Source organism: Paracoccus sp. pheM1 (genome assembly GCF_018499825.1).
Classification (GTDB): Bacteria; Pseudomonadota; Alphaproteobacteria; order Rhodobacterales; family Rhodobacteraceae; genus Paracoccus; species Paracoccus versutus.
The window spans coordinates 110300-164868 of the sequence record NZ_JAGXCX010000001.1 but is presented as its reverse complement, the minus strand read 5'-3'; the positions used below and the strand labels follow the sequence as shown (position 1 = coordinate 164868).

54 protein-coding genes, 1 tRNA gene, 1 pseudogene and 1 riboswitch (2 of these 57 running past the window's edge) are annotated in these 54569 nt (G+C 69.3%); of the genes and pseudogenes, 20 read left to right on the top strand and 36 right to left on the bottom strand.

Annotation, left to right across the window (positions count from 1 at the left end; translation table 11 throughout):
• The 5 genes from KF941_RS00840 to KF941_RS00820 form a co-directional block, all read right to left on the bottom strand.
• Nucleotides 1-563, bottom strand: partial view of an ABC-type transport auxiliary lipoprotein family protein gene (locus KF941_RS00840; RefSeq protein WP_036759042.1) — the 5' portion only. It extends 64 nt beyond the left edge of the window; 563 of the gene's 627 nt are visible here — the first part of the coding sequence; its start codon is at nucleotides 561-563; its stop codon lies beyond the left edge, outside the window.
• Nucleotides 564-573: 10 nt separating this feature from the next.
• A complete protein-coding gene (locus tag KF941_RS00835; RefSeq protein WP_036759039.1) occupies nucleotides 574-1875 on the bottom strand; it encodes an MlaD family protein in 1302 nt (433 codons plus the stop codon).
• Between the two features lie 4 nt (nucleotides 1876-1879).
• A complete protein-coding gene (locus tag KF941_RS00830) occupies nucleotides 1880-2656 on the bottom strand; it encodes an ABC transporter ATP-binding protein (protein ID WP_036759037.1) in 777 nt (258 codons plus the stop codon).
• Nucleotides 2653-3747: an ABC transporter permease gene (locus KF941_RS00825; protein ID WP_072461660.1), complete on the bottom strand. Its 1095-nt coding sequence runs from the start codon at nucleotides 3745-3747 to the stop codon at nucleotides 2653-2655. The genes KF941_RS00830 and KF941_RS00825 overlap by 4 nt, the downstream gene beginning before the upstream one ends.
• A gap of 411 nt (nucleotides 3748-4158) precedes the next feature.
• Nucleotides 4159-5076 carry a LysR family transcriptional regulator gene (locus KF941_RS00820; RefSeq protein ID WP_114535815.1) on the bottom strand — a complete coding sequence of 306 codons (918 nt, stop codon included), beginning with the start codon at nucleotides 5074-5076 and terminating at the stop codon, nucleotides 4159-4161.
• Nucleotides 5077-5166: 90 nt separating this feature from the next.
• On the opposite strand from KF941_RS00820, the gene metF reads away from it, so the two are divergent.
• Nucleotides 5167-6030 (top strand): methylenetetrahydrofolate reductase [NAD(P)H], encoded by an 864-nt coding sequence (gene metF / locus KF941_RS00815; RefSeq protein WP_072461662.1) that lies wholly within the window; start codon nucleotides 5167-5169, stop codon nucleotides 6028-6030.
• A 24-nt stretch (nucleotides 6031-6054) separates the two neighbouring features.
• Here the strand turns inward: metF and KF941_RS00810 are convergent, their stop codons facing one another.
• Together KF941_RS00810 and KF941_RS00805 are read right to left on the bottom strand one after the other, a co-directional pair.
• On the bottom strand, nucleotides 6055-7140 hold the full coding sequence (locus tag KF941_RS00810) for a DUF2235 domain-containing protein (RefSeq protein ID WP_240540181.1): 1086 nt from the start codon (nucleotides 7138-7140) through the stop codon (nucleotides 6055-6057).
• 80 nt (nucleotides 7141-7220) lie between these two features.
• Nucleotides 7221-8378: a type III PLP-dependent enzyme gene (locus KF941_RS00805; protein WP_214272319.1), complete on the bottom strand. Its 1158-nt coding sequence runs from the start codon at nucleotides 8376-8378 to the stop codon at nucleotides 7221-7223.
• Nucleotides 8379-8518: 140 nt separating this feature from the next.
• Between KF941_RS00805 and KF941_RS00800 the strand changes: the two genes are divergently transcribed.
• Nucleotides 8519-8950, top strand: coding sequence for an Lrp/AsnC family transcriptional regulator (locus KF941_RS00800; RefSeq protein ID WP_024843560.1), 432 nt, complete (start codon nucleotides 8519-8521; stop codon nucleotides 8948-8950).
• Here KF941_RS00800 and rsmD read toward each other — a convergent pair.
• Both rsmD and KF941_RS00790 read right to left on the bottom strand, forming a co-directional pair.
• Nucleotides 8917-9513: a 16S rRNA (guanine(966)-N(2))-methyltransferase RsmD gene (gene rsmD / locus KF941_RS00795; RefSeq protein ID WP_214272318.1), complete on the bottom strand. Its 597-nt coding sequence runs from the start codon at nucleotides 9511-9513 to the stop codon at nucleotides 8917-8919. The genes KF941_RS00800 and rsmD overlap by 34 nt on opposite strands.
• Nucleotides 9510-10706 (bottom strand): FAD-dependent oxidoreductase, encoded by a 1197-nt coding sequence (locus KF941_RS00790; RefSeq protein ID WP_214272317.1) that lies wholly within the window; start codon nucleotides 10704-10706, stop codon nucleotides 9510-9512. Before KF941_RS00790 ends, rsmD begins: the two co-directional genes overlap by 4 nt.
• Before the next feature lie 79 nt (nucleotides 10707-10785).
• On the opposite strand from KF941_RS00790, the gene KF941_RS00785 reads away from it, so the two are divergent.
• Nucleotides 10786-11268 (top strand): peroxiredoxin, encoded by a 483-nt coding sequence (locus KF941_RS00785; protein ID WP_072461665.1) that lies wholly within the window; start codon nucleotides 10786-10788, stop codon nucleotides 11266-11268.
• Here the strand turns inward: KF941_RS00785 and KF941_RS00780 are convergent.
• A complete protein-coding gene (locus KF941_RS00780) occupies nucleotides 11202-11915 on the bottom strand; it encodes a winged helix-turn-helix transcriptional regulator (protein WP_214272316.1) in 714 nt (237 codons plus the stop codon). The genes KF941_RS00785 and KF941_RS00780 overlap by 67 nt on opposite strands.
• Before the next feature lie 88 nt (nucleotides 11916-12003).
• Between KF941_RS00780 and KF941_RS00775 the strand changes: the two genes are divergently transcribed.
• The 7 genes from KF941_RS00775 to KF941_RS00745 all read left to right on the top strand — a co-directional run bounded on the left by KF941_RS00775 (nucleotide 12004) and on the right by KF941_RS00745 (nucleotide 18634).
• Nucleotides 12004-12360, top strand: coding sequence for a DUF1428 domain-containing protein (locus tag KF941_RS00775; protein ID WP_036759023.1), 357 nt, complete (start codon nucleotides 12004-12006; stop codon nucleotides 12358-12360).
• Between the two features lie 11 nt (nucleotides 12361-12371).
• Nucleotides 12372-13160 carry a VOC family protein gene (locus KF941_RS00770; protein ID WP_214272315.1) on the top strand — a complete coding sequence of 263 codons (789 nt, stop codon included), beginning with the start codon at nucleotides 12372-12374 and terminating at the stop codon, nucleotides 13158-13160.
• A complete protein-coding gene (locus KF941_RS00765) occupies nucleotides 13157-13792 on the top strand; it encodes a YceI family protein (protein WP_072461668.1) in 636 nt (211 codons plus the stop codon). The genes KF941_RS00770 and KF941_RS00765 overlap by 4 nt, the downstream gene beginning before the upstream one ends.
• 3 nt (nucleotides 13793-13795) lie before the next feature.
• On the top strand, nucleotides 13796-14428 hold the full coding sequence (locus tag KF941_RS00760; protein ID WP_072461669.1) for a glutathione S-transferase family protein: 633 nt from the start codon (nucleotides 13796-13798) through the stop codon (nucleotides 14426-14428).
• Nucleotides 14428-15087, top strand: coding sequence for a glutathione S-transferase family protein (locus tag KF941_RS00755; protein ID WP_214272314.1), 660 nt, complete (start codon nucleotides 14428-14430; stop codon nucleotides 15085-15087). The genes KF941_RS00760 and KF941_RS00755 overlap by 1 nt, the downstream gene beginning before the upstream one ends.
• A 61-nt stretch (nucleotides 15088-15148) precedes the next feature.
• On the top strand, nucleotides 15149-18241 hold the full coding sequence (locus KF941_RS00750) for a valine--tRNA ligase (RefSeq protein ID WP_214272313.1): 3093 nt from the start codon (nucleotides 15149-15151) through the stop codon (nucleotides 18239-18241).
• Between the two features lie 69 nt (nucleotides 18242-18310).
• Nucleotides 18311-18634 (top strand): DUF1992 domain-containing protein, encoded by a 324-nt coding sequence (locus tag KF941_RS00745; protein WP_036759010.1) that lies wholly within the window; start codon nucleotides 18311-18313, stop codon nucleotides 18632-18634.
• On the opposite strand, the gene KF941_RS00740 is transcribed toward KF941_RS00745, so the two are convergent.
• Complete coding sequence (locus KF941_RS00740; RefSeq protein WP_214272312.1) at nucleotides 18631-19308, bottom strand: CbiX/SirB N-terminal domain-containing protein; 678 nt, start codon at nucleotides 19306-19308, stop codon at nucleotides 18631-18633. The two genes, KF941_RS00745 and KF941_RS00740, sit on opposite strands and share 4 nt — an antisense overlap.
• A 1-nt stretch (nucleotide 19309) precedes the next feature.
• Nucleotides 19310-19873 carry a DUF4202 domain-containing protein gene (locus KF941_RS00735; RefSeq protein ID WP_036759070.1) on the bottom strand — a complete coding sequence of 188 codons (564 nt, stop codon included), beginning with the start codon at nucleotides 19871-19873 and terminating at the stop codon, nucleotides 19310-19312.
• An 88-nt stretch (nucleotides 19874-19961) separates the two neighbouring features.
• On the opposite strand from KF941_RS00735, the gene KF941_RS00730 reads away from it, so the two are divergent.
• On the top strand, nucleotides 19962-20471 hold the full coding sequence (locus KF941_RS00730) for an NnrU family protein (protein ID WP_214272311.1): 510 nt from the start codon (nucleotides 19962-19964) through the stop codon (nucleotides 20469-20471).
• Here the strand turns inward: KF941_RS00730 and KF941_RS00725 are convergent.
• The gene (locus tag KF941_RS00725) at nucleotides 20455-21471 is read right to left on the bottom strand and encodes an FAD-binding oxidoreductase (protein ID WP_036759004.1); all 1017 of its coding nucleotides are present in this window, start codon (nucleotides 21469-21471) and stop codon (nucleotides 20455-20457) included. The two genes, KF941_RS00730 and KF941_RS00725, sit on opposite strands and share 17 nt — an antisense overlap.
• Nucleotides 21472-21518: 47 nt before the next feature.
• On the opposite strand from KF941_RS00725, the gene mnmD reads away from it, so the two are divergent.
• Nucleotides 21519-22175, top strand: coding sequence for a tRNA (5-methylaminomethyl-2-thiouridine)(34)-methyltransferase MnmD (gene mnmD, locus KF941_RS00720; RefSeq protein ID WP_214272310.1), 657 nt, complete (start codon nucleotides 21519-21521; stop codon nucleotides 22173-22175).
• On the opposite strand, the gene KF941_RS00715 is transcribed toward mnmD, so the two are convergent.
• Nucleotides 22172-22888 carry a rhomboid family intramembrane serine protease gene (locus KF941_RS00715; protein ID WP_072461674.1) on the bottom strand — a complete coding sequence of 239 codons (717 nt, stop codon included), beginning with the start codon at nucleotides 22886-22888 and terminating at the stop codon, nucleotides 22172-22174. The two genes, mnmD and KF941_RS00715, sit on opposite strands and share 4 nt — an antisense overlap.
• Before the next feature lie 100 nt (nucleotides 22889-22988).
• On the opposite strand from KF941_RS00715, the gene KF941_RS00710 reads away from it, so the two are divergent.
• On the top strand, nucleotides 22989-24257 hold the full coding sequence (locus tag KF941_RS00710) for a 4-aminobutyrate--2-oxoglutarate transaminase (protein ID WP_214272309.1): 1269 nt from the start codon (nucleotides 22989-22991) through the stop codon (nucleotides 24255-24257).
• A gap of 284 nt (nucleotides 24258-24541) precedes the next feature.
• On the opposite strand, the gene KF941_RS00705 is transcribed toward KF941_RS00710, so the two are convergent.
• The 5 genes and pseudogenes from KF941_RS00705 to KF941_RS00685 all read right to left on the bottom strand — a co-directional run bounded on the left by KF941_RS00705 (nucleotide 24542) and on the right by KF941_RS00685 (nucleotide 27390).
• Nucleotides 24542-25498 carry an acetyl-CoA carboxylase carboxyltransferase subunit alpha gene (locus KF941_RS00705; protein WP_036758998.1) on the bottom strand — a complete coding sequence of 319 codons (957 nt, stop codon included), beginning with the start codon at nucleotides 25496-25498 and terminating at the stop codon, nucleotides 24542-24544.
• 72 nt (nucleotides 25499-25570) lie between these two features.
• Nucleotides 25571-26011, bottom strand: coding sequence for a molybdenum cofactor biosynthesis protein MoaE (locus KF941_RS00700; protein WP_072461677.1), 441 nt, complete (start codon nucleotides 26009-26011; stop codon nucleotides 25571-25573).
• A gap of 1 nt (nucleotide 26012) precedes the next feature.
• The gene (gene moaD, locus KF941_RS00695; RefSeq protein WP_036759065.1) at nucleotides 26013-26264 is read right to left on the bottom strand and encodes a molybdopterin converting factor subunit 1; all 252 of its coding nucleotides are present in this window, start codon (nucleotides 26262-26264) and stop codon (nucleotides 26013-26015) included.
• Nucleotides 26254-26883, bottom strand: coding sequence for a CDP-diacylglycerol--glycerol-3-phosphate 3-phosphatidyltransferase (pgsA, locus tag KF941_RS00690; protein ID WP_036758991.1), 630 nt, complete (start codon nucleotides 26881-26883; stop codon nucleotides 26254-26256). The genes moaD and pgsA overlap by 11 nt, the downstream gene beginning before the upstream one ends.
• A 67-nt stretch (nucleotides 26884-26950) precedes the next feature.
• A pseudogene (locus KF941_RS00685) lies at nucleotides 26951-27390 on the bottom strand (helix-turn-helix domain-containing protein).
• Nucleotides 27391-27482: 92 nt separating this feature from the next.
• Between KF941_RS00685 and KF941_RS00680 the strand changes: the two are divergent.
• Together KF941_RS00680 and KF941_RS00675 are read left to right on the top strand one after the other, a co-directional pair.
• Nucleotides 27483-29699: a heavy metal translocating P-type ATPase gene (locus tag KF941_RS00680; protein WP_214272308.1), complete on the top strand. Its 2217-nt coding sequence runs from the start codon at nucleotides 27483-27485 to the stop codon at nucleotides 29697-29699.
• A gap of 376 nt (nucleotides 29700-30075) precedes the next feature.
• Nucleotides 30076-30468, top strand: a complete 393-nt coding sequence (locus tag KF941_RS00675; protein ID WP_214272307.1) for a hypothetical protein — start codon at nucleotides 30076-30078, stop codon at nucleotides 30466-30468.
• Between the two features lie 259 nt (nucleotides 30469-30727).
• On the opposite strand, the gene KF941_RS00670 is transcribed toward KF941_RS00675, so the two are convergent.
• The 11 genes from KF941_RS00670 to KF941_RS00620 form a co-directional block, all read right to left on the bottom strand.
• Nucleotides 30728-30952: a hypothetical protein gene (locus tag KF941_RS00670; protein WP_214272306.1), complete on the bottom strand. Its 225-nt coding sequence runs from the start codon at nucleotides 30950-30952 to the stop codon at nucleotides 30728-30730.
• 1442 nt (nucleotides 30953-32394) lie between these two features.
• Nucleotides 32395-32470: transfer RNA gene (locus KF941_RS00665), tRNA-Ala, on the bottom strand.
• A 124-nt stretch (nucleotides 32471-32594) separates the two neighbouring features.
• Nucleotides 32595-35423 carry an aminomethyl-transferring glycine dehydrogenase gene (gene gcvP, locus KF941_RS00660; protein WP_214272305.1) on the bottom strand — a complete coding sequence of 943 codons (2829 nt, stop codon included), beginning with the start codon at nucleotides 35421-35423 and terminating at the stop codon, nucleotides 32595-32597.
• Nucleotides 35424-35573: 150 nt separating this feature from the next.
• Nucleotides 35574-35930, bottom strand: a complete 357-nt coding sequence (gcvH, locus tag KF941_RS00655; RefSeq protein WP_081750479.1) for a glycine cleavage system protein GcvH — start codon at nucleotides 35928-35930, stop codon at nucleotides 35574-35576.
• Nucleotides 35931-35940: 10 nt separating this feature from the next.
• Complete coding sequence (gene gcvT / locus KF941_RS00650; RefSeq protein ID WP_036757130.1) at nucleotides 35941-37053, bottom strand: glycine cleavage system aminomethyltransferase GcvT; 1113 nt, start codon at nucleotides 37051-37053, stop codon at nucleotides 35941-35943.
• A 133-nt stretch (nucleotides 37054-37186) separates the two neighbouring features.
• A riboswitch (glycine riboswitch) is annotated at nucleotides 37187-37276 on the bottom strand.
• A gap of 54 nt (nucleotides 37277-37330) precedes the next feature.
• Complete coding sequence (locus KF941_RS00645) at nucleotides 37331-38113, bottom strand: SDR family oxidoreductase (RefSeq protein WP_036757128.1); 783 nt, start codon at nucleotides 38111-38113, stop codon at nucleotides 37331-37333.
• A gap of 58 nt (nucleotides 38114-38171) precedes the next feature.
• A complete protein-coding gene (locus KF941_RS00640) occupies nucleotides 38172-38510 on the bottom strand; it encodes a hypothetical protein (RefSeq protein WP_036757127.1) in 339 nt (112 codons plus the stop codon).
• Entirely contained in the window at nucleotides 38507-39124 is a 618-nt protein-coding gene (locus KF941_RS00635) for a hypothetical protein (protein WP_214272304.1), read from the bottom strand. Before KF941_RS00635 ends, KF941_RS00640 begins: the two co-directional genes overlap by 4 nt.
• A gap of 84 nt (nucleotides 39125-39208) precedes the next feature.
• Nucleotides 39209-40534, bottom strand: a complete 1326-nt coding sequence (locus KF941_RS00630) for a hybrid sensor histidine kinase/response regulator (RefSeq protein ID WP_214272303.1) — start codon at nucleotides 40532-40534, stop codon at nucleotides 39209-39211.
• A gap of 3 nt (nucleotides 40535-40537) precedes the next feature.
• The gene (locus KF941_RS00625) at nucleotides 40538-41719 is read right to left on the bottom strand and encodes an FIST N-terminal domain-containing protein (RefSeq protein WP_214272302.1); all 1182 of its coding nucleotides are present in this window, start codon (nucleotides 41717-41719) and stop codon (nucleotides 40538-40540) included.
• On the bottom strand, nucleotides 41716-42426 hold the full coding sequence (locus KF941_RS00620; RefSeq protein ID WP_072461770.1) for a response regulator transcription factor: 711 nt from the start codon (nucleotides 42424-42426) through the stop codon (nucleotides 41716-41718). Before KF941_RS00620 ends, KF941_RS00625 begins: the two co-directional genes overlap by 4 nt.
• Nucleotides 42427-42616: 190 nt before the next feature.
• Here KF941_RS00620 and KF941_RS00615 point away from each other — a divergent pair, with 190 nt between their 5' ends.
• The 3 genes from KF941_RS00615 (at nucleotide 42617) to KF941_RS00605 (ending at nucleotide 44964) form a co-directional block, all read left to right on the top strand.
• Nucleotides 42617-43594 (top strand): ABC transporter substrate-binding protein, encoded by a 978-nt coding sequence (locus KF941_RS00615; RefSeq protein ID WP_036757117.1) that lies wholly within the window; start codon nucleotides 42617-42619, stop codon nucleotides 43592-43594.
• Nucleotides 43595-43670: 76 nt separating this feature from the next.
• A complete protein-coding gene (locus KF941_RS00610; protein WP_240540313.1) occupies nucleotides 43671-44384 on the top strand; it encodes an ABC transporter permease subunit in 714 nt (237 codons plus the stop codon).
• Nucleotides 44374-44964, top strand: coding sequence for an ATP-binding cassette domain-containing protein (locus KF941_RS00605; RefSeq protein ID WP_036757110.1), 591 nt, complete (start codon nucleotides 44374-44376; stop codon nucleotides 44962-44964). Before KF941_RS00610 ends, KF941_RS00605 begins: the two co-directional genes overlap by 11 nt.
• Here the strand turns inward: KF941_RS00605 and KF941_RS00600 are convergent.
• From KF941_RS00600 to pqqA, 6 genes are all read right to left on the bottom strand, one after another.
• A complete protein-coding gene (locus KF941_RS00600; protein ID WP_214272300.1) occupies nucleotides 44952-45722 on the bottom strand; it encodes a quinoprotein dehydrogenase-associated SoxYZ-like carrier in 771 nt (256 codons plus the stop codon). The two genes, KF941_RS00605 and KF941_RS00600, sit on opposite strands and share 13 nt — an antisense overlap.
• Nucleotides 45719-46855 carry a pyrroloquinoline quinone biosynthesis protein PqqE gene (gene pqqE / locus KF941_RS00595; RefSeq protein ID WP_052096009.1) on the bottom strand — a complete coding sequence of 379 codons (1137 nt, stop codon included), beginning with the start codon at nucleotides 46853-46855 and terminating at the stop codon, nucleotides 45719-45721. The genes KF941_RS00600 and pqqE overlap by 4 nt, the downstream gene beginning before the upstream one ends.
• Nucleotides 46852-47151: a pyrroloquinoline quinone biosynthesis peptide chaperone PqqD gene (gene pqqD / locus KF941_RS00590; RefSeq protein ID WP_036757092.1), complete on the bottom strand. Its 300-nt coding sequence runs from the start codon at nucleotides 47149-47151 to the stop codon at nucleotides 46852-46854. Before pqqD ends, pqqE begins: the two co-directional genes overlap by 4 nt.
• Complete coding sequence (pqqC, locus tag KF941_RS00585; protein ID WP_214272299.1) at nucleotides 47148-47942, bottom strand: pyrroloquinoline-quinone synthase PqqC; 795 nt, start codon at nucleotides 47940-47942, stop codon at nucleotides 47148-47150. The genes pqqD and pqqC overlap by 4 nt, the downstream gene beginning before the upstream one ends.
• A complete protein-coding gene (gene pqqB / locus KF941_RS00580) occupies nucleotides 47939-48829 on the bottom strand; it encodes a pyrroloquinoline quinone biosynthesis protein PqqB (protein WP_214272298.1) in 891 nt (296 codons plus the stop codon). The genes pqqC and pqqB overlap by 4 nt, the downstream gene beginning before the upstream one ends.
• 65 nt (nucleotides 48830-48894) lie before the next feature.
• The gene (gene pqqA, locus KF941_RS00575; protein WP_036757082.1) at nucleotides 48895-48987 is read right to left on the bottom strand and encodes a pyrroloquinoline quinone precursor peptide PqqA; all 93 of its coding nucleotides are present in this window, start codon (nucleotides 48985-48987) and stop codon (nucleotides 48895-48897) included.
• Nucleotides 48988-49125: 138 nt separating this feature from the next.
• Between pqqA and KF941_RS00570 the strand changes: the two genes are divergently transcribed.
• Both KF941_RS00570 and KF941_RS00565 read left to right on the top strand, forming a co-directional pair.
• Nucleotides 49126-50181, top strand: a complete 1056-nt coding sequence (locus KF941_RS00570) for a quinoprotein relay system zinc metallohydrolase 2 (RefSeq protein WP_214272297.1) — start codon at nucleotides 49126-49128, stop codon at nucleotides 50179-50181.
• A 57-nt stretch (nucleotides 50182-50238) separates the two neighbouring features.
• Nucleotides 50239-54569: the 5' portion of an alpha-2-macroglobulin family protein gene (locus KF941_RS00565; RefSeq protein ID WP_214272296.1), read on the top strand. The gene runs 1171 nt beyond the window's last position; only the first 4331 of its 5502 coding nucleotides appear in the window; its start codon is at nucleotides 50239-50241; its stop codon lies off the right edge, out of view.

Below are 54569 nucleotides of genomic sequence, written 5' to 3'. Positions count from 1 at the left end.
AGCTGCTGGCCGGCCGCATCGAAGGCCGGGATCAGGTCGGCCGTCTTCGTCGTCGCCGCCTGGGCCGTGGCGGTGAAATGCCCGCGCGAGACGACGCGGGCGTCCATCTCGCGCACCATCTGCGCATCGACGGACAGCTTGATGACGGCCCCCTGCCCCGCGACCTCGGCGTTGAAGTCGTTGATCTCGGAGATCAGCGCGTAATCGCCCGCCGCGCCCAGCGGCGCGCGGCCGACATGGGTGAAGGCATCATAGACGGCAAAGCCGCGCACCAGCAGGGTTTGCAGCGTCACCGGCACCGTGTCGCCCCAGCGCGCATCGGGCAGGTATTGCGTCTGCAACTGGTTCGGCCGGATCATGATGCGATCGGTGTCCAGCGTGCCGCGCGCCTTGGGCGGCTCGATCACCAGCTCGGCCAGCCGGCCGCGGCCGCAGCTCCGCGGCACGTCCGAGGGCGGGCGCAGCTCGAACACGTCGCGGTCGGGCTCGCCCTCCAGCGCGCGCAAGGCGGCGCAGCCCGGCAGGGTCAGGGTCAGGACAAGCAAGGCGGCGGCAAGACGCATGGCGGACCTCTCAGCGGCGGAACTCGGGCGCGCGCGGCCCCGAGAAGATTTGCGAGGGGTTGCGCCGCAACGCCGAGACCAGCTCGTTCAGATTGCCCACCAGCCCGCGCAGATCGGCGGCCATGCGGGTGAATTGCGGCAGCCCCTCGCGGGTGAAAGCCTGCACCGGGGCGCGGGCGCTGTCCAGCATCCCGCGCAGGCTGGCAAAGGCGGTCTCGGCGCTGTCGGCGGCATTGCGCAGCCGCTCGGTGATCTCGGGCAGGTCGGCGACCACGCGGTCGATGGCCTCGTTCGCCTTGCCCAGCGTCACGCGCAGGTCGGCCACCACCGGCTCCACATTGCTGTTGATGACCCGGTCGGCGCCGTCGAAGGCCCGCTCGGCCGAAGCCAGCGTGCGGCTTCCTACCTCCAGCGCCGCATCCAGGTTGTCGAGGCTCTGGTCCGCGCGCCCGGCCAGCCGGGTCAGGTCGGATTGCAGCGTGGCGGCGGTCTGGTCCAGCCGCTGCGTCAGCGCCTTGAGGTCGCCCGCGACATAGGCGCGCACCTCGTCCAGCGTGGCGGTGCCCGAATCCAGCGCCGTGTCGACCTTGGCCGCGCTTTCGGTGAACTTGGCCAGCGCGGTGTCGGCATTGCCCAGCGTCGTCTCGGCCGCGGCGCTGAGCCCGTCCAGCCGCTCGCCGAAGGCCGAGATGTCGGATGCGGCCGAGGCGATGGAATCGGTGGCCGTGGTCACGTCGGCCAGCGCCTTGTCCAGGTTGGCGCTGGAGCGTTCCACATTGTCCAGGATGTTGCGCACCCGGCTTTGGTTTTCGTCGCCGAGAAGCTGGGTCAGCTGCTCGGCCACGGTGTTCAGCCGCGAAATCATCTCGGGGCCCTGGTCCGACAGCGTTTGCAGCGCCGAGCGGTTGGCGGCGATGACCGGGATCGAATCCGGGTCCACGTCGCGCAGCAGCGGCGAATCGGGCCGGCCCGAGGTGATCGCAACATTGGCGACGCCGGTGACGCCCTGGATCTCGATAGCGGCGCGGGAATCGGTGCGCACCGGCGTATCCTCGGCCACCTCGATGCGGACCCGGACCGCGCCGTTCACGCTTTGCGACAGCTGCATGTCCACCACCTTGCCGACGGAAAGCCCGGCGAAAAGCACCTCCGAGGATATGCCCAGGCCCGACACTTCCGGGAAATAGATGTCGTAATAGGCGAATTGCCGGTCCAGTTGCAGCTTGGCAAACCACATCAGGAACAGCAGCATCCCCAGGAAGCCGGCGATGGTGAAGGCTCCGATCAGGACATAATTGGCCTTGGTCTCCATGGGCTTACTCCTTTGCGCGGCCGGTGGCCATGGCGGCGCGGGCGCGGGGCCCGTGGAAATATTCATGCACCCAGGGATGATCGACCCGGAGCATTTCGGCCATGGTGCCGCTGACCAGCACCTTGTTTTCCGCCAGAACCGCGATGCGGTCGCAGCAGGCATGCAGCGTATCGAGGTCATGCGTGACCAGGAACACCGACAGGTCCAGCGCATCGCGCAGCTCGACGATCAGCCGGTCGAAGGCATCGGCGCCGATCGGGTCCAGCCCCGCCGTCGGCTCGTCCAGGAACAGGATCTCGGGGTCCAGCGCCAGCGCGCGCGCCAGCCCTGCGCGCTTTCTCATCCCGCCCGACAGGTCCGAGGGGTATTTGTCATTGGCGCTCCACGGCAGCCCGGCCATCGAGACCTTGAGTTCCGCCAGTCCGCGCCGCGCCTCGGGCGCAAGCCCCGGCACGGCGCGCAGCGGCACCTCGACATTCTCGCGCACGGTCAGCGAGGAAAACAGCGCGCCACCCTGGAACATCACGCCCCAGCGCCGCTCCAGCGCCTCGCGCGCGGGGCCGGCCAGCGCGCCCACGTCCTGGCCAAAGACCCGCACTGTGCCGGCGGTGGGGCGGTTCAGCCCGACGATGGTGCGCAGCAGCACCGATTTCCCGGTGCCCGAGCCGCCGACGACGCCCAGGATCTCGCCCTGCCGCAGGTCGAGGTCCAGCCCGTCATGCACCACATGGCGGCCGAACTGGGTGCGCAAGCCCCGAACCTCGATGATATTCCCGCTCACAGCCCCACCTCGGAGAAGAAGATCGAGAACAGCGCATCGGCGACGATCACCGCGAAGATGGCGTTGACCACGGCGCGCGAGGTCTCGGCGCCCAGCGATTCCGCGTCCTTGCCCACCTTCATCCCGGCATGGCAGCCGATGACGCCGATGATCAGCGCAAAGACCGGCGCCTTGGACAGGCCGACGATGACATGGTCCACGCTGGTATCCGCCAGCAGCCGATAGCGGAACATCGAGGGCGAGATGCCCAGCTCGATCCAGGACATCAGCGCGCCGCCGACCAGCCCGGCGATATTGGCGATCAGCCCCAGGATCGGCAGGGTGATGATCAACGCCAGCACGCGCGGCAGGATCAGCACCATGTCCGGGTCCAGCCCCAGCGTGCGCATGGCGTCGATTTCCTCGTTCATCTTCATCGAGCCGATCGAGGCGGTCAGCGCCGAGGCGGTGCGCCCGGCGACGATGATCGCGGTCAGCAGGATGCCCAGCTCGCGCAGGATGGAAATGGCGATCAGGTCGATGACAAAGACCTCGGCCCCGAACTGGCGCAATTGCACCGCGCCCTGAAAGGCCAGCACGATGCCGATCAGGAAGGACATCAGCGCCACGATGGGCACGGCGCGCAAGCCCGTCTCCTGGCAGTGATACACCAGCGAGGTGAAACGGAAATCGCCCGGATGCCGGATGCCGCGCGCCAGGGCGGCCAGGAAGCGGCCCAGGTATTCCGCGATCTCGCGCAGGAACAGCAGCGCCGCGGCCATGCGGCGGCCGGTCTGTTCCAGCATCCGCCGCCAGCCGGCGGGGGCGGCGGTTTCGGCATCGGGCTGCGGCAGCGCCTGGCGCACGGTGTCGAGCAGCCGGGCCTGCGCCCCGGTCAGCCCGTCCAGCTGCGCGCCTTGGCGTTCGCGCCCGACCAGATACCAGGCGGCGGCGGTGTCGATGCGCGTCAGCCCCGACAGTTCCAGCCGATGCGCCGCGCCGGCCTCGGGCGGCAGCTGGCCCAGCGTCCAGACCGTGAACTCGCCCGCCAGCAGCAAGGCGCCGTCCGAAACCGCGGCGCTGAGCTTGGGATCTGCGGGAAGGCTGGCCATGACGGTCCCGTTCGCAAAGGGTGAGTGGGATTCATCCAGCGATTGCGCGGGTTTGTCAAATCCGCAGGACCGTTCCGGCCCAGGGCTGTGGCCGATCCGCCCCGGCCCAGGCGACGCAGCCGCCGGAAAAGGAAAATTTAACCAAGGTTCCCAAATTGTGCATATTGACTAGAACACACGCTCTGGTTTAGTTGGGCGCATTCCGTTTTCTTCGCGCGGGCGGCGGTGCCGCACCGGGCGGGCCGGGGCGAAACGCGCTGCGGGCCGTGGGGTCCATAGGGCGTGGCCGGCCAGGAAAATCGCTTGCGGCATCGCCCGCGGCCCCTGCGGCCAGGGCCATGCCGGGGAAGGCTCCTCGGGATCCGGCTGAACGAGTGTCATTTTGACCATGATCCCGAGGACGGCCACCCCCTAGCCCTGCGCCAGGGCGCGCATCATCCTGACCGGCTCGGTCCGGGCCAGGCGCAGCACATGCGCCATATAGGGCTGTTGCAGATCCTCGGTCCGCAGCGCGGCGTAAAGCCGGCGCAGCATGCCCTGGCGACCCAGCGGCAGCAGCGCCAGTTCGGGATTGCCGGCCTGGGCGCGCAGCACCCAGTCGGGCATCACCGCCACCCCGCGCCCCGAGGCGATCAGCATCAGCGCGATGGCGGTCTGCTCGACCTGGCGGACCTGGGCGGGCTCGACCCCGGCCGGGTCGAGGAATTGCGAAAACACGTCCAGCCGCGCCCGCTCCATCGGATAGGTGATCAGCGTCTCGCCCGCCAAATCGGCCGGCTCGGCATAGCCCTTGGCGGCCAGCGGATGGCTGGCGGCAACCACCATCGTCGGCGCATAGTCGAAGAGCGGCTGGAAGGTGATGCCCGAAATTTCCTCGGGATCGGACGAGATCACCATGTCCACCTGCCCCCGCTGCAAGGCGGGCAGCGCCTTCAGCGCCAGGCTGGAGCGGATGTCCAGATCGACCTCGGGCCAGGCGCGGCGGAACTGGTCCAGCACCGGCAACAGCCAGTCGAAGCAATGGTGGCATTCCATCGCCATATGCAGCCGGCCGGCGCGGCCCAGTTCGACGGCGCGGAACTCGGCCTCGGCCGCGTCGATCAGCGGCAAGACCTGCTCGGCCGTGCGCAAGAGCCGCATCCCCGCCGCCGACAGCCGCAGGGGCTTGGTCTTGCGCAGGAACAGCTCGACCCCCGCCTGCTCTTCCAGCGCCTTGATCTGGTGCGACAACGCCGATTGCGTCAGGTTCAGCACCTCGGCGGCGCGGGCAAGGCCGCCCTGTTCATGAATGGCGCGCAGGCTGCGCAGGTGGCGAAGTTCAAGGTGCATCTTGACTGGAACTCATGACGATCTTGAGGATTATGAATTTGTCTCACGTCGCGCGGCATGTCACAAGACCTGCGACAAAAGGATGGCACCATGACGACACCCGCGATCAGCTTCGAGTTCTTCCCGCCCCGGAACCTGGACCAGTCGTTCCGGCTGTGGGAGACGGCGCGCGCGCTGGCGCCGCTGGGGCCGGATTTCGTCTCGGTCACTTATGGCGCGGGCGGCACCACCCGGCAATTGACGCATGAGGCGGTGACGGCGCTGGCCAGCCATTACGGGCTGAACGTCGCCGCGCACCTGACCTGCGTCGATGCCACGCGCGAAGAGACGCTGCAGATCGTCCAGGACTACGCCGCCGCCGGCGTGCATGAGATCGTGGCGCTGCGCGGCGACGCGCCGCAGGGGCAGGACCGCTTTACCCCCCACCCCGAGGGTTTCGCCAATTCGGTCGAGCTGATCGAGGCCATCGCCGCGCGCGGCGACATGACCATCCGCTGCGGCGCCTATCCCGAGCCGCATCCCGAAAGCCCCGACACCGCCGCCGACGTGGCCTGGCTCAAGCGCAAGGTCGATGCCGGCGCGACATCGGCGATGACGCAGTTCTTCTTTGACGCCGAGACCTATTTCCGCTTTCGCGACGCCTGCCGCGCGGCGGGGATCGAGGCGCCGATCATCCCCGGCATCCTGCCGATCCAAAGCTGGGCCGGCACCCGCCGCTTTGCCGAACGCTGCGGCACCTCGGTCCCGCAATGGGCCGAGGACGCCTTCGCCGCCGCCGGCAAGGAGGGCGAGGCGCAGCTGGCGCTGGATGTCTGCGTCAAGCTGTGCGAGCGGCTGGTCGAAGGCGGCGTGGACAAGCTGCATTTCTACACGCTGAACAAGCCCGAGCTGGTGCTGAAGGTCTGCGCCGCGCTGGGAATCGAGCCCAAGGGCGAATTTTCGCGCGTGGCCTGAACCGGCAGCGGCGCCCCCGCGGCATCAGCCATCCGGCCCCTGTCCCGCAGGCGTGGCGATTTCCGGCTGCGGCACAGTCGCCGGCCGGGCCGGCGCTTCGGGAAGCCGCGGCCTTGCCCTGACCAGCCGGCGATGCGGACGCGGCGGCGCGGCATCGGCCAACGCCCCGGCCAGCAGCGCCGGGCCGGTATAGGGGTGCGGCACGGAAGGGTGCAGCATCTCGGACGGGTCCGCCCCGGCCAGGCGCGGCGCACGCGCCAGGAAGGCCTTGCCCCAGTTGCGCCACGACCCGACCGAGGGCGCGGTCGCGTCGCAGTCGAAATGCCCGCGCCAGCCCTGGGGCAGCGGCAGGCCAAAGGCCTCGGCCCGAGACATCATCCAGACCAGCGGGATATTGGCCAGCGGCCGGGCATATTCCAGCCCGGACAGCTGGCCGCCCACATCCGGGTGGCAGCCGCGGAACCACATCTGCTCGATCCGGCCGGGGGCCGAGGCGCTGTCCCAGATCAGCGGCTGGAAGGCGGCCCGCGTCTCGTCCAGGGCCAGCGCCTGCACGCCATGCTCGACCTCGGCGCCCAGATGCGCGTCGTGAAAGCGAAAGCGCGGCTCGGTCAGCATCCACAGCAGCGGCAGCCGGATCCCCAGCGCCATCACCGTGTCGAAAACCCCGATCATGCGGATCGGCACGACCGGGTGGCAAAGCGCGGGGTCCAGCCGGCCGACCAGCCGGTCGCGGCCCTGGCGGTAAAGCTGCCAGGCCTGCTGCACGTTGCGGCGCGAGGCATGGGCATGGGTCAGCAGCCCGACCCGCCCGATCATGCCGGCAAGCGAGCGCGCGGCAAAGGCCCCGCGGGAATAGCCAAAGAAGAACAGCGGATTGCCCGGCCGCCATTCGCGGGCAAGCCAGGCATAGGCGTCGCAGATATGCCGTTCCAGCGCCGAGCCCATGGCCAGTTCCGGCAATGTGCGCCAGGCATCCCATTGCTGGCCGGGCGCATAATGCACCCCAAGCGGCGCCGGCAGCGCCCCGCATTCGCCCGACAGCAAGGCATGGATGCGGGCGATGGACGACCTTCGCCCCTCGGTCAGCGAGGCGAAGGTGCCGTCCATCAGGACGACCTGGCATATCGGCGGGCGGGACGATTCCATGGTCCGACGCTAGCATGGAAACGCAAAGCGTCGATTAATCCCTATTCAAGCGCGTTCACGGTCAGGTGTGCCATCAGCCCGAACCCGTTGAAGCGGGTATTGGTGACGGTCGAATAGGCGCCCGCGCCGTGGAAGACGATATAGTCCCCCTCCTGGATATCGGCCGGCAGGGGCAGCTCGCCCGGCAGCCGGTCCACCGAATCGCAGGTCGGGCCGAAGATGACGCGCGGCATCGGCTCGTCCTCGCGCGGGGTGCCCTCGGGCGTCAGCACCTGCAGCCGGTCGAGGTTGCCGACGATGGGCAGTTCGAACAGCCCGCCATAGACGCCGTCGTTCAGGAAGACGTTCTGGCCGTCGCGCACCGCCTTGACGCGGGTGATCAGCGCGAAGGCATCGGCGCATAGCCCGCGCCCCGGCTCGCAGACCAGCTGCGGCGCGTCAGCGCCGAAGGCTTCGTCGGTCACGCGCCGGATCAGGCCGAAGATCGCGGTCAGGTCCGGCTCGACCCCGGTCACGCGATGCGAGGGGAAGCCGCCGCCCACGTTCAGCCGCCGCGCCCGGACGCCGGCCATGGCGCAGATCTCGGCCGCGGTGGTGATATAGCTTTCCCAGGCATGCGGATCGACGCATTGCGTCCCCGGATGGAAGGTCAGCGAGGGGATATAGCCGCGATCCGCCACCGCGCGCAGCAACTCCGCCGCCAGTTCCGGCGAAGCGCCGAATTTCGAGCCGAAGTCATAGGCCGCGCCCAGCACCGGCAGCTTGAAACGGGGCGAGATCTCGCAGCCCTCGGGGGCCACGCGGGCGAAAAGCTTGTCCAGTTCCGACCGGCTGTCCACCGACCAGGACTTGATCCCGGCCTCGACGGCATGGGCGATCTCGGCCTGCGAGCGCACAGGGTTGTGGTAATGGCGCGCCGCATCGGGGGCAAGCCGGCCGATCAGGTCGATCTCATAGGGCGAGGCCACGTCGAAGCCCTTGATCCCGGCGGCGGAAAGCGTGCGGATCACCGCCTCGTCCGGGTTCGACTTGACCGCATAGGTGACGAGGCCGGGAAAGCCCTGCAGGAACCGCTGGGCGGTGGCGCGCAGGACCGAGGGGGCAAAGACCATGACCGGATTTTCCGGCGCCAGCCTGCGGATGATCTCGGCGGGATTGTTCCAGACGGTCTTGGGGCCGCGGCCCTCGGTCAGTCCCATCGGCATGTCCTTCCTGTGCGCGTGTGGGGGTGGAAACAAGTCTGCGCCCTATGGGTTCCGATTGCTGCAATGAAAAGGGTGGAAATGGGCCGCGGCTTCGTTAATATGCCGAAAGCTTCGGCAGATCGACAGGTGGGCGGGTGGACGAACTTGATCGCGGGATTCTGGCCCATCTGGCGCAGGATGCACGCATGTCCGTAGCGGTTCTGGCGCGGCGGCTCAAGGTGGCGCGCTCAACCGTGCAGGCGCGGCTGGAGCGGCTGGAAACATCGGGCGCCATCGCGGGTTATACGCTGCGGCTGGGCGATTCCGCGCGCGAGCATCGCATCCGCGCCACCTGCCTGCTGACCATCGAGCCGCGCGCCCAAGCGGCGATCCTGGCCCGGCTGCGCAGCCTGCCCGAGGTCGAGCGCATCCATACCACCAGCGGCCGCGTCGATCTTTTGCTGCAACTGGCCGCCATATCGACCAGCCAGCTTGACGATGTGCTGGACCAGATCGGCGGTTTGACCGGCGTCCGCTCCAGCGAGAGCCTGATTCACCTGTCCACCAAGCTGGATCGCGCCGCCTGATCGTGTCCCCTGCGCAACAATGTGACAATCGTGTCGCCATATTTGCGCTGGTCGATCTGCTCCAACCCCGCGACCGGGCCGGGCGGGGCCGATTCCTCCCAGACCACCACGCCGCCCGGTGCGATCCAGCCGCCGGCCAGCGCCGATTCCAGCGCCCGCTCGCCCAGCCCCTGACCATAGGGCGGGTCCAGGAAGACCAGCCCATAGGGCGCGCCGCGGTTCTCGCCCAGCCGGGTCGCGTCGCGGCGCCAGACATCGGTCACGCCCATGGCGCGGGCCTTGTCGATATTGGCGCGCAAAAGCGCCCGCGCCGCCACGCCGTCATCGACGAAGGCAACGCGGGCGGCGCCGCGGGACAGCGCCTCGATCCCCAGCGCGCCGGTGCCGGCGAACAGGTCCAGCACCCGCGCGCCGGGGATCGGATTGCCATGCGTGCCGTTGATGAGCAGGTTGAAGATCGATTCGCGCACCCGGTCGGTGGTCGGGCGCAGATGCGCCGCCGGATCGCCAGCGCCAACCTCGGCCAGTTTCAGCCCGCGCAGGGTGCCGCCGACAATTCTCATGCCATCAGCGCCTTCAGCTCGGCCGCCTCGGCCACCGCCTCGGGCTCGGGCGAGCGGCCGGCCTCGATCAGCCGCTTGCCGATCATATAGGCGCGGGCATCGTTCAGCGCATCCACCGCGATCAGCCGCCCGCCCCTGAAATACCAGACCGAGCCGCCATTCGCCGCCGGCCGCGTCACCACCCGGTCGTAACCCAGGTTCAGCCCGGCGATCTGCAGTTTCGCGTCGAACTGGTCCGACCAGAACCAGGGCTTGGGCACATAGGGGGCATCGGCGCCCAGCATGTTCGCCGCCACCGCCTCGGCCATGTCGATGGCATTGCCGACGCTTTCCAGCCGCAGCCGGCCGTCCGAAGTAGGGAAACTGGCGCAATCCCCCGCCGCCCAGATCGCCGGGTCCGAGGTGCGGCCAAGCGCATCGGTGGCGATGCCGTTGTCGATGGCCAGCCCGGCGGCCTCGGCCAGCGCGGTTTCCGGCGCGATGCCGATGCCGCAGATCACCAGGTCGGCCGGCAGGCGGCGGCCGTCCGTCAGCTCGACCCCATCCGCGGCATCCGAGCCGGTGATGCGGGCGATGCCGGTGCCCTCGACGATCTCGACGCCATGGGCGCGATGCAGGGCGCGGATCATCTCCGCGGTCTCGGGCGCGGCGACGCGGCCCAGGATGCGCGGCGCGGCCTCGACCAGCGTGACCGCCAGCCCCAGCTTGCGGGCCACGGCCGCGGCCTCCAGCCCGATATAGCCGCCGCCGATCACCACCAGACGACGCCCGGCGACCAGCGCCGGCTGGACGCCCGCGATGTCGGCCAGGTTCCTGACCACATGCACCCCCGGCAATTCGCCGCCCATCGCGGCCGGCAGGCGGCGCGGGGTCGCGCCCAGCGTCAGGGCAAGCTGGTCATAGGGATATTCGCCGCGCCCCGTCGCCACCATGCGGCGGTCGCGGTCGATGCGCGTGGCGCGCTCGCCCAGGTGCAGGGCAATGCCCTGTTCCTGCCACCAGTCCGGTGCGCGCAGCGTCAGCCGGTCCAGCCCCATCTCGCCCAAAAGGTAGGCCTTGGACAGCGGCGGGCGCTGATAGGGCGGCGCGGGCTCGTCGCCGATGACCACGATGCCGCCCCGATGCCCCAGCCCGCGCAGCTTCGCCGCCAGAGAGGCCGCCGCCTGCCCCGCGCCAAGGATCACGATGTTCATTCTTCGCCCTCGCTGGTTTGCCCGCGGCGCAGAGCCTATAGTCGCGCCCGGAACGATGCAATTGACGGAGGAACCGCGCATGTCCATCGCAAAAGGCGACAAGCTGCCCGAAGGCAAGCTGCTGAAACTGGGCGCCAACGGCCCCGAGGAAGTGGCCGCCGCCGACCTGGCCCAGGGCCTGGTGGCGATCTTTGCCGTGCCCGGCGCCTATACGCCGACCTGCACCAACGCCCATATGCCCAGCTTCGTGAAGAATGCCGGCAATTTCCGCGACAAGGGCGTCTCGCGCCTGGTCTGCATCACGGTGAACGACCCCTTCGTCGCCGGGAAATGGGCCGCGGATACCGGCGCCGCCGATGCCGGAATCGAGGTGCTGGCCGATGCCGACGGCAGCTTCACCAAGGCGCTGGGGCTGAACATCCAGGGCGCGGGCTGGATCAACGGCCGCTCGAAACGCTATGCCATGCTGGTCAACGACGGCACCATCGAAGAGCTTCAGGTCGAAGAGGCGCCCAGCGCCTGCTCGGTCTCGTCGGGCGAATCGCTGCTGGACCTGGTCTGAGGCTCCAGGCGGAACAGCGCCGTGAACTGCTGCGCGGCGCTGCGGTCGCCGCGCAGCGCCACCAGCCCGGCCGAGGCCAGCACCGCCGGCCCCGGCCCATAGACCGCCGCCGCCAGCGCATTGCCCGAACCCTCCAGCACGAAATCCGCCTCGGGCGCGCGCACCGCCCGCACCTGCGGCGCACCTTGCGCGGAAAGCGTGACCTCGAACCCCTCCTTGCTCGAGACGAAGCCCGCGCGCAGCGGTAATCCGGCGGCGGCCGTCTGGTCCACCGTGGCCGAGATCGAGATCATCAGCGCGGAAATGCTGATGAATTTCCGCGGATCGTGCCCCGGCATCAGCAGCGCCCAGCGGCACAGCTCGCGCAGCACCGGATGCAGCGCCCGGCCGGCATCGGTCAGCGCATAAAGCCCCAGCACGTCGTCATGCGCCACCACCCCCGCCTGCACCAGCTGGGTCAGGCGCTGGGTCAGCACGCTGGCCGTGACGCCCGGCAGCCCGGCGCGGATCATCTGGAAGCGCTTGGGCGCAAACATCAATTCGCGCACCACCAGAAGCGCCCAGCGGTCGCCGATGAAATTCAGCGCATGGGCGCCAAGGCACCCTTCTTCATAGCGCAGTCGCGAGATCTTGCCGGTATCAGTCATGTTTGGATATTAGCAGTTGCTTTTTCATACTGCAACTGCCAGCCTGCGACTCATTGGCGCATCTCGCGCCCGATGAGGAGGAAGAGAGATGACCTACTACTCCGGTTTCCTGCTGGCGGTTCCGACCGCGAACAAGCAGAAATACATCGACATGGCCAATGCGGCCTGGCCCATGTTCAAGCGCTATGGCGCGCTGCGCATGGTCGAGGCCTGGGGCGTGGACGTGCCCCGCGGCAAGGTGAACGACTTCTACATGTCCACCCAGGCCAAGGACGACGAGACCGTCGTGTTCTCGTGGATCGAATGGCCCGACAAGGCGACCTCGGACGCGGCGCAGGAAAAGATGACCTCCGACCCCGAGATGCAGGCGCCGCCCGAGATGCCCTTCGACGGCATGCGCATGATGTGGGGCGGGTTCGAGCCCATCGTGGACGTGAAAGCCTGACGGAGGGAACGATGTATCACGGCAAACCCTGCTGGTTCGAGCTGTCCACCGCCAAGGGCGGGCTCGACGCGGCCGAGACCTTCTACGGCAAGGTCCTCGGCTGGACCACTGCCGATTCCGGGATGGAGGGCTTTACCTATCACCTCGCCAGCCACGGCGACGACATGGTCGCCGGGCTGATGGAAATGCCGGACGACTGCGCCGGTGTCCCGCCCTTCTGGATGATCTATTTCGACGTGGACGATGCCGATGCCACCGCGGCCAAGGTCAAGACCCTGGGCGGCAAGGTGTTCCGCGAGCCGGCCGACATTCCCGGCACCGGGCGCTTTGCCGTCCTCACCGACCCGCAGGGCGCGACTTTCGGCATCCTGCAACCGGCGCCGATGGACCCGCAGCCCCCGGTCGAATCCGGGGCCTGGAACCAAAGCAAGGAAGGCCACGGCAACTGGATCGAGCTGATGTCCACCGATCCCGCCGCGGGCTTCGACTTCTATGCCGAGCTGTTCGGCTGGACCAAGTCCACCGCCATGGACATGGGCGAGATGGGCACCTACCAGCTGTTTTCCTGGCAGGGCGGCGACATCGGCGGCATGATGGGCCTGGGCGAGGCGCCGGTGCCTTGCTGGCTGGCCTATTTCGGCGTGAACGGCGTCGATGCCGCCATCGCCCGCATCCGCGAGGGCGGCGGCGAGGTTCTGCACGGCCCGATCGAGGTGCCGGGCTCGGCCTTCATCGCGGTGGCGCGCGACCCGCAGGGCGCGCATTTCGCCGTGGTCGGGCCCAAGGACGAAACGCCATGATCCGCGCATCCCTGATCGCGCTTGCCCTCTGGGCCGCACCCGCTGCGGCCCAGGAGGTGACGCCGGACAGCATCCCGCGCGGCCAGCAAGACTATCACGCCGCGGCCGCCGGGGCCTATCGGCTGGACCCGGCGCATTCGGCGGTGCAGGCCCGCGTGCCGCATATGGGCTTTTCGGTCAGCGTGTTCCGCTTTGGCGCGGTCTCGGGCCAGCTCGACTGGAACCCGGACGACCCGGCGCAAAGCCGGCTCGAGGCCGAGGTCGAGATCGCCTCGATCATGACCCCGGTCGCAGGCTTTGCCGAGATCCTGACCGGCCCGGACTATCTGGACGGCGCGGCGAACCCCACCGCGCGCTTCACCGCCGACAGTTTCGCGGCGGAAAGCCCGACCCAGGGCAAGGTTTCGGGCCAGCTGACGCTGCTGGGCCAGACCCGGCCCGCCACATTCGACGTGACCCTGATCGGCGCCGGCAAGGGCTATACTGGCGACGAATCCGGCAATCCGATCATCCGCGACCTGATCGGCATCCATGCCCGGACCGAGATCGACCCGCAGGCCCATGGCATGAACGAATTCTTCACCGATCCGATCACCATCGAAATCGACGCCGAGTTCGCCCGGCAGGAGTAAGCCATGACCTTCGTCATCACCACCTATGACTGGGTGCCGCCCTTTGCCGTGGGCTATGTCCGCGACCTGCGCATCCGCTGGGCCTGCGAGGAAGCCGGCCTGCCCTATCGGATCGAGACCACCAGCGTGCGCGAAAAGACCGCGCAACATTTCGCCTGCCAGCCCTTTGGCCAGGTGCCGATCCTGCGCGACGGCGATCTGTCGCTGTTCGAAAGCGGCGCGATCCTGCTTTACCTGGGCGAGCGCGCCGAGGCGCTGATGCCGCGCGACGCCGCCGCGCGGGCCGAGACGCAGCAATGGCTGATCGCCGCGCTCAACACGCTGGAGCCCCCGGTGATGGCCATGGCGCTGGCGCGGATCTTCGACCAGGACGCACGGGCCGAGGAACTGGCCCTGCCGCGCCTGCGCGAACGCCTGGCCCAACTGGTGCCGGTGCTGGAGGGGCGGGATTTCATCGCCGCCGGCCGCTTCACCATCGCCGACATATTGCTGGCCGACGTGCTGCGCCTCGTCGACAGCCTGGGCGAGCTTGCCGCCTATCCGGTGCTGGCGGCCTACATGAACCGCATCACCGCCCGCCCGGCCTTCCAGCGCGCCCATGCCGCACAGGTCGCGCATTTTGCGCAGGCCGCGTGATGCTGACGCTCTATGGCCACCCGCTGTCCTCCTATACGCAAAAGGTGCTGATCGCGCTTCACGAACTGGGGACGGATTTCGAGTTTTGCCACATCGACCTGGGGGACGAAAGCGACCGGGCGCTGATGCGCTCGGTCGAACCCATGGGCCGGATGCCGGCGCTGCGCGAGGGCGATCTGGTGCTGTCGCAAAGCTCGCTGATGATCGAATGGCTGGACCGGCATCATTCCGGGCCGCAGCGGCTCTTGGACCCAGACCCCGACGCCTCGCTGCCGGCGCGGCAATGGGATCGCTTCCTGGATTTCCAGGTCATGCAGATGATGCAGCAGATCGTCGATGCCCGCATCTTCATGGCCGAGGGGGCCGAGGAGCGCGTGGCGCCCTTTGCCCGCGGCAAGCTGGACCTGGCCTATGCCGCGCTGGACCGCCAGCTTGACGGCCGCGACTGGATCGCCGGGGGCTTCGGCCTGGCCGATTGCGCGGCCTTTCCGGCACTGTTCTATGCCGGCGCCATTCATCCCTTTGCGGATCATCCGCACCTGACCGCGTATTTCGAGCGGCTGGTGGCGCGACCCTCGGTCCAGCGGGTGATCGAGGGCGCGCGGCCCTATTACGGCTGGTTCCCGTTCAAGGACGGGATTGCGGCGCGGTTTCTCTAGCGCCTCTTGGCCTTTCGCCATGGTTTCGCTATCCCCTTGGGCAATTCAAGGGGTAAGCGACATGGCCATGGACAAGAATTTCGACGCCGGGACCGCCGAGGCGCGGATCGCGCAGGAATGGGCGGCAAGCAATGCCTTCGCCTCGGGCGCCAATGCGAAGCCGGGGGCGGAAAGCTTCTCGGTGGTGATCCCGCCCCCGAACGTGACCGGCAGCCTGCATATCGGCCACGCGCTGAACAACACCTTGCAGGACATCCTGGTGCGCTGGCACCGGATGCGCGGCTTCGACACGCTGTGGCAGCCCGGCCAGGACCATGCCGGCATCGCCACGCAGATGGTCGTGGAACGCCGCATGGCCGAGCGGCAGGAACCGAACCGCCGCGACATCGGGCGCGAGGCCTTCCTGCAGAAGGTCTGGGCCTGGAAGCAGGAATCCGGCCATACCATCATCGAGCAACTGAAGCGCCTGGGCGCATCCTGCGACTGGTCGCGCAACGCCTTCACCATGTCCGGCGCCCCCGGCGCACCCGAGGGCGAGGAAGGCAATTTCCACGACGCCGTCATCAAGGTCTTCGTGGACATGCACGACAAGGGCCTGATCTATCGCGGCAAGCGGCTGGTCAACTGGGATCCGCATTTCGAGACGGCGATTTCCGACCTGGAGGTCGAGAACCGCGAGGTTCCCGGCCATATGTGGCATTTCAAGTATCCGCTGGCCGGCGGCGAGACCTATGAATACGTGGAACGCGACGCCGACGGCAACGTCACCCTGCGCGAGACCCGCGACTATATCTCCATCGCCACCACCCGGCCCGAGACCATGCTGGGCGACGGCGCGGTCGCGGTCCACCCGGACGATGCGCGCTATGCCCCCATCGTCGGCAAGCTTTGCGAGATCCCGGTCGGGCCCAAGGAACACCGCCGCCTGATCCCGATCATCACCGACGAATATCCCGACCCGGATTTCGGCTCGGGCGCGGTCAAGATCACCGGGGCGCATGACTTCAACGACTATGCCGTGGCCATGCGCGCGGGCATCCCGCTTTACGTGCTGATGGACGGCAAGGGGCGGATGCGCGACGACGGCCTCGGCTACGAGGAAAGCGCCGAGATCGCCACCCGCGCCGCGCGGGGCGAGGACGTGGGCGACGTCTCGAACGTGAACCTGGTGCCGGAAGAGCTGCGCGGCCTCGACCGCTACGAGGCGCGGGCCCGCGTGGTCGAGGCGATCACCGGCGAAGGGCTGGCCGTCACCTATCTGCACAAGTCCATCGACAAGGAAACCGGCGCCGAGCATCTGGAACGCCGCGCCCTGGTGGACAGCAAGCCGATCATGCAGCCCTTTGGCGACCGCTCGGGCGTGGTCATCGAGCCGATGCTGACCGACCAGTGGTTCGTGGACACCGCCAGGATCGTCGGCCCGGCGCTGGAGGCGGTGCGCTCGGGCCAGACCCGCATCCTGCCCGAGCAGCATGAAAAGGTCTATTTCCACTGGCTGGAAAACATCGAGCCCTGGACCATCAGCCGCCAGCTGTGGTGGGGCCACCAGATCCCGGTCTGGTACGGGCTCGACCTGCGGCTGGAGGGCCAGGTCGAGGACGACCATGACGGCGTGCTGGACGAGGTCGAGATCTTTGCCCTGCTGGAAGAGGGCCTGGTCCATCGCGACGAGATCCACCATGCCGCGTCGAGCTTTGCCGAGGTGGTCGAGAAGTTCCGCGATTCCATCGCCGAACTGCCGGTGCCGCTGGAGATGGCACGCGTGGTCGAGGTCGCGGACCGCGAGGCCGCCATCGACGCCTTTGCCCAGGGGCTGGCCGATTACAACCTGACCCAGGATCCGACGAAGCTGGTCTATCCGGTCTGGCGCGACGCGGATGTGCTGGATACCTGGTTTTCCTCGGGGCTTTGGCCCATCGGCACGCTGGGCTGGCCCGAGGACACGGCCGAGTTGCGCAGGTATTTCCCGACCGACGTGCTGGTGACGGGCTTCGACATCATCTTCTTCTGGGTCGCCCGGATGATGATGATGCAGCTGGCCGTGGTCGGGCAGGTGCCGTTCCGCACCGTCTATGTCCACGGGCTGGTGCGCGACGAAAAGGGCGCCAAGATGTCGAAGTCGAAAGGCAACGTCATCGACCCGCTGACCCTGATCGACGAATACGGCGCCGACGCGCTGCGCTTTACCCTGACCAGCATGGCCGCCATGGGCCGCGACCCCAAGCTGGGGCCGAAGCATGTCGAGGCGAACCGCAATTTCGTCACCAAGATCTGGAACGCCACCCGCTTTGCCGAGATGAACGGCGTTCGCGGCGGCGGTGCGCGGCCCCAGCCCCGGCACGTGGTGAACCGCTGGATCATCGGCGAGGTCGCCCGCATCCGGCAGGCCACCGACGAGGCGCTGGCCGGCTTCCGCTTCAACGACGCGGCCTCGGGGCTTTACGCCTTCGTCTGGGGCAAGGTCTGCGACTGGTATGTCGAGTTCTCGAAGCCCCTGTTCGATGGCGAGTATCGCGAGGAAACCCAGGCCACCATGGGCTGGGTGCTGGACCAGTGCTACACCCTGCTGCACCCGATCATGCCCTTCGTCACCGAGGAGCTGTGGTCCTTGACCGGGGATCGCCAGCGGATGCTGGTGCATGGCGACTGGCCCGCCTATGGCGCCGAGCTGATCGACGCCGAGGCCGATCGGCAGATGAACTGGGTGATCTCGCTGATCGAGGCCATCCGCTCGGCCCGCGCCCAGATCGGCGTGCCGGCCGGCGCCCGCCCCGACCTGATCGTGACCGAGGCCGACGATGCGGCGCGGGCGGCGCTGGCCGCCAACGCCCCGCTGATCGAGCGGCTGGCACGGGTGAACGCGCCGGTCGAGGGCGTCATGGGACCGGGCATGATCTCGGTCGCGGCGCTGGGGGCGAGCTTTGCCCTGCCGGTGGGCGCGATGATCGACGTCGGCGCCGAGACCGCGCGGCTGGAAAAGGCCGCCGCCAAGGCCGAGAAGGACGCCTCGGGCCTGCGCGGGCGGCTGGCCAATCCGCGCTTTGTCGAGAATGCCGAGCCGGAGGTGATCGAGGAGACGCGCGAGAAGCTCGCCGCGCTCGAGGACGACCTGGCCCGCATCCGCGCGGCGCTGGCGCAGCTGGCGGCGATGTAAGCCCCCGGCCCTTGCGCCGTGCCGGTGGCTCGGTCGCATGGGTATTGGGGAAACGGAAAGGCGGGCGGGATGCGCTGGCTGGAACGGATTGCCGAACGGATGATGCTGAAGGCCCGGGCCGAGGGCAAGCTTTCGGGCCTGGAGGGCGAGGGCAAGCCCTTGCCGCAGCGGCATGAGCCCGAAACGGGCGAGGCCATCGGCTTTCGGATCATGGCCGAGGCCGGTGTCCTGCCCGAAGAGATCGTGCTGAAGAAGCGTATCGACGCCGAGCGCACGGCGCTGGCCGGGGTCCCGGAAGGGGCCGAGCGCGATGCGGCGCTGGCGCGAATCGCCGATCTGGAGATGCGCCGCGCCATCGCCATCGAGGCGCGGCGGCGGTTCATGAAGAGCTAAAGCGCGCGGCCGATGGCCCTGGCGATCATCGCCGGAACCTCGGGGGCAAGGCCGACGGGGGGCAGGAGGAGGCCCTCGAAGCCCGCCTGGGAGAGGGCCGCGGGCAGGTCGTCTGTGACGTGATCGGCCTGGGTGGCAAAGAGCGGCAGGCAGATCGCCTGCGCGGGCAGGCCGCGGGCGGCCTCGGCGATATGGGGCGCTTCCTCGATGAAGCCGCAGGTCGCGGCGGCGGCGTGCGGGGCGAGGCTTGCCGCGATCTGCCGTGCGGCCTCGGACGGCGCGCGCGAGCGGCCGGAGCCATGTGCGGCGACCAGCACATGGGTTTCGGCCAGCCGCCAGCCCTGCGCCTCGGCCGCACCGGCGACCTGGGCGAGGCAGAGCGCGGGCAGGCCGGGATCGCTGCCGAAAGGCGGCAGGATGCGGGCCTGCGCCGCACCGGCCAGCGCCAGCCGGCGCGGCAGTTCGCTGCGGGTGAACCAGCCCGTCGCCATGAACAGCGGATAGATCAGCGTCTCGTCATCCGCCCGGTCCAGCGCGCCGGGCATGGCCAGCGTCGCGCCCCGGACCTGCGCACCGGGGACATGGATGCGGGCGGCCAGCGCCTCGATGGCCTGTTGCTGCGGGGCGGGGTCGCCGGGCTGGCCATGGGCGACGATCAAGACCTGGGGCGGCACCCTATGCACGGAAGGCGGCGGCAAAGGGCTCGGGGATGGCGAATTCCTCCAGCGCGCGGGCGCGGGCCATGGCGGACATCTTGCGCGCGGTCTTTTCCACGATGCGCTGCAGTTCCTCGGCGTCGCGCCCCTCGGCGAAGGGGCCCATGTACCAGCGGATGAAGGTGAAGCAGGCCACGTCCTCCAGCGCCTGCACCGCGCCGTCGCGCTTGATGCCCTGCTTGGTCAGCATCTTTTCGGCCGCCGCGACGTCTTCGTCGCCATAGCCGGCCTCGCGCATGATGCCGGCGATGCGGGCTGCGTGGCGGCGGCCCTGTTCGGTCCGCCAGGCCAGGTAGCCGGCGCGGTCCATCGGATAGGCGTCGCGCGGCAGTTGCCAGCGCTCGACATGCTGGCCGCGGCAGGCGATGCGCAGCGGTTCCGAGGCGTCGGGATAAAGCGCCTGCTGCTCGGCCGTCATGCGCTGGCCGTAGAGCAGCGCCTCGGGCTGGCCGTCGGGGCTGAGATGCGGATCGGCGGCATTGGCCTTGTCGATGGCGTCGAAGGCTTTCTGAAGGCGGGTCATGCGGTCCTCTTTTTGCGCCATCATGCCGCAGGAACGCGCGGCGTCAACGCGGATTGCCGTCCCGCGGGCGCAAGGCTAGGCTTCCGGCATGGAATGGGGCGAATTCGTATTGGCGCTGGCGGCCTTCCTGGGCTCGCATGTCATACCGGCGCGGCTGCGCGGGCCGCTGGTCGCGCGGCTGGGCAAGCGCGCCTATGTCGCCGGCTACAGCCTGCTGTCGCTGGCGCTGCTTTACTGGCTGATCCTGGCCGCGGGCCGGGCGCCCTTTGTCGAGATCTGGCCGCAGCAGCCCTGGATGCGCTGGCTGGTCAACCTGGTCATGCCGGTTGCGGTGCTGGCGGCGACCCTGGGCGGCATGGCCGGGCTGATGGCCGGCTTTACCCTGTGGGGCGCGGTGCATCTGGTCGCGAACGGCGATTTGGCGCATGTCATCCTGTTCGGGCTGTTGCTGGCCTATGCGCTGTTCGGCCTGGCGATCAGTCTGCGGCGGGGCGCGTCGCTGCGCCTGACCTGGCCGCGCCTGGCCCTGGCAGCGCTGGCCTGGGCGGCGCTGCTTTACCTGCACCTGCCGGTGATCGGCGTCAGCCCCCTGCCCTGAGCTTGGGCCAGAAGCCCGGCGGGATGCGGTCGCGACCCTCGAGCATCAGGTCGGCCAGCATCGCGGCAATGGCCGGCGCCATCGCCAGGCCGATCTTGAAGCCGCCGTTCGCGACGTAATGGCCGGGCCGCCCCGGCCATGGCCCGACCAGCGGCGCCCGCGACCGGGCACGGGGCCGGATGCCGGCCCAGCGGTCGATCACCGGGGCATCCGCCAGCGCCGGGCACAGCACGCGGGCCTTGTCGATCACCGCCTCGAGCTGTTCGTCCGTCCGCCGGTCCAGCACGTCGCGTTCGGTGGTCGAGCCGATCGCCACCGTCCCGTCGGCATGGGGAATGACATGGATGCCGTCGGCAAAGACCTGCGGGGCATCGGCCATGTCCAGCGCCAGCAGGGCCGACTGGCCCTTGACACCATTGCCGCCAAAGGGCGCCAGCCCCGCCGCCCCGGTCGCCCAGATCGCCGGTGCATCGGGGGCGGCCTGCCCCTCGACGATCTCGCCGCCCTGGGCGCGAATCGCGGCGGCCAGCGCCGCGCCGGCCCGGCGCGGGCTGATCCGGGCAGTCAGCCGGTCCACAAGCCACAGCCCCGAGGGCGAGACCGGGACCAGCGCCGCCTGCGGCCGTTCGGTCAGCTCCATCCCCGCCCATTGCGGCCAATGGGCGCGGGCGGCCCTGATCCGCTCGGCCATGCGTGCCTCGGCGCCTGGGGCCACGGGCTGGATGCGGCCGGTGCGGGCATAGCCGGGATCGACGCCGCCCGCGGCCCCGACCTCGGCCCACCAATCCGTAGCCGCGACCAGCGCGTCCAGCTGCACCTGCTTCTTGTCGTTCCAGTTCTCGGGCGCATGCGGCGCCAGCGCGCCCACGTGCCCGCCCGAGGCGCCGGCGCCGATCCGATCCGCCTCGAACAGCCGCACCTTGCGGCCGCGCCGCGTCAGTTCCCAGGCGCAGGCCAGGCCGAAGATCCCGCCGCCCGCCACCGTGATTTCGCTTGCCATCCGGTCCCTTTCGCCGCATCTGCCGCTGCAAAGAGGAGTTAGCGCGAATGCAGCCGTCCGACCAGAGCAGCGCCGATCTGGACTGGCGCGAGGGCGCGATCCCCGTCTCGCGCCGCTTCGACGATCCCTATTTCAGCCTGAACGGCGGGCTCGACGAGACGCGCCACGTCTTCCTGGCCGGCAACGACCTGCCGGCTCGGTTGCGGCCGGGCTTTCACGTAGCCGAGCTGGGCTTCGGCACCGGGCTGAACCTGCTGGCGCTGGCCCAGGTCGCCACCGTGCCGATCCGCTTCACCAGCTTCGAGGCCTTCCCGATGAGCAGGGGCGAACTGGCCCGCGCCCATGCCGCCTTTCCCGAACTGGAGCCGCTGGCGCGCCAGCTGCGCGACAATTGGCCGCAGCCGCATTTCACCCTGGGCACCGTCGCGGCCGAGATCATCCGCGCCGATGCCCGCGACGCGCTGCCGCGCTGGCAGGGCCGCGCCGATGCCTGGTTCCTCGACGGCTTCTCGCCGGCCCGCAACCCCGAGCTTTGGGGCGAGGCGCTGATGGCCGAGGTGGCGGCCCATACCGCGCCGGGCGGCACCTTCGCCACCTATACCGCGGCGGGCCATGTGCGCCGGGCGCTGGCGGCGGCGGGCTTCGCGGTCAGCCGCGCCCCCGGCTTCGCCGGCAAGCGCCACATGAGCCGCGGCCAGCTCTAGCGCCGCACCCGCGGGATGCGCGAGGGGGCATAGCTCGGTGCATGCGGCGGCCGGCCATGGGTGCGCCGCCAGAAGTCCGGCCCGCCCCGGCGCAAAAAGACCGGCACCGCCAGCACGATCCCGGCCAGGAAACCGGCAGCATGGGCGACATAGGCCACGCCGTCGTCGACCATGCTGGCACTGGCCAAGAGCTGGATGCCGAACCAGGCCAGCAGCAGCACCCAGGCCGGGATGGTGAAGCGGCGGATGATGACGATGATGATGGCGATCACGTCGACGCGGGCGCGCGGGAACATCAGCAGGTATCCCCCCATCACCCCGGCGATGGCGCCCGAGGCGCCGACCATGGGAATGTCGTCCATCGGAACCGCGGCGATCTGCGCCCCCGCCGCGGCAAGCCCGCAGGCCAGGTAGAAGACCAGGAAGCCCAGCCCGCCCATCTGGTCCTCGAGGTTGTCGCCAAAGACCCACAGGAACAGCATGTTGCCGGCAAGATGCAGGATCCCGGCATGCAGGAACATATGAGTGGCCAGCCCCCACAGCCATTCGCCATGGGCGATGGCGACAGGGTAAAGCGCCAGCCGGTGCCACAGCCCGACCTGCCCGCCCGCCCAGGGCATGGTGATCAGGAACATCGCCACGTTCAGCAGGATCAGCGCATGGGTGACATAGGGCGTGCGCGCCGAGGGGTTATGGTCGCGGATCGGGAACATGGCCACAGCCTGAAGCATCGCATGGGCGCGCGCAAGCGGGCCTGTTCGGATCGCCGGGCCGCGTATAGCATCACCTGCGAATCGCATCGAGGAGGGGCCGATGACCAGCCTGACCGACCGCAGGAACGCCGCCATCTCGCGCGGGGTGGGCATGACCACGCAGGTCTATGCCGAGCGCGCCGAGAATGCCGAGATCTGGGACAAGGACGGCAATCGCTATATCGACTTCGCCGCCGGCATCGCCGTGGTCAATACCGGCCACCGCCACCCGCGGGTGGTCGAAGCGGTGAAGGCGCAGCTCGACCGCTTCACCCATACCTGCCACCAGGTCGTGCCCTATGAAAACTACGTCGCCCTGGCCGAGCGGCTGAACGCGCTCGTCCCCGGCGAGGGGCCAAGGAAGACCGCCTTCTACACCACCGGCGCCGAGGCGGTCGAGAACGCGGTCAAGATCGCCCGCCACCACACCGGCCGCGCCGGCGTCATCGCCTTTGCCGGCGGCTTCCATGGCCGCACCTTCCTGGGCATGTCGCTGACCGGCAAGGTCCAGCCCTACAAGGCCGGGTTCGGACCGATGATGAACGACATCTGGCACCTGCCCTTCCCGAACGAACTGCACGGCGTCACGGCCGAGGACGCGCTGGCCGCGCTCGACCGGCTGTTCAAGGCCGACATCGACCCCTCGCGCGTCGCCGCCATCATCGTCGAGCCGGTGCAGGGCGAGGGCGGCTTCTACGAAGCGCCGCCGGGCTTCATCCAGCGCCTGCGCCAGATCTGCGACCAGTATTCCATCCTGCTCATCGCCGACGAGGTGCAGACCGGCTTCGCCCGCACCGGCAAGCTGTTCGCGATGGAACACCACGGCGTCGCCACCGACCTGACCTGCATGGCCAAGGGGCTGGGCGGCGGGTTGCCGATCAGCGCCGTCACCGGCCGCGCCGACGTCATGGACAGCCCTGCACCGGGCGGCCTGGGCGGCACCTATGCCGGCAACCCGCTGGCGGTCGCCGCCGCCCATGCCGTGCTGGACGTGATCGCGGACGAGGGGCTTTGCGACCGCGCCACCCGCCTCGGCCAGCGGCTCAAGCAGCGCCTGGCCGGGATCGCCGAGACCGTGCCCGAGATCGTGGACATCCGCGGCCCCGGCTTCATGAACGCGGTCGAGTTCAACATCGCCGGCACCGACAGGCCCAGCCCGGATTTCGCCAACCGCGTCCGGGAAGAGGCGCTGGCGCGCAAGCTGATCCTGCTGACCTGCGGTGTCCATGGCAATGTGATCCGCTTCCTCGCGCCGCTGACCATCCCCGACGCGGTCTTCGACGAGGCGCTGGACATCCTCGAGGCATCCATCCAGGCCGCCCGCGGCTGATTGCGCGCTTTCACCGTTTCGCAAATACTCCTGCGGCCGCGCCCAGGGGCAGCGTCGGCTGGGTATTTGGAAAACGGAAAGAACCGCCCCGCAAACCGCGGCGCGCCCGGTGCTTCTTCGTTGTCCAAATACCCATGCGGCAGTGACCGCTGGCGCCGCCGCATGGGTATTTGGACAACAGAGAAGATGCGAAGGTTCGGCACCGGATCATGACGAGCCGGACCGGGGAGGCGTCGCACACCTGTTTTCGTTTTTCGACTAGCCGACCAGAAGGCGGCGGGCGTTCAGGCCAGCGCCTTCGAGCCCATGGCCAGGAATTTCTGCCGCCGGTCGCGGATCAGCTCGGCGGGCTTCCGGCCGGACAGCTCGCCCAGCATGGCCGCGATCGCCTCTCCCACCGCCGCGACCGCCTCGGCGGGTGCGCGCTGCGCACCGCCCATGGGTTCGGCGATGATGCGGTCGATTACCTCGAGCTTCTTCAGATCCTGCGCCGTCAGCTTCAGCGCATGCGCCGCCTCGCGCATCTTCTCGGCATCCTTCCACAGGATCGAGGCGCAGCCCTCGGGCGAGATCACCGAATAGATCGAATGCTCCAGCATGGCGATGCGGTTCGCCGTGGCAAAGGCCACCGCCCCGCCCGAGCCGCCCTCGCCGATGATGACCGAAACCAGCGGCACGCCGATCTGCAGGCATTTCTCGGTCGAGCGGGCGATGGCCTCGGACTGCCCGCGTTCCTCGGCGCCCTTGCCGGGATAGGCGCCGGGGGTGTCGACCAGCGTGATCACCGGCAGGCGGAAGCGGTCGGCGACATCCATCAGCCGGATCGCCTTGCGATAGCCCTCGGGGCGGGCCATGCCGAAATTGTGAAAGATGCGCGACTTGGTGTCATTGCCCTTTTCATGGCCGATGACGACGCAGGGCTGGTCCTTGAACCGCGCCAGCCCGCCCATGACCGCGTGATCCTCGCCAAAGGCGCGGTCGCCGGCGAGCGGCGTGTATTCGGTGAAAAGCGCCTCGATGTAGTCGCGGCAATGCGGCCGTTCGGGGTGGCGGGCGACCTGCGTCTTGCGCCAGGGATCGAGCTGCCGGTAGAGGTCGCGCAGCATCTCCTCGGCCTTGCGGTCCAGGGCCGCCGCCTCCTTTTCCAGATCGACGCCCTCGCCCTTTCGGGCCAGCGCCCGCAGTTCCTCGGCCTTGCCCTCAAGATCGGCAAGGGGCTTTTCGAACTCCAGGTAAGTCATGCAGGGCTCCGCGCTGTCATCCGGTCGTCTGGTCCGCGCCCTATATGATCGCCGCAGGGCGGGATTGCAACGTCAGCCTTGCCACCGCGACAGCGCGTCCTCGTCCTCGGCTCGGGCATCGACCCAGGCGCCGGGGCCGTCCGGGCCGATCTCGCGCTTCCAGAAGGGGGCGCGGGATTTCAGCCAGTCCATCAGGTATTCCGCCGCCTCGAAGGCCGCCGCGCGGTGGCGGGCGGCGGTGGCGACCATCATGATCGGCTCGCCCACCGCCAGCCGGCCATGGCGGTGCAGGATGCGCCAGTCGTCCAGCGCAAAGCGCCGCGCCGCCTCTTGGCCATAGGCGGCCAGCGCCTTTTCGGTCATGCCGGGGTAATGCTCGATCTCCAGCGCGACCAGCCGGCCGCCTTCGTCGCGCACAAGCCCGGTGAAGGTGACGACCGCGCCCGAGCCCGCGCCGAAGCCCGCCAGTTCGGCGGCAAGCTCGAAAGGCGCAGCCTGGACCCTGGCCGACATCTCAGCCCCCGGTCATCGGCGGGAAGAAGGCGACCTCGCGCACCCCCGCCAGGGGCGCGTCCAGGTCGGCCAGTTCCTGGTCGACGGCCACGCGCACCGCCGACAGGTCGGCCAGCGCCGTGGCATGCCATTCGTCCATGGCGGCAAGCTGCGCGACCAGATCGCGCACGGTCGCGGCCTCGGTCTCGATCCGCTCGCGCGGCTGGCCGATGCGTTCGCGCAGCCAGGCGAAATACAGCACGTCAAGCGCCATGGTCATCCCTCAGGAAGGGCCGGGCCTTGGCGAAATAGTCCCAGCCGGTGATCGCGGTCAGCACCGCGGCGATCCAGATCAGCGCCAGCCCGGCCTGGGTCGCCAGGTCCGACCAGTTGTCGGACCAGGGCAGGCTGGTCTCGCCCACCAGGGGCGGGTGGCCGGTTTCATAATAGTTCAGCCCGGTCCCCAGGAAAAGCACGGCGATCGCCACCATCTGCGCCGTGGTCTTCCACTTGGCAAGCTTGGTGACCTTGAGCAGCCGGGCCTTGTCGCCCAGGAATTCGCGCAGGCCCGAGACGAAGACCTCGCGGAACAGGATCACCGTCGCGGGCAGGATCAGCCAGGGATTCATGCCGGAATAGCCGGTGATGACCACCACGGCGATGATGACCATGGCCTTGTCGGCGATGGGGTCCATGGCGGCACCGAAGCGGCTTTCCTGGCCCCAGGCGCGGGCCAGGTAGCCGTCGAACCAGTCGGTCACGGCCGCGACCAGGAACAGCGCCAGCGCCGCGAAATCGGCGAACGGCCGGCTGAGGAAAAAGAACATCAGCGGCACCAGCGGCGCGGCCGCAAGTCGCAAAACGGTCAGGATATTGGGCAATGTCCAGCGCATGGGGGCAATCTAGGCTTTCGGCGCGGCGGGGGGAAGGGGGCCCGAGGCCATCAGTCGCATCCCGCTGTCAGGCCGGATCGCCCTGCCCCGCCGCGCCGTGGTCATGGGTGCAAAGATCATGGTTGCCCAGCACCTCGATCACCCGGCAGTCGGCGATGGTGCCGCAGGCGCATTGCGCCAGCATGCGCTGCAATTCGTCGCGCAACACCGTCAGCCGGGCGATGCGGCATTGACCGCCGCAAGCTGGCGGCCGGCGATCTCGTCGGCGGCGGCGCAGGGGATGTCCGGCCGGTCCGACAGGCTCAGCAACTCGCGGATCGCCTCGAGCGGGAAGCCCAGGTCGCGGGCATGGCGGATGAAGGCCAGCCGCTCTTGCACCTTCGGCGTGTAAAGCCGCTGGTTGCCCGCCGTCCGCTCGGGCTGGGGCAAAAGGCCGATCTGTTCGTAATAGCGGATCGTCGGCACCTTCACCCCGGTCGCCCGGCTGAGTTTTCCGATGGAGAGCATGAGAAACCCCTTGAAGCTCTAGTTGCTGGAGCACCTAGGTTCCCGAATCATCGAGGACAAGGCCCGCGGTCTGCGCGGGCAGGAGATGAACGATGCGTGACGAAAATGCCGAACGGGTCGAATGGACGGTGACGGGCATGGACTGCGCCGCCTGCACCCGCAAGATCACCGCGGCGGTCGAGCGGATGCCGGGGGTGGGCGAGGTCTCGGTCGGGCTGATGGCCGAGAAGCTGTCGCTGACGCTGCACCCGGAGGGGGCGAGCCGCGACCAGATCGAGGACACGGTTCGGCGCCTGGGCTTTGGCATCGCGCCGCGCGGGCAGGAGGCACCGCGCAAGAAGGCCTTCGTGCTGCCCGATGCCGCGCCTGCGGCGGCCGTGGCACCGGCAGCCGCCCCGGCCACGCATGGCCACGACCATGGCGCTGCCCGCGGCCAGAGATGGCATCGCACCGCCAAGGGCCGGCTGGTCGTCACGACCGGCGTGCTGCTGGCCGCGGCCTGGGCCTTCGAGCTGTTGACCACGGCCGAATGGGGCTATTGGGCCTTCCTGCTGGCCTGCGTGATCGGCGTCGCCCCGGTGGCGAAGCGCGCCTTCGCGGCGCTGCGCATGGGCCAGCCCTTCACCATCGAAAGCCTGATGACCATCGCCGCCGTCGGCGCCCTCTTCATCGGTGCGGCCGAGGAGGCGGCGCTGGTCGTGTTCCTGTTCGCCCTGGGCGAGGTGCTGGAGGGCGTCGCCGCCGGCCGGGCGCGCGACGGCATCCGGGCGCTGGCCGATCTGGTGCCCAAGACCGCGCTGCTGGAGGTGAACGGCAAGACGCGGGAGGTTCCCGCCGACAGCCTGGGGATCGGCCAGGTCGTGCTGGTCCGTCCCGGCGACCGCATCCCCGCCGATGGCGCGATCGCCGAGGGCACGAGCGGCATCGACGACAGCCCGGTGACCGGCGAGAGCGTGCCGGTGACCAAGGGACCGGGGGACGGGGTTTTCGCCGGCTCGATCAATACCGAGGCGGCGCTGCGCGTGCGCGTCATGCGCGAGCCTGCGGACAACACCATCGCCCGCATCATCCGGCTGGTCGAGGAGGCCGAGGAAGCCCGCGCGCCCACCGAGCGCTTCATCGACCGCTTCAGTCGCTGGTACATGCCCGCCGTGGTGGCGGTCTCGGCGCTGGTGGTGCTGGTGCCGCCGCTGGCATTCGGCGCGGACTGGGGGAGCTGGATCTATCGCGGCCTGGCGCTGCTGCTGATCGGCTGCCCTTGCGCGCTGGTGATCTCGGTCCCGGCCTCGATCGCCTCCTCGCTCTCGGCCGGGGCGAAGCGCGGGCTGTTGATGAAGGGCGGCGCGGTGATCGAGGCCGCGGCCAAGGTCAACCAAGTCGCCTTCGACAAGACCGGCACGCTGACGCATGGCCGGCCGGTGGTCACCGACCTGGTGCCGGCCGCCGGCGTGGACGAGGCCGGGCTGCTGGCGGTGGCGGGCGGGGTCGAGGCCGGCTCCAGCCATCCGCTGGCGCGGGCCATCCTGGCGCGTGCCGCCGAGGCGGGCGTGGCCCCGCTGCCCGCGCGCGAGGCGCGGGCGCTGGTGGGCCGGGGGGTCGAGGCGGTCGTCGCGGACGAGCCCGCATGGGTCTCCTCGCCCCGCCATGCCGCCGAGCAGGGCGGAATCGAAACCGATGCGATCCGCCGCGCCATCGCGCTGGAAAGCGAGGGCAAGACCGTGGTCGCGGTCTTTCGCGCGCGCCGCCCCCTGGGGTTGATCGCCATGCGCGACGAGCCGCGCGCCGATGCCGCCGAGGCGATGGCCCAGCTTCGCGCGCTGGATGTCGGCGCGGTCATGCTGACCGGCGACAACCCGCGCACCGCCGAGGCCATCGCGGGCGCCCTTGGCATGGACCATCGCGCCGGGATGCTGCCCGAAGGCAAGCTGGCCGCGATCCGCGACATGGCCGCGCAGGGGGGCGTGATGATGATCGGCGACGGCATCAACGACGCCCCGGCGCTGAAGCAGGCGAGCGTGGGGGTGGCGATGGGCTCGGGCACCGACGTGGCGCTGGAGACGGCGGATGCGGCGATCCTGCGCGACCGGGTGGCGGACGTTCCGGCGCTGATCCGGCTGGCGCGGGCGACGATGGGCAACATCCGCCAGAACGTCGCCATCGCGCTGGGGCTGAAGGCGGTGTTCCTGGTGACCTCGGTCCTCGGCATCACCGGGCTGTGGATCGCCATCCTGGCCGATACCGGCGCGACCGTGCTGGTCACGCTCAACGCCCTGCGCCTGCTGGGCCACGACCCCGGCAAGGCGGGCTAGGGTCGATCCGCCAGGCGCGCTGCTTGTCGGGGTCGGCCGCCTGGCGATCCCTCCAGGGTCGAAGGGCCGGTCCGGCGGGAAGGATCTGCCGCTTAGGCCGCGCGAACCTCTGGACATTCTGGGAATAGCGCCCGGCCACAAGCCTGATCAGGTCAAAGTTGCCCTTGCAGCATATGCGCCGCAAGATATGGCCGACAAAGGCAGAGAACCGTCCGTTCTTGAGAGCTTGAGCAATAGTGACACAAGCGCACCCTTTAAAGAATATAAGATGATATTCCATATGCCGACATCGACACCTATCAAGATCGAATATCCGGGACGGTGTTAGCTAAAACGTAGCTTTGGGCGGAACAATCGCACCAGTGAACGGATCCGGATGAATTATCCACTCCTTCCTCCAGGCATCAGTTTGAGGGCATCGCGTACGATCCAATACTACGGCCAATTTGATCAGCCGCGCATCAGCGAGATTGTTGCTGATCTGACGGCGAAGATTGGTGTCCCTCCGCTTCAGATCACCACGGTTAGGCACAAGTATCGGCGGCAGTTTGCGAACGGCGTCCAAGTTCTCGATAGCGCTGATCAAGAGCATGAGTGCTATGAGTATATCGGCAAAGGACGCGATGAGACCGGGATTAAAAACATTAATGAGAACGGCCGGCGCGATGTCGTCCCGATCATTGAATTTGGCACGGGGATTTCGGGCGACCGCGCTAAACGCATTCAGTTCGCCCTCTGGGATAATGAGCACGGCAAAGGCCAATCTTGATGCTTATTTTCAGCTCTTTGTCGATTATGCACGACGCTATCAGGAGGAAATCGGCGACACATCCTCGATCTGTGATTACCCTCATCCTGGAGGTGAACCTGTCATCTGCCCTCAATCCATCCGTGAGCCGCACCGATGTTTCGGTGCGGCCCATGTAATTATTGACTCCCCACAATACCCTAAGCCGGCATGCTGAATATCGCTGCGACACAATCAGGAGAAGGCCCATGAATGGGATTGGTAAATCGATATAGTTCTCTCAACCGCAGTCCTGATAAGGATGATTGTCGGTCTTATTGTCCTGCTCGCGCTGCTCCCCCCGCATCGCCCTTGGTGACCACTTCGTAAATGAAGCCTCGAGGGACATGATAATCGGCATCTTCAAGGAAATGAATGTGATCGAGTTCATTTCCGCCATGCGCGCGCCCACGCTCCGCGCCCCTGAAACATCCAAGCCGATCATGGGGCTGACAAGCCTTTCCATCTAGATCTTGCCTGTAGCTGTTTTTGGCGGCGCCGCTATTTCTGCCATAAGCAACGCAAATCACTACGTTGCGATGTTTGACGTGGTTTCCGCTCCCGCAGCGATAGCCCTATCGATCGGGCTGACTACCGGCATGTCCGATCTTAACGGCTATGCCAGGAATTATATAATCACTTCTGGCGGGGCGAGCTATTCCGAGTGGGCGGCCAGAATATACGATACTGGTATAGCTGCCGGATGTCAGATAATCTTGGAAGGCTGCCAAAGCCGATCTATCCACACTGGGGAATGATGCTAGCGCATCTTTCTACCGTTATCCCATTCACTTTGTTCATGTCGCATATGTTCGTGGCGCGGCAAAAAATCGTTCAAAAGGATAAAATCAAAAACTGCACCCAAGAGGGCAAAAAATGAACCGCTAAGCTAAAAGCAGGAGAAAACCTTGATTGGAAAAGGCGCCGCAACGGTAAGGATGAAAGCAGCTTCGCGATCGTATAGCCTGAAAGGCTCGTCAGCTGCGATGGGAAAATTCCGCAATCTCTGCACTTAGAACCTGACACTTCAATGAAAGGCGGCCGTGGAATAAACCCACACCCACCTTTTTCGTTATCCAACTGCAAGAATGTATATGGCTCCGGTGCCGCGTGAGACGCGCGGTTAGATCATTATATCAACGTCCTGATCCAGCTGAGTTAAAAGCTCCATCAGCCGATCCGCTTGTCGTTGACTACCCAGCCCGCCTGGCTGCGCAGCACTTCAACCGCTGCGGCTTTGCCACGATCTCATCTGGCTTGTGCCGCTTCTGTGCCGTTGCACCCCTCCTTTATGGCAAAAACATACTCCGAGGTGGACGCGTTGAAAGGGGAGCTTCCGGGATGAAACAGTGCATTCGGAGCCACAGTCTGCATCGTCATCCCATGGTTGGCTGATCGCTACGCGGCGGGCGGGGACTGGCGCGCTGGCATGGGGGATAGGAGAGAAGATCGACGTGACGTTCCTCCGTCATGTTGTTGCTCACGGCTATGCTTCCTACCTGGATTCCACCGAAATGCAGAAGATTGGAAAAGACCCGTTCCTCGTCGCCTAAGCCATTGGCAAGTCAGATCGCACTGTGGTCAAGAGAGAGCCACCCAAGCCGTCGAAGCAGCGCACCAATCGGAAAGTGCCCGATGTGGGCAATGTCTGTGGCGTTACTTGGCTGAATGATTTCGGGTTATCGAGGGGCCGATTTCAGAATCAGGCGATGTGCAGGGGAATATTTGCACCCGTTGCACCGAATCGAAAGCCCCGACTTTCGCCCAATTCCATGAGGCATCGCATAGTCTGGCGAGGAAATCTTCTCGGCCTCGCCAAGACCAGAAACGTGACCGGCCTTGATGATGGGATGAATGCGGGAAACCCCACAGAAAACCCTATAAAAACATAATTCTATGCGGATTTTCTGGTGGAGCCGAGGGGAATCGAACCCCTGACCTCATCATTGCGAACGATGCGCTCTACCAACTGAGCTACGGCCCCATCGGCGTGCTATCTCGCGCAAGCGCCGGGGCTTGTCAAGGGGCCGCAAGACCTGTTTCGAAGCTTTCTGCTCCGCCCCCTGCCGCGGGAAAACCCCGCCGAAACATCGGCGGGGCAGGACGCATCATTCGGCCGCCTCGGCATAATCCTCGACCGGGGGGCAGGTGCAGACCAGGTTGCGGTCGCCATAGGCATTGTCCACCCGCCCGACCGGAGGCCAGTACTTGTCCACCCGGAAGGCGCCCGGCGGGAAACAGCCCTGCTCGCGCGAATAGGCGCGGTCCCAGTCGGCGACCAGATCCTCGACCGTATGCGGCGCATGACGCAGGGGCGACGCCTCGGCACCGATCCGGCCCTCGGCGATCTCGGTGATCTCGTCGCGGATCGCCAGGAAGGCGGTGACCAGCCGGTCGATCTCGGCCTTGGTTTCCGATTCGGTCGGCTCGACCATCAGCGTGCCGGCGACCGGCCAGCTCATCGTCGGCGCGTGGAAACCGTTGTCGATCAGCCGCTTGGCGATGTCGTCCACGGTCACGCCATGCTCCTGGAAGGGCCGGGTGTCCAGGATGCATTCATGCGCCACCCGGCCGCGATTGCCCATGAACAGCACCGGATAGGCGCCGGCCAGGCGGCTTGCGACATAATTCGCGTTCAGGATCGCGACCCGCGTCGCCTGCGTCAGCCCGGCGCCGCCCATCATCAGGATATAGGCCCAGGAGATCAGCAGGATCGAGGCAGAGCCCCAGGGCGCCGCCGAGACCGCGCCCGAACCCGTCCGCGGATCGGCGGGCAGGAAGGGCGCCAGATGCGCCTTGACCCCGATGGGCCCCATGCCGGGACCGCCGCCGCCATGCGGGATGGCAAAGGTCTTGTGCAGGTTCAGGTGGCTGACATCGCCGCCGATCTCGCCCGGCCGCACCAGCCCCACCAGCGCGTTCATGTTGGCGCCGTCGATATAGACCTGGCCGCCATGGTCATGGGTGATGCGGCAGACCTCGCGCAGCGTGTCCTCGAAGACGCCATGCGTCGAGGGATAGGTGATCATCACCGCCGACAGCCGGTCGCCGGCCTTCGCCGCATGTGCGGCGAAATCCTCCAGGTCGATGTCGCCGTTCGGCGCCGATTTCACCACCACGACCTTCATCCCCGCCATCTGCGCGCTGGCCGGGTTGGTGCCATGGGCGCTGACCGGGATCAGGCAGATATCGCGATCCTCGCCCCGCGACTTGTGATAGGCGGCGATGGTCAGCAGCCCGGCATATTCGCCCTGCGCGCCGCTGTTCGGCTGCAGGGAAAACGCGTCATAGCCGGTGATCGCGCACAGCTTCTCGGTCAGGTCGGCAAAGACCTCGTGATAGCCGGCCGCCTGGTCCTCGGGGGCAAAGGGATGCAGCGCACCGAACTCGGGCCATGTGATCGGCATCATCTCGGCAGCGGCGTTCAGCTTCATGGTGCAGGAACCCAGCGGGATCATCGCCCGATCCAGCGCCAGGTCGCGGTCGCTGAGCCTGCGCATATAGCGCATCATCTCGGATTCCGCCCGGTTCATGTGGAAGACCGGATGGGTCAGGTAGTCGCTTTCGCGGATCAGCGCCTCGGGGATCGCGGGCGTCGCGGCCGGCCGGGCCGGGTCGGTGATGCCGAAAGCGTCCAGCACCCGCGCGATCACCCCCGCATCCGTGGTCTCGTCGACCGAGATCCCGACCCGGTCGCGCCCGACCTGGCGCAGGTTGATGCCGCGATGCCGGGCGGCGGCCAGGATCCCCGCCTGCCCCACGCCCACCCGCACGGTGATGGTGTCGAAGAACGCCTCGGGCTGGACCTCGGCCCCGGCGGCGCGCAGCGCCTCGGCCAGCGTCGCCGCGTTCAGATGCACCCGCTGGGCGATGGCGCGCAGGCCGACCGGCCCGTGAAACACGGCATAGAAGCTCGCCATCACCGCCAGCAGCGCCTGCGCGGTGCAGACGTTCGAGGTCGCCTTCTCGCGCCGGATATGCTGTTCGCGCGTCTGCAGCGACAGGCGATAGGCGCGGTTGCCCTTGGCGTCGATCGACACGCCGACGATCCGCCCCGGCATGGCGCGCTTCATCTCGTCGCGGCAGGCCATGAAGCCGGCATGCGGCCCGCCATAGCCCATGGGCACGCCGAAGCGCTGCGCCGAGCCGATGGCGATGTCGGCACCCATCGCGCCCGGCTCCTTCAGCACGCAAAGCGCCAGCAGGTCGGTCGCCATGATCGCCACCGCGCCCGCGGCATGCAGCGCCGCGATCTCGGCGGTATAGTCCCGGACCTCGCCGAAAGTGCCGGGATACTGGAAGATCGCCCCGAACACGGCCGACGGATCGCATTCCGTGCCGCGGACGATCTCAATCCCCAGCGGCGCGGCGCGGGTCTCGATCACGGCGATGGTCTGGGGATGCAGGCTCTCGCTGACGAAGAACGCAGGCGCCTTGGACTTGGCCACGCGCTGCGCCATGGCCATGGCCTCGGCGGCGGCAGTGGCCTCGTCCAGCAGGCTGGCATTGGCCACCGGCAGCCCGGTCAGGTCGGCGACCATGGTCTGGAAGTTCAGCAGCGCCTCCAGCCGGCCCTGGGCGATCTCGGGCTGATAGGGGGTGTAGGCGGTATACCAGGCCGGGTTCTCCAGGATATTGCGCTGGATCGCCGGCGGCGTCACCGTGCCGTAATAGCCCTGCCCGATCAGGCTGGTCATGACCCGGTTCCTGGCCGCCACCTCGCGCATGCGCTGCAAAAGCGCCGCCTCGGACAGCGCCGGCCAGTCCAGGGCCTCGGCCTGCCGGATGCTGGCCGGCACGGTCTGGCCGATCAGCTCATCCAGCGTCTCGGCGCCCACGACCTTCAGCATCGCCGCCATCTCGGCCGGGGACGGCCCGATGTGGCGGCGATTGGCGAAATCGTCGGGATCATAGTCGGTCGGGGTCCATTTACCCATCACTGGCCTCGATGCATCAGTATATCCACGGGGACGGTCCCGGAGATCGCGCGGGCCCGAAACGCCCGCCTTTCTCCGTTCTCCAAATACTCTCGGGGGTCCGGGGGCAGACAGCCCCCGGCTTCCGCCGGGCCGCCAGGCCCGGCAATCTCAGCCGATCAGCGCCTGGTAGCCCGCCTCGTCCAGGAAACCGGACAGGTCGACCGAAGCCGGCTTGATGCGAAAGAACCAGGCCGCCATCGGATCCTCGTTCACCGCGCCGGGCGCGTCGGGCAGCGCCTCGTTGACGGCGGTGATGACGCCCGCGACCGGCGCCACGATGTCCGAGGCCGCCTTGACCGATTCGATCACCACGATCTCCTCGCCCGCCTCGACCTCGCGGCCGACCTCGGGCAGCTCGACGAAGACGACGTCGCCCAGCTGCTCGCTGGCATGCGCCGTGATGCCGACGACGATCTCGTCGCCGTCCTGTTTCAACCATTCGTGGTCTTCGGTGTATTTCAACATGCCTGGCCTCTCAGCGCCTGTAGCTTGGTTGATGGAAGGGAAGCGGGGTGATCGTCGCCGGCAGCCGCCGGCCGCGCAATTCGGCCCAGACGGTGGCGCCGGGGGCAAGCCGCGCGGGCAGGATCGCCATGGCGATCGGCCCGCCGACCGAGGGGCCGAAGCCGCCCGAGCAGACCTTGCCCAGCAGGGCGCCGCCCTCGGCCGCGTCGAAGATCCCGACCCCCTCGCGGATCGGCGCGCGGCCCTCGGGGCGCAGGCCCGTGCGGCTCTGGGCGGGGCCTCGGGCCAGTTCCTCCAGCACGGCATCCGCGCCGGGAAAGCCGCCCGCGCGGGCGCCGCCGGCGCGCCGCGCCTTGGGGATCGACCAGCCGAGCCCCGCCTCGCCGGGCAGGGTCGAGCCGTCCATGTCATGGCCGTAAAGCGGCATCCCCGCCTCCAGCCGCAGGCTGTCGCGGGCGCCCAGCCCGATGGGCGCGACCTCGGGCTCGGCCAGCAGCGCCTCGGCCAGGGCGACCACCCGGTCCTCGGGCACGGAAATCTCGAACCCGTCCTCGCCGGTATAGCCCGAGCGGCTGACCCAGAGCGTCGCGCCCTGCCAGTCGAACTCGGCCACGTCCATGAAGCGCATCGCCGCCACGCCGGGAACCAGCCGCGCCAGCACCGCCTCGGCCTCCGGCCCCTGCAGCGCCAGCAGCCCGCGATCCGTCACCGGCTCGACCGAAATCCCCCGCGCCTCCAGCTGGCGCAGATGGGCGATGTCCTGCTCGGCGCAGGCGGCGTTCACCACCAGCAGCAGGTGGTCGCCCTTGTTGGCGATCATCAGGTCGTCGAGGATGCCGCCCGCCTCATTGGTGAACAGCCCGTAGCGCTGCCGCCCCTGGGCCAGGCCCAGGATGTCGGCGGGCACCAGCGCCTCCAGCGCCTCGGCCGCCCCCGGCCCGCGCAGGATCACCTGGCCCATGTGGCTGACGTCGAACAGCCCGGCATGGGCGCGGGTATGCAGATGCTCGTTCAGCACGCCCATCGGATATTGCACCGGCATCTCCCAGCCGGCAAAGGGCACCATCTTCGCGCCGCGCGAAAGGTGCAGGTCGTATAGCGTCGTGCGCCGAAACTCGGCCATGGGCATCCCCCTTTTCTGCGGACGGACCTGTCCCGGCCGCTGCGATGCCCCCTCTGTCCCTACCCCGAAGCGGGGGCGCCTGATATCGTTATCCCTTCGGCGGGCGGCTGATGCCGCCTCTCTCCAGAGCGTTCGGCGGAAAACGGTCCCTTTGCCTGAGAGATTCCTGGGGCGGTTGCTCCTTCGGCCCTGGCTTTTCGCCAATGTCTCCCGATTTCCGACTTTCGTCGTAGCCGGGCGGCAGGATTCTGGCAAGAGCCTTCTGCCGCCCGGTTTTTCAGACCGTGACGTTCAGCGCGCCCCCGTCCAGCAGGATGTTCTGACCGACCATGAACCGCGCCTGCTGGCTGCACAGGAAGGCGCAGGCGGCGCCGAAATCCTCGGGGCGGCCATAGCTGCGGGTCGGGATCGTCGCCTCGCGCCGGCGGCGGGCCTCGTCGAGGTCGATGCCCTCGGCCCTGGCCACGCCCGAATCGAGGCTGACGGCGCGGTCGGTGGCATGGATGCCGGGCAGCAGGTTGTTCACCACCACGCCATGCGGCGCCACCTGCCGCGACATGCCGGCGACAAAGCCGGTCAGCCCGGCGCGGGCGGTGTTCGACAGCCCCAGCACCGCGATGGGCGAGCGCACGGATTGCGAGGTGATGTTGACCACCCGGCCCCAGCCGCGCTCCATCATGCCCGGCACCAGCGCCTGCATCAGCGCGATGGCGGTCAGCATGTTGGCGTCGATGGCCTTGATGAAATCCTCGCGCGACCAGTCGGTCCAGGTGCCGGGCGGCGGGCCGCCGGCATTGTTGACCAGGATGTCGGCCTGGCCGCCCAGGGCCTCCAGCACGGCGGCGCGGCCCTCTTCGGTGGTGATGTCGGCGGCGACCGGCGTGACCGAAACGCCATGCCGCGACGCGATGTCGCGCGCGGCCGCCTCCAGCGCCTCGGCGCCGCGGGCGTTGACGACCAGATCGACCCCGGCCTCGGCCAGGGCTTCGGCGCAGGCCCGGCCCAGCCCCTTCGACGCGGCGCAGACAAGCCCCTTCTTGCCCCTGATCCCCAGATCCATGGCTTCCCTCCTGTTCAGTTCGCCGCCAAGGAAGCGCGGGGCGCGCGGATTGTCCAGTTCAGAAGCAGAGGATCTCGGCCTCGGCCTCGGCGCGGCGGAAATTGGCGACGATGTCGTTGACGGCGATGCCCTGGCGAAAGATGCCGGCGCGCTCGCCCGGCGTCTGGCGCATGGCCAGCACCGTCTCGGCCTTGACGTAGTCGTCATAGGGCAGGATCTCGGCGATCTGGTCGATGGCGCAGCTGCACCGCTCCAGCATCTCGCGGGTCTGGCCGTTCGCCGCCATGCAGACAAAGACGTAATCGGCCCGCGCATTGGTCGGATAGTCGTTGATCGCCTGCGCCCAGGCCATGCCGGCCGAAAGCGTCAGGGCTGCCGTCAGGGTTGCCCGGATCATTTCAACACCATTTCGCTGTGATAGGCCGGCCGCCCGCCGGCCAGCGGGCCGGTCTCGGCCAGCATGCGCCGGATCGGCCGTTTCGGATCGTCCAGGGTGAAGCGCAGCTCCAGCGTGTCGAAGCCGGCCATGCGCCCGCGATTCTCGTCCTGCGCGAAGGGCGTGAAGACGGCGACGGTCGCCTCGCCCTCGCGCCGGACCGCGCCGTCGCGAAACAGCGCATCCTTCAGCCGGTTGCGGATATAGAACGGGCTGCCCCCGGTCAGCGCCGCCATGTCCCGCGCGATGGTTTCCAGAAAGAAGGTCAGCGCCGGATCGCCGCCCGAGGCCGGGAAGGGGCCGATCCTGCGCGTGATGCGCGGCGTCTGCTCGGTCAGCTCCAGCGCCGGCGGGCCGTCCGCGGCGTCCGGGGCGACGGCTGCCAGCGTGACGGTGCCCTCGCCCAGCGGGGCAAAGCCCCCGGCCTCGGGGCCGGTCTGGCGCAGCGTCCAGACCAGCGGTCCCTGCGACAGATCCCAGGGCCCACGCTCGGCAAAGACCAGGTCGCCCGCCTCGCCCGCCCGAAGCGGCGTGGCCAGCAGCGCGATCAGCGCCAGTCCTCGCAAGACGTTCATCCCGGTCCTTCCTTCCCTGTCAGCGACCCTGCCCCCGTCCGGGCCGCGGCGAAAGCCCGCCGCCGGCCGCCTGCTGCTTTGGTCTTAGGCCAGCATCCGCTGCAGCATGGCCTGCAGGTCCTCGGGGCGCACCGGCTTTTCCAGCAGGGGCACGCCCATCTTCTGGCACGCGCCGCCCAGCTCCGGCCCCCGCCGGGCCGAGACGACGATGGCCGGCACCGCCTGCCCGGCCGCCCTGCGCAAGGCCGCGATGGCCTGCAGGCCGGTGTCGCCATTGTCGAGGTTGTAGTCGGCGATCACCACGTCCGGCGGCTCGTCGCCCATCTGCGCCAGGGCCTCGGCGATGCCGCCCGAGACGCGGGCGACCATGCCCAGCCGGTCCTGCAGCACCAGTTGCAGGGCGCGGCGCATGGCGTCGTCGTTCTCGACCACCAGCGCCACCCGGCCGCGCAGATGCGGACCCTGGCCGGCGCCCTCGGGCCGCGCGGCCTCGCCCCCCGGCGCGACCAGCGGCAGGCTGACGCGAAAGACGGTGCCGCGCCCCGGCTCGCTGTCCATGGCGATGGGATGGCCCAGCTTGGCGCAGGCGCGGCGCACGATGGACAGGCCCAGCCCCATGCCGGGCGCGCCGCCCTCGCGGCCGATGCGCTGGAACTCGTCGAAGACGCGGGCGCGGTCGGTGGCGGCGATGCCGATGCCGGTGTCGTAGATCTCGAGCCACGCCCGCTCGCCGCGCTTGCGCGCGCCGACCAGCACGCCGCCGCGGTCGGTATACTTGATCGCGTTGGAGACGAGGTTCTGCGCGATCCGCCGCAGAAAGGTCGGATCGCTTTCCACCACCGCCGAGGTCGGCGCAAAGCTGAGCCGCAGTTCCTTGGCCTCGGCCATGGGCGCATATTCGACGGCCAGGCGGCGGAACAGCTCGCCCAGGTCGACGGGCTTGCGCTGGAACTCGATGCGCTGGCTGTCCAGGCGGGAGATGTCCAGCACCGCGTGCATCAGCTCCTCGACCGATTCGAAGGCGCCGGAAAGCCGGCCGGTCAGCTCGCGCTGGAACTCGTCCAGCGGCGTGTCCTTCAGCGCCGACAGGAACAGCTTGGCGGCGGACAGCGGCTGCAACAAGTCGTGGCTCGCCGCGCGCAGGAACCGGGTCTTCGAGCGGTTCGCCTCTTCGGCCGAGGCGCGGGCGACGGCCAGTTCGCGGTTGCGTTCGGACAGGTCGGCCAGCGCCTGTTCCAGCTCGCGCGTGCGGGCCTGCACCTCCTGCTCCAGCGCCACGGCGGCCTGGAACATGGACCATGCCGAGCCGCGGCTTTCCTCCAGCCGGTCGATACGCTCGACCAGCACATCGGCGATACGCGTCAGCTTCTCGACCCGCCGGGCGGGGGGATCGTCGTCGCGCAGGAACATGGCTCAGCCCGGCGCGGGCGGCATCAGGGCCATGCCGACGAAGGTCTGGTTCACATGCATGCCGCTGTGCTGCTCGCCATAGGTGTTGAAGCCGGCGACGCGATAGCGCGCCAGAAGCTCCGACATCTGCCCGTCCATGCCGGCGCGTTCCAGCGCCAGCCGCCGCAGCACGCAGTCGAAGCCCAGCACCATCAGCGGCGGGCGCGGCAGCGCGTCCAGCGCCTCGGCAAAGCCGCGGGTCATGTCCATGGCCCGGCCCAGCGTCAGGATGCTGCCCGCCTCGATCCCGGACAAAAGCTGCAGGCCGCCCTCGGGGGTGATGGCACGGATGGCGCGGACGTGATGGCGCTTGCCGGTGCGCAGCAGCAAGGGATGGCGGGCGAATTCGGTCGGGGTCAGCGCCTCGACCGGGATGCCGGCCAGCCGGGCATATTCCTGCGCCGCTGGCTCGTCGTTCAGCTCCAGGATGATGCGGTTGTGGCGGTCGGCGGCGGTGACGACCGCGCGCCGGTCGGTCGGGCTGAAATGCTGGAAGGAAACCTCGGCCGCCGCCAGGTCGGTCTCGACCAGCAGGAACAGCGCCGCGCCGGGATGGGCGGCGCCATCGACCATCTGGCAGGTCGGGCCGAAGCCCATGCCCTCGGCGCTTGAGCCGCCGACGATCGGCAGGCCGGGAATCGCCGCGTCCAGCGTCGCGGTCAGCACGTCCTCCTGCCGGGCCAGCGCATCGGCCAGCAGCACGCCGAAGCTGGAGCGGCGCAGGTCGGGGCGGAAATCGCCGTGAAAGCGGCGCAGCGTCGCCATCCATTCCGACACCGGCACCAGCGCCTGGTCGCGCAGCACGCAGACCCCGACCCGGAAGCTGGCCGAGGGAAACCCCAGCGCCGTCACCGTCTGCGCGCAATAGCCGCCGGGGCCGATCTCGCCGACCGAGGAACAGCCGACGACCCGGCAGCCCTGCCCCAGCGCCTCGCGCAGCGCGCCGCCCAGGGCGGGCAGCCCCTCGGCCGGCATGCCGAACAAAAGCACCAGCGCAGGGTCCAGCGGCGCCATGGCCGCGGCGATGCGCCGGGCGGTGTCGTCGCCGGCGGCCGGCACCGAGACGGCGACGGGCGCGGGCGGCGGCACGGCCGGCCGCGCCTCGGACCGCGCGCCGGGCCAGGGTTCGGGCGAGGCCGCGCTCATGCCGGTTCGAACAGCCTGACGCTATTGGCCAGCAGCACCGCCTGGGTGCGGCGGCGGGCGTTGATCTTGGACATGATCGCGGTGATGTGGGTCTTGACCGTCGCCTCGGCGATGGACAGCTCGTAGCTGATTTCCTTGTTCGCCTTGCCCTGGCAGATCAGCCGCAGGATCTTCATCTGCTGCGGCGTCAGCGTGGCGAAGCGGCGGGCCAGTTCGGCGCGGGCCGCGTCCTCGGCGCCGGCATGGTCGGGCTGGTAGCTGTCGGGCGTCACCCGCTCGCCCTCCCACATGCGGCGCAGGCTGTCCACCAGCGCCTCGCGGCCCAGCGACTTGCTGATATAGCCCTGCGCCCCCGCCGCCATCGCGGCCGAGATCATGGCGTTTTCCAGATCGGCCGAGATCATGGTGATCGGCACATCCGGGATCTGGCGGCGCAGCGTCACCAGCCCCTCGGCGCCCCTGGCATCGGGCAGGTTCAGGTCCAGGATCACCGCATCCGGCGCGCCCTGGTTGCGGATCTGTTCCAGCGCGGCGGCAAGGCTGCGGGCGGTGCGCACGTTCCTGAGCCCGAAGCTGATCTTCAGCGTCAGGGCCAGGGCGTCGCACATCAGCGGATGGTCGTCCACGATCAGGATCTCGCGGACGCGGTCGGCGGAAAGCCTTGGCGATGCGACGCGGTCCTGCGACTGCATTTCGGCTGAGGCCATCGTTCTCCTCCCCAAGAAACGACAGGGGCCGGGGCCTTGGCGCTCCGGCCTTTATCCATCCATCTTAAGACCGCCGCCCGCCGGCGCAAGTCCGTTGGACGCCGGGGCGGGTTTCGGGCTACGACTTCGGTTGTATTGGCCGAAACCAAGGCACATGGCAATTTGACCGGGGCAAAGGGGGAAAATCACCATGCCGTTCAGCCGCAGAATCGCCCTGCTGGCGGGGGCCGCCGCCCTGGCCGGGCTGGCGCGGCCCGCCTTGGCCCAGACCCCCGCCATCCGCATCGGTACGCTGGAAAACGGCACCGTCACCTGGGAGATCGAGACGATCCGCAGGCGCGGCCTGGACACCGCCAACGGCTTTCGGCTGCAGCCGATGATCCTGGCCGGCAACCCCGCCACCCAGGTCGCCATGCAGGGGGCCGAGGTCGATACCATCGTCTCGGACTGGCTGTGGGTGGCGCAGCAGCGGGCGCGCGGCACGGGCTTTCGCTTCCTGCCCTATTCGACCGCCGTGGGCGGCGTGATGGTGCCGGCGCAAAGCCCGGTGCGGGTGCTGGCCGACCTCAGGGGCAAGAAGATCGGCATCGCCGGCGGGCCGGTGGACAAGAGCTGGCTGATCCTGCGCGCCTGGTCGCGCGAGAAGCTGGGCGAGGATCTGGCCGACGTGACGCAGCAGGTCTTCGGCGCGCCGCCGATGATCCTGAACGCCGCCGAGACCGGCGAGGTCGATGCCGCGATCAACTTCTGGCATTTCCAGGCCCGGATGCAGGCGCGCGGCATGCGCGAGATCATCTCGGTCGAGACGGCGGCGGGCGACCTGGGCCTCGACCCCTCGACGCCGCTTCTGGGCTATGTGCTGCGCGACGACTGGATCGCGGCCAACCCGGCGCTGGCGGCGGGGTTGGCGCGCGCATCCCGCGCGGCCAAGGATCTGCTGGCCCAGGACGATGCCGCCTGGGACGAGCTGCGCCCGATCATGCAGGCCGGTGACGAGGCCGAGTTCCAGGCGCTGAAGGCCGGCTGGCGCGCCGGCATCCCCGCCCCCGGCCCGGTCGATGCCGCGAACGCGCAAAGGATGTTCGCCACCATGGCGGAACTGGGCGGCGACGAATTGACCGGCGGCCTTTCCGCCCTGCCCGAGGGCCTGTTCTGGTGGCCGGAGTAGCCCTGCCTTGGCCGGAGCGCCGAAACCCCCTGCGTTGCGTCCGGGCCTGGTGCCGGGGGTGCTGTCGATCCTGGCCATGCTGCTGGTCTGGACCCTGGCCTCGCAGCTGACCGACCGGCCGCAGACCCTGCCCGCGCCCTGGGACGTCGCCGCGCGCATCATGCGCCTGGCCGCGACCGGAGAGCTGTGGTTCAACGCCGGGATGACGATGTTCCGCGTGGTCGCGAGCTTCGCGCTGGCCATGGCGGCGGGCATGGCGCTGGGGCTGTGGATGGGCCGCAGCCGCGGCGCCGACCAATGGCTGAACCCCGGCCTCATCATCCTGCTGAACGTGCCGGCGCTGGTGGTGATCGTGCTGTGCTATATCTGGATCGGGCTGAACGAGACCGCCGCCGTCCTGGCCGTCGCGCTGAACAAGATCCCGGTGGTCACGGTGATGATCCGCGAAGGCACGCGGGCGCTGCGCCCCGACCTGGACGACATGGCCCGCGCCTTTCGCATGCGGCCCTGGGCGCGGCTGCGCCATGTGGTGCTGCCGCAGCTGGCGCCGCACGTCGCCGCCTCGGCGCGGGCCGGGATCTCGCTGATCTGGAAGATCGTGCTGGTGGTCGAGTTCCTGGGCCGCTCGAACGGCGTCGGCTTCAAGATCCACCTGCTGTTTTCCAGCTTCGACGTGACCGGCGTGCTGGCCTGGGCGCTGGCCTTCGTCGCCGTCATGCTGGCCATCGACCTCATCCTGCTGCGGCCGTGGGAGCGCCGCGCCAACCGCTGGAGGCAGGATGCGGCTTGAGCTGGAGGCCAAGTCCTTCGGCCCGCGGCAGGTGCTGGGCCGGCTGGCGCTGGCGGTCGCGCGCGGCGAGCGGCTGGCAATCCTGGGCCCCTCGGGCATCGGCAAATCGACACTGCTGCGCATCCTGGCCGGGCTCGACGCGGACTATCGCGGCCGGCTGGAGGGCGCCGAGCGCCTTGCCGTGGTGTTCCAGGAGCCGGTGTTGCTGCCCTGGCGCGATGCGGTCGGCAACATCGCCATCCCGACAGGCTGCGACGCGGCCACGGCGCGGGACTGGCTGGCGCAGGTCGGGCTGGCGGGGCACGAGGCGAAGTTCCCGCGCCAGCTTTCGCTGGGCCAGCAGCGGCGGCTGGCGCTGGCCCGCGCCTTTGCCGCCGGGCCGGACATCCTGCTGATGGACGAGCCCTTCGCCTCGCTGGACGGGGACACGGCGGCGCGGATGCTGGCGCTGACCGATGCGCTGCTGACCCGCAGCGGCGCCGGGCTGGTGCTGGTCACGCATGACCCGGCCGAGGCGGCGGCGCTAGGCGCCCGCCCCCTGCATCTGGGCGGCGATCCGGCGCGGCTTCAGAAGGACTGATCCCAGACCCGGCCCTCGGTATCCTCGGCATGGACCGTCACCGGCCCCTCGCCCGGCGCATGGGCAAAGCGGAACACCGGGTCTTCGGAAATCGAGATCCCGGCCTCCATGGTGAACAGGGCCGCATCGCCCTGCCTGACCTCCAGCGTCTGGATGAACTCGGCCGGGATGGTCAGCAGCGTCACCTGGTCGCGTTGCAGGCCCGAGAAATTCGGGTGCCGGATCATCAGCGTGCCGACCTGCCGCCCCTCCTCCTCGGCCGCGCGAAAGCGCATCTCGCCCATGCTGGCGCGCACCTCGTCCATGCTTTTGCCGGCCGGGGCCGCGCAGCCGCCCGAGGCTTTCACGAAGCGGCCGGCCATGACCTTGCGCCCATCCGCCAGCGTGGCGATGGCGCGCAGGTCGGAATAATTGTCCACCCGCACCCGCACCTCGAAATCCAGCGGCATCAGCGCCTCGCCGAATGTGAACTCGGCCGCGACCGGCGCGGGATTGCCGTCCACCACCAGCGCCAGCGCCCGGATCGCCGGCGCGCCAGGCGGCTGGGTGATGCGCACCGGCACCAGCGCCGGGTTGTCGGCCCGCGGCGGCGCGTCGAGGTCGAAGACCGCCGGATCGACCGACGGCTCCTCATCGGTGCCGATCACGGCAAGCCGCATGTCCTCCCACAGGGCCGAGGGCTGCATGGGATTGGCGACCTCGGCCGCCAGCGCCCCCGGCGCCAGCATCATCGCGGCAAGCAGGCAAGCCAGCCTCATCCCCGTTTCTCCCTTGTCATGCGGCGATAGACCAGCACGGTCGAATCGCTCGCCGCCTCGGCCTCGGCCGCCGCGCGCAACCGGGCGTGCAGGCTGGAGCGCGAACAGACCGGATCGGTCGCCCGCGCGTCGCCCGCCAGCGCCATCGCCTGGCAGCGGCAGCCGCCGAAGTCGATCTCGCGCCGCTCGCAGGAGGCGCAGGGCTCGGGCATCCAGCCGGTGCCGCGAAAGGCGTTGAAGGCCGCGCCGTCGTGCCAGATCCGGGCCAGCGGCACCGCGCGCACGTTCTCGAACGCCAGGCCCTTGATGGTCTGGGCGGCGTGGCAGGGCAGCACGGTGCCGTCCGGCGCCACGTTCAGCCCGGTCGAGCCCCAGCCGCCCATGCAGCTTTTCGGAAAGGCCGCCAAGTGGTCGGCGGGCACATAGTCGATGACCATGCGGCCTTGCAAGCGCAGGCGGGCGGCGTCCACCACCTCGCGCGCGCGGATCGCCTGGGCCTGGGTCGGCATCAGCGGCAGGCGGTTCAGCTCGGCCCAGCCATGGAACTGCACGGTCGCCACCTCGATGCGGCGGCAGCCGAGCCGCTCGGCCAGGTCGATCATCTCGGGCAGGCGGTCCAGGTTCTGGCGATGCACCACCGCGTTCAGCGTCAGCGGAAAGCCGATGGCGCGGACCCATTCCGCCACCTGCATCTTGCGCGCGAAACTGCCGCCATAGCCGCTGATCCAGTCGGCCATCTCGGCGTCGATGCCTTGCAGGGACAGCTGGACGTGATCGACCGCGCCGTCCAGCTCGCGCAGCCGCGACTCGGTCAGCCCGATGCCCGAGGTGATGAGGTTGACGTAAAGCCCGGCGTCGCGGGCCGCGGCGGCGATCTCGGCCAGGTCGCGGCGCGAGGCGGGCTCGCCGCCCGACAGATGCACCTGCAACACGCCCAGATCGGCGGCCTGGCGGAACACATCCGCCCATTCGGCCGCCTTCAGCTCGGCGCTGGCGCGGGTCAGCTCGACCGGGTTCGAGCAATAGGGGCAGGCCAGCGGGCAGCGATGCGTCAGTTCCGCCAGCATGGCCATGGGCAGGCCGACGCGGACCGGGTTGCCGTCGATGTCGCGGGGGGCGGGATCGTCTCTCATGCCGCCTCCCCCTCCAGGAACACCATGCGCCGGTCGATCAGGCCGCGCAGGAACTCCTGCACGTCGCCCTCGATCTGCTCGGCCGGCGCGTCGTAGCGGGTGCAGAGCGTCTCGATCACCTCGGCCAGGCTGCGCCTGCCGTCCAGTTCCGACAGGATCGCATGGCCCACCGGGTCGAGCTGGATCACCCGCTCGGGCGCCAGCAGCACGCGGATGCCGCGCACGCGGTCGTCGTGAAGCCGCACCCCGCGCGGCAGATAGGGCACCGCGGCGCCGCTGATGCGATCCGCGCTCATGAGGCCCCCGCGGCCTCGGGGACCGGCTCGGGGATGGCCGCGTCCAGCAGCCCCTCGCCCGGACGCCAGGCGCCGGGGGGGATGTTGCCCTGCACATAGCCGTGCCACAGCGCATCGAGCTGCGCCCAAAGCACGTCGGTCTTGAAGACCAGCGCCGCCGCCGCCGCGTCCTGCCGTTCCAGCGTATCGGCACGGTCCAGCACGTAGTTCAGGCCGAACTCCACGTCCTTCGGCGCCTCGGCCAGCCGGTTGCGGAAATAGGCGAGGCTGGCGTCGTCGGCGAAATCGTAATGCTTCAGCAGGCCCTCGATCCGCTCGGCATGGATCCTGGGCGCGAACATCTCGGTCAGGCTGGCGGCCACGGCATCCAGCAGCGGCATGTCGCGCACGAAGCGGACATAGGCATCGACGGCAAAGCGGGTCGCCGGCATCACGCCCACGCCGCTGGCGACGTAATCGGGGTCGAGGCCGACGGCGCGGGCCAGCGCCAGCCAGCGCCGGATGCCGCCGCCCTGATCGACGCCGCCGTCGTGATCCTCGATGCGACTGCGCCAGATGCGGCGCAGCTGCGGGTCTTCGACGCGGGACAGGAAGGCTGCGTCCTTCATCGGGATGCGCGACTGGTATTGCCAGCGGTTGACGACCCAGGCCCGCACCTCGTCGGGCGTGCATTCCCCGCCGTGCAGGCGTTTGTGGAACGGGTGGCGGTCGTGATAGCACTCGGCGCCGATGCGACGCAGGCGCTCGTGGAACTCGGCGCGGGTCTGGGCGCGGTGGTCGGCAAGTTTCATGGCGCGATCTCCATTCCGTCATGGCCGACCTGCCAGCCCGCCGCCTGCGCCTGCGCACGCTCGGGGCTGGCCGGATCGACCAGCGGGTTCGAATTGTTCAGATGCACGTAGATGCGGGCACCCAGCGCCAGGTCGCGCAGCGCCTCCAGGCTGCCGCCGGGGCCCGAGACCGGCACATGGCCCATGCGCCGCCCGGTCTTGGCCCCAAGGCCCGCGCGCAGCATCTCGTCATCCGTCCACAGCGTGCCGTCGAAGAGCAGCGCATCCGCGCCGGCGATCCGGTCGCGCAGCCAGCCGGGGACCGAGGCGCAGCCGGGAATATAGAACACCCGCCGCCCGCCGGCGGCCAGTTCGACCCCCACGGTCTGCTCGCCCATCAGCTCGGTCTCGACCCGCTCGCCCTCCAGATAAAGCGGCACCTTGCCCGGCACGGCGAAAAGCCGCGCGACCAGGCCGGGCGCCAGGTCGAAGTCCTGCTCCAGCGCCACCGGGCGCCGGGCGACCAGCCGCGGGTCCAGCGCGGCCAGCATCGGGTTGGCGGCCAGCACGTCATGGATCGCGGGCGTGGCGAACAGGTCGAACCCCTGCCCCTCGCGCAGGGTCAGCAGACCGGCGACGTGGTCGATGTCGCCATTCGTCACCAGCACCGAGCGGATCGGTGAGCCGCGCAGCCCCCCAGGCCGCAGCGCCGGCGTCGCGGCCAGTTGCTGGCGCAGGTCGGGCGAGGCGTTGACCAGCGCCCAGTCCCGGCCATTCGCGGAAACGGCAATCCCGCTTTGGCTCATGGCGGGAATGCGTCCTGCGCGCGCGGCCTCGCAATTGCGGCAGCCACAGTTCCACTGCGGCACGCCGCCACCGGCGCCGCTGCCGAGAATCACGATACGCATGGGAAAGGCTCCGGCAGGCCCGGCCCCCGTCGGCCGGGGGCCGGGCCGGGGATATCGCCGGCGGGTTAGAACAGGACCGGCTCGTCCTCGGCCGGGGCATACATGTTGATTTCCATGCCGCAGGCGATTTCCCTCGGCGCGGGTTTGGTCCAGGCCATATAACCTCCTCCTCAAGACACCGCGGGAATGCGGCTGTTTCGATGCTAAGCCGACCGGGCCACCAGTCAACACGCCAAAGGTCGTAGATGGTCCCGGTCGCGGGCTTGTGTTAGCCTTGCGCCGCGAAAGGAAAGCGGATGTTCCATCTGGTCCTTGCCGCCTGCCTGGCGGCCCAGCCCGCCACCTGCCAGCCGCGCCTGCTGCCCGCCGGCGACGCCGCCACGCGCCAGGAATGCGAAGAGCGCGCCGCCCCCATCGCCCGCGACTGGCTGGCCCGGCATCCCGAACTGACCGGCGACGGGCCGCGCTGCGTCGAGACCGCCGAACTGCCCGCCCTGAGCGTGCAGGAGGTGGCGGCGGGCGTGCATGTGCATCAGGGCGCGATGGCGCAGATCTCAAGGCAGAACCGCGGGCGGATCGCCAACCTGTCCTTTGTCGTCGGCTATACCGTGGCGGTGATCGACGCCGGCGGCAGCCGCGCCGAGGCCGAGGCGCTTTACGCCGCCATCCGCCGGATCACCGACAAGCCGGTCAGCCACCTGATCCTGACCCATATGCATCCCGACCACATCCTGGGCGCCGAGGTGTTTTCCGAGGCCGGCGCCACCATCGTCGCCGATGCCCGCCTGCCCGAGGCGGTGGCGCGGCGCGCGGAAAGCTGGATGCTGTCGACCCCGCGCCAGATCGGCGAGGATGCCTTTGCCGGCACGCGCATCGCCGGCGTGGACCAGACCGTCGCGGCGCCGCAGGTGCTGTCCTTGGGCGACCGGCAGCTGCGGCTGACGCCGGTGCCGCCGGCCCATACCGGCAGCGACATGACCGTGCTGGACGAGGAAACCGCCACGCTCTTCACCGGCGATCTGGTGTTTCTGGGCCTGACGCCCGCGCTCGACGGTTCGCTGGCCGGCTGGCTCGACTGGACCGGGCGCAAGCCCGACCCCGAGCCGGCGCTGATCGTGCCCGGCCACGGCCCGGTCGCGGAAAGCTGGGACGAGGCGGTGACGCCGACGCGGCAATACCTGACCGCGCTGCGCGACGCCACGCGCGAGGCGATCGGCGCCGGCCTGCCGCTGTCGCGGGCGATCCCGGCCATCGTCGCGGCGATGATGCCGGTATCCGAGGGCTGGGCCGATTTCCGCGACACCACGGCGCGCAATGCCGCCGCGGCCTATGCCGAGCTGGAATGGGAATAGATTGCCTCGCCCGCGCCCGGATGCCACAACTATGCCGAGCGCAGAAGGAGGAAGGCCATGGCACGTCCCGTCTGGCACGGTTTCATCGCGGCAGCCCTGGGCGGGCTTCTTATCGCGGGCGGCGCGCTGGCGCAGGACGACGCGCCCCTGCCCGAGCGGCGGCTGTCCCTGCAGGCCGATACCGACCTGCCCGGCGGCGACCTGGGCCCGATCTTCGACACCACGCTGCAAGCCTGCGTGCAGGCGTGCCTTGGCAACGACGACTGCCGCGCGCTGACCTATAACCAGCGCTCCCGCGCCTGCTTTCCCAAGGGCGGCGATGCGGGCGCGCCCTCGGCATTCGCGGGCGCGATCTCGGGCCATGTCGCGACGGCTTCGGCCGAAACGCGGCTGCGCGCCGAATCGCGCGCCGCCGCCGCGCCCTTCGTCAGCGCGCAGGACCGCGAGGCGGCCCGGACCCAGGCGCGGCTGTTTCCCGCCATGCATCCGGCGCTGGGTCCGGGCGATGCTGGCGCCCAGGCCGCCGAGGCCGAACGGGCCGGCAACCTGGCCGGGGCGGCGCGGATCATGGCCTCGCTGGCGGCGCGCGACGACCGGGCCGAGGACTGGACCAACCTGGCGCGGCTGACGCTTTATGTCAGCGACCAGGACGACCGCGAGGCGTCGGCATCCATCGCCTCGATGGCGATCAACGGCTATCTGCGGGCGGTCGAGGATGCGGTGGCCGCCCGCGCGCTGTCCTGGCTGGCCATGGCGTGGGAGCGGCTGGACCGCGGCCGCGACGCGCTGCCGGCGCTGCGGCTGGCGGCGCAGCTTTCGCCGGGCGACAATGCCATCGCCCAGGCGCTGGAGGAATCGCAGGCCCGCAACGGGCTGCGCGTCACCGACACCCAGGTCGAATCCGAAGGCCGGATGCCGCGGTTCTGCGCGGTGATGTCGCGCAGCCTGGCCGAGGGCACCGATTACGCGCAATTCCTGCGCCTGCCCGGCCGCGACCTGACCGTCGAGGCCGATGGCGACCGGCTGTGCGTGGCCGGGCTGACCCATGGGCAAGAGGTCGAGCTGACCCTGCGCGCCGGCCTGCCCTCGGCCGATGGCGAGACGCTGGCCCGCGACGTGACGCTGAAAGGCTATGTCCGCGACCGCGCGCCCTCGGTCCGCTTTCCCGGCCGCGCCTATGTGCTGCCCGCCTCGGGCGACCAGCGGCTGGCGATGGTCACGGTCAATGCCGAGGTGATCGACCTGCGGCTCCTGCGGATTTCCGACCGCAACCTGATCCGCGCCATGGCCGAGGACATGTTCGCCAAACCCCTGGACAGCTGGCAGGCCGATTATTTCGGCGACCGCATGGCGCGCGAGGTCTGGAAGGGCACGGCGCAGGTGGCCCGGCCCATGGGGCAGGAGACGCTGAACCAGGAACTGACCACCAGCCTTTCCATCCCGGCCGAGGCCGGCCCGCTGGAACCCGGCATCTATATCGTCGAGGCCGGGATCCAGAACCAGGACATCTCGGATACCGGGCTGGCGACGCAATGGTTCGTGATCTCGGATTTCGGGATCTCGACCTTCTCGGGCGCGGACGGGCTGACCGTCGCGGTGCGCAGCCTGGCCGATACCGCCGCCAAGGCGGGGGCCGAGGTGGCGCTGGTCAGCCGCTCGAACGAGGTGCTGGCCCGCGCCGTGACCGACGACCAGGGCCTGGCGCATTTCGCGCCGGGGCTTGCCATGGGCCGCGACGGCGCGGCGCCGGCGCTGGTCACGGTGACGGAATGGCAGGGCGAGGGCGCCGAGCGCGCACCGCGCGACATGGCCTTCCTGTCGCTGTCGGACCCCGAGTTCGACCTGTCGGACCGCGGCGTCGAGGGCCAGCCCCCCGCGCCGCCCATCGACCTGTTCGTGACCACCGACCGCGGCGCCTATCGCGTGGGCGAGACGGTGAACGCCACCGTGCTGGCCCGCGATGCCGATGCCCGCGCGCTGGAAAACCTGCCGCTGACCGCGGTGATCCTGCGCCCCGACGGGGTCGAGGCCACCCGCATGCCCGCAAGGGACGCGGGCGCCGGCGGCAGCGTGGTCGCCTGGCAGATCCCCGGCAACGCCCCGCGCGGCACCTGGCGCCTGGAGTTGCGCGCCGAGGCCGACGGCCCGGCCCTGGCCACCGCGCGGATGCTGGTCGAGGATTTCCTGCCCGAGCGCATCGACTTCACCCCGCGCCTGCCCGAAGGCCCGTCCCGCGCCGGCGCGACGCTGGAGCTGTCGCTTGACGCGCATTGGCTGTTCGGCGCCCCGGCCGCGAACCTGCCGGTCGAGGGGCAGTTGCGCCTGTCGCCGACCCGCAGCCTGAGCGGCTTCGACGGCTATGTCTTTGGCCGCCACGACGACGACAGCGCGCCGGTCACGGACAGCCTGCCCGCCGGCACAACCGATGCCCAAGGCCATTACCAGGCGCAGATCGACCTGCCGGAGGCCGCCCAGCTCGGCCCCCGTCCGGTCGAGGCCGAGGTGGTGCTGGACATCCGCGAAGGCGCCGGCCGCCCGGTCGAGCGCAGCGAGTCGCGCGTGGTCATGCCCGAGGCCCCGGTCGCGGGCATCCGCCCGCTGTTCGAGGGCGACACGGTATCCGAAAACAGCGAGGCGCGTTTCGCGCTGGTCGCGGTCGGCCCGGACCTGAAGCCGGCGGCCGAGCCGCTGCGCTGGGTGCTGAACCGCATCGACACCGATTACCAATGGTATTCGCTGGGCGGGCAATGGAACTGGGAGGTGATCACCAGCCGCACCCGCATCGCCGAAGGCGTGGCCGAGCCGGGCGAGGCCCCGGCCGAGATCGCCGCCCAGGTCGAATGGGGCCAATACGAGCTTGTGGCCGAGCCGGCATCGGGCCAGGGCGGGCAAAGCTCGGCGCAGTTCTATGCCGGCTGGGGCGCGGTCGCCAATGCGGGAACCGAGACGCCGGACCGGCTGCAGGTGGTGCTGGACAAGCCCGCCTATCGCAGCGGCGAGACGGCGCGGGTCCGGGTCGAGGCGGCGAGCGACGGGTTGGGCCTGGTCTCGGTGCTGTCGAACCGGCTGGTCTCGATGCAGACCATGGCGCTGAAGGCGGGCGAGAACCAGATCGACCTGCCCGTGACCGACGATTGGGGCGCCGGGGTCTATGTCACCGTCAGCGCCATCCGCCCCCTGGGCGAGGCGCGGCCGGGCGACCGCCAGCCGGTGCGCGCCCTGGGCCTGGCCCATGCCGCCGTCGATCCCGGCGACCGCAAGCTGACGGCCAGCATCACAGCCCCGGCCGAAACCCGCCCGCGCGGCACCGTCCCGGTCACGCTGAAGGTCGAGGGCGCGGCGGGCGAGACGGTCCACGCCACCGTCGCCGCCGTCGACCAAGGCATCCTGAACCTGACCCGCTTCCAGCCGCCGGACCCGTCGCAGCATTACTTCGGCCAGCGCCGGCTGGGCGTGGCGCTGCGCGACCTTTACGGCCGGCTGATCCTGCCGACCGGGGCGCCGGACGGCGCGCTGCGCGAGGGGGGCGACGCCAGCCTTGCCGGCAATGCCGAGGCGCCGCCGCCGACCGAAAAGCTGATGAGCTGGTTTTCCGGCCCGGTGACGCTGGGCGCGGACGGCACCGCGACCATCGAGGTGCCGGTGGGCGATTTCAACGGCGAGTTGCGGGTGATGGCCGTGGCCTGGTCGGAAAAGGGCGTGGGCCAGGCCGATGCCTCGGTGCTGGTGCGCGATCCGGTGGTGATGACCGTGACCGCCCCCGCCTTCCTTGCCCCGAACGACAGCGCCCGGCTGGGCCTGCGGCTGACCCATACCTCGGGGCCGGCCGGAGAGATGCGGCTGGCGCTGTCGCAGGTCGGCGGCGAGGGCGGGCTGACCTATTGGGTGGAGCCCCAGGTACAGCTGGACGAAAAAGCCGAGGCGCAGGTGGACATCCCCGTCACCGCGACCGAGGCGCTTGGCACCGCCAACCTGCGGCTGGTGCTGACCACGCCCGATGGCGAGGAACTGACCAAGGACATCGCCGTCCCCGTCGCCCTGAACGAGGCCGACATCCAGCGCCAGGACCGGCTGGTCGTCGAGCCGGGACAAAGCCTGGCCGTGCCCGCCAGCCTGACGCAGGGCCTGTTGCCGGGCGCCGAGGTGACGGCGGCGCTTGGCCCCTATGCCCGGCTGGACGTGGCCGGCGCGCTGATGCGGCTGGCGCGCTATCCCTATGGCTGCACCGAGCAGCTGGCCTCGGGCGCGATGCCGCTGATCTACCTGCCCGGCCTTGCCGCCGCCGAGGGGGTCGAGGGCGGCGATGCGGCCGAACAGGTGGACAAGGCGATCGCCCAGATCCTGACCCGGCAGGGCTCGAACGGCGGTTTCGGGCTGTGGTCGGCCGA

Bases quoted from the DNA above. Each gene is read 5' to 3' on its own strand.
- KF941_RS00780 (WP_214272316.1), bottom strand. From the start codon at position 11,915: ATGACTGATACCGGCAAGATCTCGCGACTGCGCTATGAAGAAGGGTGC.
- KF941_RS00835 (WP_036759039.1), bottom strand. From the start codon at position 1,875: ATGGAGACCAAGGCCAATTATGTCCTGATCGGAGCCTTCACCATCGCC.
- KF941_RS00820 (WP_114535815.1), bottom strand. From the start codon at position 5,076: ATGCACCTTGAACTTCGCCACCTGCGCAGCCTGCGCGCCATTCATGAA.
- KF941_RS00810 (WP_240540181.1), bottom strand. From the start codon at position 7,140: ATGGACGGCACCTTCGCCTCGCTGACCGAGGGGCGAAGGTCGTCCATC.
- KF941_RS00680 (WP_214272308.1), top strand. From the start codon at position 27,483: ATGCGTGACGAAAATGCCGAACGGGTCGAATGGACGGTGACGGGCATG.
- KF941_RS00755 (WP_214272314.1), top strand. From the start codon at position 14,428: ATGCTGACGCTCTATGGCCACCCGCTGTCCTCCTATACGCAAAAGGTG.
- KF941_RS00670 (WP_214272306.1), bottom strand. From the start codon at position 30,952: ATGGAAAGGCTTGTCAGCCCCATGATCGGCTTGGATGTTTCAGGGGCG.
- rsmD (WP_214272318.1), bottom strand. From the start codon at position 9,513: ATGAGAATTGTCGGCGGCACCCTGCGCGGGCTGAAACTGGCCGAGGTT.
- KF941_RS00735 (WP_036759070.1), bottom strand. From the start codon at position 19,873: ATGACCCGCCTTCAGAAAGCCTTCGACGCCATCGACAAGGCCAATGCC.
- KF941_RS00645 (WP_036757128.1), bottom strand. From the start codon at position 38,113: ATGGATCTGGGGATCAGGGGCAAGAAGGGGCTTGTCTGCGCCGCGTCG.
- KF941_RS00710 (WP_214272309.1), top strand. From the start codon at position 22,989: ATGACCAGCCTGACCGACCGCAGGAACGCCGCCATCTCGCGCGGGGTG.
- pqqA (WP_036757082.1), bottom strand. From the start codon at position 48,987: ATGGCCTGGACCAAACCCGCGCCGAGGGAAATCGCCTGCGGCATGGAA.
- pqqC (WP_214272299.1), bottom strand. From the start codon at position 47,942: ATGAAACTTGCCGACCACCGCGCCCAGACCCGCGCCGAGTTCCACGAG.
- mnmD (WP_214272310.1), top strand. From the start codon at position 21,519: ATGCAGCCGTCCGACCAGAGCAGCGCCGATCTGGACTGGCGCGAGGGC.
- KF941_RS00610 (WP_240540313.1), top strand. From the start codon at position 43,671: ATGCTGCTGGTCTGGACCCTGGCCTCGCAGCTGACCGACCGGCCGCAG.
- pgsA (WP_036758991.1), bottom strand. From the start codon at position 26,883: ATGCGCTGGACATTGCCCAATATCCTGACCGTTTTGCGACTTGCGGCC.
- KF941_RS00760 (WP_072461669.1), top strand. From the start codon at position 13,796: ATGACCTTCGTCATCACCACCTATGACTGGGTGCCGCCCTTTGCCGTG.
- KF941_RS00705 (WP_036758998.1), bottom strand. From the start codon at position 25,498: ATGACTTACCTGGAGTTCGAAAAGCCCCTTGCCGATCTTGAGGGCAAG.
- KF941_RS00675 (WP_214272307.1), top strand. From the start codon at position 30,076: ATGAATTATCCACTCCTTCCTCCAGGCATCAGTTTGAGGGCATCGCGT.
- KF941_RS00770 (WP_214272315.1), top strand. From the start codon at position 12,372: ATGTATCACGGCAAACCCTGCTGGTTCGAGCTGTCCACCGCCAAGGGC.
- KF941_RS00825 (WP_072461660.1), bottom strand. From the start codon at position 3,747: ATGGCCAGCCTTCCCGCAGATCCCAAGCTCAGCGCCGCGGTTTCGGAC.
- KF941_RS00775 (WP_036759023.1), top strand. From the start codon at position 12,004: ATGACCTACTACTCCGGTTTCCTGCTGGCGGTTCCGACCGCGAACAAG.
- KF941_RS00715 (WP_072461674.1), bottom strand. From the start codon at position 22,888: ATGTTCCCGATCCGCGACCATAACCCCTCGGCGCGCACGCCCTATGTC.
- KF941_RS00640 (WP_036757127.1), bottom strand. From the start codon at position 38,510: ATGATCCGGGCAACCCTGACGGCAGCCCTGACGCTTTCGGCCGGCATG.
- KF941_RS00635 (WP_214272304.1), bottom strand. From the start codon at position 39,124: ATGAACGTCTTGCGAGGACTGGCGCTGATCGCGCTGCTGGCCACGCCG.
- KF941_RS00700 (WP_072461677.1), bottom strand. From the start codon at position 26,011: ATGTCGGCCAGGGTCCAGGCTGCGCCTTTCGAGCTTGCCGCCGAACTG.
- KF941_RS00730 (WP_214272311.1), top strand. From the start codon at position 19,962: ATGGAATGGGGCGAATTCGTATTGGCGCTGGCGGCCTTCCTGGGCTCG.
- KF941_RS00790 (WP_214272317.1), bottom strand. From the start codon at position 10,706: ATGAACATCGTGATCCTTGGCGCGGGGCAGGCGGCGGCCTCTCTGGCG.
- metF (WP_072461662.1), top strand. From the start codon at position 5,167: ATGACGACACCCGCGATCAGCTTCGAGTTCTTCCCGCCCCGGAACCTG.
- KF941_RS00630 (WP_214272303.1), bottom strand. From the start codon at position 40,534: ATGTTCCTGCGCGACGACGATCCCCCCGCCCGGCGGGTCGAGAAGCTG.
- gcvP (WP_214272305.1), bottom strand. From the start codon at position 35,423: ATGGGTAAATGGACCCCGACCGACTATGATCCCGACGATTTCGCCAAT.
- moaD (WP_036759065.1), bottom strand. From the start codon at position 26,264: ATGGCGCTTGACGTGCTGTATTTCGCCTGGCTGCGCGAACGCATCGGC.
- KF941_RS00765 (WP_072461668.1), top strand. From the start codon at position 13,157: ATGATCCGCGCATCCCTGATCGCGCTTGCCCTCTGGGCCGCACCCGCT.
- gcvT (WP_036757130.1), bottom strand. From the start codon at position 37,053: ATGGCCGAGTTTCGGCGCACGACGCTATACGACCTGCACCTTTCGCGC.
- KF941_RS00785 (WP_072461665.1), top strand. From the start codon at position 10,786: ATGTCCATCGCAAAAGGCGACAAGCTGCCCGAAGGCAAGCTGCTGAAA.
- KF941_RS00725 (WP_036759004.1), bottom strand. From the start codon at position 21,471: ATGGCAAGCGAAATCACGGTGGCGGGCGGCGGGATCTTCGGCCTGGCC.
- KF941_RS00620 (WP_072461770.1), bottom strand. From the start codon at position 42,426: ATGGCCTCAGCCGAAATGCAGTCGCAGGACCGCGTCGCATCGCCAAGG.
- pqqE (WP_052096009.1), bottom strand. From the start codon at position 46,855: ATGAGAGACGATCCCGCCCCCCGCGACATCGACGGCAACCCGGTCCGC.
- KF941_RS00745 (WP_036759010.1), top strand. From the start codon at position 18,311: ATGCGCTGGCTGGAACGGATTGCCGAACGGATGATGCTGAAGGCCCGG.
- pqqD (WP_036757092.1), bottom strand. From the start codon at position 47,151: ATGAGCGCGGATCGCATCAGCGGCGCCGCGGTGCCCTATCTGCCGCGC.
- KF941_RS00600 (WP_214272300.1), bottom strand. From the start codon at position 45,722: ATGAGGCTGGCTTGCCTGCTTGCCGCGATGATGCTGGCGCCGGGGGCG.
- KF941_RS00615 (WP_036757117.1), top strand. From the start codon at position 42,617: ATGCCGTTCAGCCGCAGAATCGCCCTGCTGGCGGGGGCCGCCGCCCTG.
- KF941_RS00570 (WP_214272297.1), top strand. From the start codon at position 49,126: ATGTTCCATCTGGTCCTTGCCGCCTGCCTGGCGGCCCAGCCCGCCACC.
- KF941_RS00805 (WP_214272319.1), bottom strand. From the start codon at position 8,378: ATGGGACTGACCGAGGGCCGCGGCCCCAAGACCGTCTGGAACAATCCC.
- KF941_RS00605 (WP_036757110.1), top strand. From the start codon at position 44,374: ATGCGGCTTGAGCTGGAGGCCAAGTCCTTCGGCCCGCGGCAGGTGCTG.
- pqqB (WP_214272298.1), bottom strand. From the start codon at position 48,829: ATGCGTATCGTGATTCTCGGCAGCGGCGCCGGTGGCGGCGTGCCGCAG.
- KF941_RS00625 (WP_214272302.1), bottom strand. From the start codon at position 41,719: ATGAGCGCGGCCTCGCCCGAACCCTGGCCCGGCGCGCGGTCCGAGGCG.
- gcvH (WP_081750479.1), bottom strand. From the start codon at position 35,930: ATGTTGAAATACACCGAAGACCACGAATGGTTGAAACAGGACGGCGAC.
- KF941_RS00750 (WP_214272313.1), top strand. From the start codon at position 15,149: ATGGCCATGGACAAGAATTTCGACGCCGGGACCGCCGAGGCGCGGATC.